Source organism: Methylobacterium durans (assembly GCF_003173715.1).
GTDB classification, from domain to species: domain Bacteria; phylum Pseudomonadota; class Alphaproteobacteria; order Rhizobiales; family Beijerinckiaceae; genus Methylobacterium; species Methylobacterium durans.
The window spans coordinates 3361542-3418094 of the sequence record NZ_CP029550.1 but is presented as its reverse complement, the minus strand read 5'-3'; the positions used below and the strand labels follow the sequence as shown (position 1 = coordinate 3418094).

Annotated in this window: 51 protein-coding genes and 5 pseudogenes (1 of these 56 cut by a window edge); 29 read left to right on the top strand and 27 right to left on the bottom strand. The window is 70.7% G+C overall.

Annotation, left to right across the window (positions count from 1 at the left end; genetic code table 11):
• Positions 1-48: 48 nt before the first annotated feature.
• Positions 49-495 carry a hypothetical protein gene (locus DK389_RS15850; protein ID WP_109890984.1) on the bottom strand — a complete coding sequence of 149 codons (447 nt, stop codon included), beginning with the start codon at positions 493-495 and terminating at the stop codon, positions 49-51.
• 399 nt (positions 496-894) lie between these two features.
• On the opposite strand from DK389_RS15850, the gene DK389_RS15845 reads away from it, so the two are divergent.
• From DK389_RS15845 to DK389_RS15835, 3 genes are all read left to right on the top strand, one after another.
• Entirely contained in the window at positions 895-3441 is a 2547-nt protein-coding gene (locus DK389_RS15845; protein WP_109890982.1) for a DUF4214 domain-containing protein, read from the top strand.
• A gap of 158 nt (positions 3442-3599) precedes the next feature.
• Positions 3600-4253, top strand: a complete 654-nt coding sequence (locus DK389_RS15840) for an ABC transporter ATP-binding protein (protein WP_109890980.1) — start codon at positions 3600-3602, stop codon at positions 4251-4253.
• Between the two features lie 107 nt (positions 4254-4360).
• Positions 4361-5605: a KpsE/RkpR family capsule polysaccharide export protein gene (locus DK389_RS15835; protein WP_109890978.1), complete on the top strand. Its 1245-nt coding sequence runs from the start codon at positions 4361-4363 to the stop codon at positions 5603-5605.
• 49 nt (positions 5606-5654) lie between these two features.
• On the opposite strand, the gene DK389_RS15830 is transcribed toward DK389_RS15835, so the two are convergent.
• Entirely contained in the window at positions 5655-6386 is a 732-nt protein-coding gene (locus DK389_RS15830; RefSeq protein ID WP_236960079.1) for a general stress protein, read from the bottom strand.
• 40 nt (positions 6387-6426) lie between these two features.
• Positions 6427-6741: a PepSY domain-containing protein gene (locus tag DK389_RS15825; protein WP_109890976.1), complete on the bottom strand. Its 315-nt coding sequence runs from the start codon at positions 6739-6741 to the stop codon at positions 6427-6429.
• A 167-nt stretch (positions 6742-6908) separates the two neighbouring features.
• Between DK389_RS15825 and flhA the strand changes: the two genes are divergently transcribed.
• Complete coding sequence (gene flhA, locus DK389_RS15820; RefSeq protein WP_109890974.1) at positions 6909-9047, top strand: flagellar biosynthesis protein FlhA; 2139 nt, start codon at positions 6909-6911, stop codon at positions 9045-9047.
• 7 nt (positions 9048-9054) lie between these two features.
• On the opposite strand, the gene DK389_RS15815 is transcribed toward flhA, so the two are convergent.
• The 4 genes from DK389_RS15815 to fliI all read right to left on the bottom strand — a co-directional run bounded on the left by DK389_RS15815 (position 9055) and on the right by fliI (position 12570).
• Positions 9055-9489 (bottom strand): hypothetical protein, encoded by a 435-nt coding sequence (locus DK389_RS15815; RefSeq protein WP_109890972.1) that lies wholly within the window; start codon positions 9487-9489, stop codon positions 9055-9057.
• 55 nt (positions 9490-9544) lie between these two features.
• Positions 9545-10600, bottom strand: a complete 1056-nt coding sequence (locus DK389_RS15810; RefSeq protein WP_109890970.1) for a lysylphosphatidylglycerol synthase domain-containing protein — start codon at positions 10598-10600, stop codon at positions 9545-9547.
• Positions 10601-10746: 146 nt separating this feature from the next.
• Positions 10747-11154, bottom strand: a complete 408-nt coding sequence (fliJ, locus tag DK389_RS15805) for a flagellar export protein FliJ (protein WP_109890968.1) — start codon at positions 11152-11154, stop codon at positions 10747-10749.
• Between the two features lie 57 nt (positions 11155-11211).
• Positions 11212-12570: a flagellar protein export ATPase FliI gene (gene fliI, locus DK389_RS15800; protein ID WP_109890966.1), complete on the bottom strand. Its 1359-nt coding sequence runs from the start codon at positions 12568-12570 to the stop codon at positions 11212-11214.
• A 420-nt stretch (positions 12571-12990) separates the two neighbouring features.
• Between fliI and ctrA the strand changes: the two genes are divergently transcribed.
• Positions 12991-13692, top strand: coding sequence for a response regulator transcription factor CtrA (gene ctrA, locus DK389_RS15795; RefSeq protein WP_109896440.1), 702 nt, complete (start codon positions 12991-12993; stop codon positions 13690-13692).
• 83 nt (positions 13693-13775) lie between these two features.
• Here the strand turns inward: ctrA and DK389_RS15790 are convergent.
• The 7 genes and pseudogenes from DK389_RS15790 to chpT all read right to left on the bottom strand — a co-directional run bounded on the left by DK389_RS15790 (position 13776) and on the right by chpT (position 21876).
• Positions 13776-14836: pseudogene (locus tag DK389_RS15790) on the bottom strand (SDR family oxidoreductase).
• A 113-nt stretch (positions 14837-14949) separates the two neighbouring features.
• Positions 14950-15816, bottom strand: coding sequence for a CheR family methyltransferase (locus tag DK389_RS15785; RefSeq protein WP_109890964.1), 867 nt, complete (start codon positions 15814-15816; stop codon positions 14950-14952).
• Positions 15813-16916, bottom strand: coding sequence for a protein-glutamate methylesterase/protein-glutamine glutaminase (locus DK389_RS15780; RefSeq protein WP_109890962.1), 1104 nt, complete (start codon positions 16914-16916; stop codon positions 15813-15815). Before DK389_RS15780 ends, DK389_RS15785 begins: the two co-directional genes overlap by 4 nt.
• A 127-nt stretch (positions 16917-17043) precedes the next feature.
• Positions 17044-17424: a response regulator gene (locus DK389_RS15775; protein ID WP_109890960.1), complete on the bottom strand. Its 381-nt coding sequence runs from the start codon at positions 17422-17424 to the stop codon at positions 17044-17046.
• A 25-nt stretch (positions 17425-17449) separates the two neighbouring features.
• Positions 17450-17935, bottom strand: coding sequence for a chemotaxis protein CheW (locus DK389_RS15770; RefSeq protein WP_194075238.1), 486 nt, complete (start codon positions 17933-17935; stop codon positions 17450-17452).
• Positions 17936-17960: 25 nt separating this feature from the next.
• Positions 17961-20677, bottom strand: a pseudogene (locus tag DK389_RS15765) (hybrid sensor histidine kinase/response regulator).
• 464 nt (positions 20678-21141) lie between these two features.
• Complete coding sequence (gene chpT / locus DK389_RS15760; protein ID WP_109890957.1) at positions 21142-21876, bottom strand: histidine phosphotransferase ChpT; 735 nt, start codon at positions 21874-21876, stop codon at positions 21142-21144.
• Between the two features lie 158 nt (positions 21877-22034).
• Here chpT and DK389_RS15755 point away from each other — a divergent pair, with 158 nt between their 5' ends.
• On the top strand, positions 22035-22895 hold the full coding sequence (locus tag DK389_RS15755) for a 3'(2'),5'-bisphosphate nucleotidase CysQ family protein (protein ID WP_109890955.1): 861 nt from the start codon (positions 22035-22037) through the stop codon (positions 22893-22895).
• Here DK389_RS15755 and DK389_RS15750 read toward each other — a convergent pair.
• Complete coding sequence (locus tag DK389_RS15750; RefSeq protein ID WP_109890953.1) at positions 22876-23361, bottom strand: YHS domain-containing (seleno)protein; 486 nt, start codon at positions 23359-23361, stop codon at positions 22876-22878. The genes DK389_RS15755 and DK389_RS15750 overlap by 20 nt on opposite strands.
• 249 nt (positions 23362-23610) lie before the next feature.
• Between DK389_RS15750 and DK389_RS15745 the strand changes: the two genes are divergently transcribed.
• The 5 genes from DK389_RS15745 (at position 23611) to lysA (ending at position 27441) form a co-directional block, all read left to right on the top strand.
• On the top strand, positions 23611-24222 hold the full coding sequence (locus DK389_RS15745; protein ID WP_109890951.1) for a DUF1134 domain-containing protein: 612 nt from the start codon (positions 23611-23613) through the stop codon (positions 24220-24222).
• Positions 24223-24374: 152 nt separating this feature from the next.
• Positions 24375-25187 carry a coiled-coil domain-containing protein gene (locus tag DK389_RS15740; protein ID WP_109890949.1) on the top strand — a complete coding sequence of 271 codons (813 nt, stop codon included), beginning with the start codon at positions 24375-24377 and terminating at the stop codon, positions 25185-25187.
• 136 nt (positions 25188-25323) lie between these two features.
• Positions 25324-25605: a 3',5'-cyclic-nucleotide phosphodiesterase gene (locus DK389_RS15735; RefSeq protein WP_109890947.1), complete on the top strand. Its 282-nt coding sequence runs from the start codon at positions 25324-25326 to the stop codon at positions 25603-25605.
• Between the two features lie 128 nt (positions 25606-25733).
• On the top strand, positions 25734-26081 hold the full coding sequence (lptM, locus tag DK389_RS15730) for an LPS translocon maturation chaperone LptM (RefSeq protein ID WP_109890945.1): 348 nt from the start codon (positions 25734-25736) through the stop codon (positions 26079-26081).
• Positions 26082-26172: 91 nt separating this feature from the next.
• Complete coding sequence (gene lysA / locus DK389_RS15725; protein ID WP_109890943.1) at positions 26173-27441, top strand: diaminopimelate decarboxylase; 1269 nt, start codon at positions 26173-26175, stop codon at positions 27439-27441.
• A gap of 163 nt (positions 27442-27604) precedes the next feature.
• On the opposite strand, the gene DK389_RS15720 is transcribed toward lysA, so the two are convergent.
• On the bottom strand, positions 27605-28654 hold the full coding sequence (locus tag DK389_RS15720) for a threonine aldolase family protein (RefSeq protein WP_109890941.1): 1050 nt from the start codon (positions 28652-28654) through the stop codon (positions 27605-27607).
• A 46-nt stretch (positions 28655-28700) separates the two neighbouring features.
• Positions 28701-28931 (bottom strand): hypothetical protein, encoded by a 231-nt coding sequence (locus DK389_RS15715; RefSeq protein ID WP_109890939.1) that lies wholly within the window; start codon positions 28929-28931, stop codon positions 28701-28703.
• Positions 28932-29159: 228 nt separating this feature from the next.
• On the opposite strand from DK389_RS15715, the pseudogene DK389_RS15710 reads away from it, so the two are divergent.
• From DK389_RS15710 to DK389_RS15680, 7 genes and pseudogenes are all read left to right on the top strand, one after another.
• Positions 29160-31783 (top strand): annotated as a pseudogene (locus DK389_RS15710) (TIGR02302 family protein).
• A 78-nt stretch (positions 31784-31861) separates the two neighbouring features.
• The gene (locus DK389_RS15705) at positions 31862-32047 is read left to right on the top strand and encodes a twin transmembrane helix small protein (RefSeq protein WP_109890937.1); all 186 of its coding nucleotides are present in this window, start codon (positions 31862-31864) and stop codon (positions 32045-32047) included.
• Positions 32048-32187: 140 nt separating this feature from the next.
• Positions 32188-32823 carry an acyloxyacyl hydrolase gene (locus DK389_RS15700; RefSeq protein WP_109890935.1) on the top strand — a complete coding sequence of 212 codons (636 nt, stop codon included), beginning with the start codon at positions 32188-32190 and terminating at the stop codon, positions 32821-32823.
• A gap of 63 nt (positions 32824-32886) precedes the next feature.
• Positions 32887-33459 carry a cob(I)yrinic acid a,c-diamide adenosyltransferase gene (locus tag DK389_RS15695; RefSeq protein ID WP_109890933.1) on the top strand — a complete coding sequence of 191 codons (573 nt, stop codon included), beginning with the start codon at positions 32887-32889 and terminating at the stop codon, positions 33457-33459.
• 217 nt (positions 33460-33676) lie between these two features.
• The gene (locus DK389_RS15690) at positions 33677-34426 is read left to right on the top strand and encodes an electron transfer flavoprotein subunit beta/FixA family protein (protein ID WP_109890931.1); all 750 of its coding nucleotides are present in this window, start codon (positions 33677-33679) and stop codon (positions 34424-34426) included.
• Positions 34427-34524: 98 nt separating this feature from the next.
• Positions 34525-35472 carry an electron transfer flavoprotein subunit alpha/FixB family protein gene (locus tag DK389_RS15685; RefSeq protein ID WP_109890929.1) on the top strand — a complete coding sequence of 316 codons (948 nt, stop codon included), beginning with the start codon at positions 34525-34527 and terminating at the stop codon, positions 35470-35472.
• A gap of 189 nt (positions 35473-35661) precedes the next feature.
• Positions 35662-36543: a 3-hydroxybutyryl-CoA dehydrogenase gene (locus DK389_RS15680; RefSeq protein WP_109890927.1), complete on the top strand. Its 882-nt coding sequence runs from the start codon at positions 35662-35664 to the stop codon at positions 36541-36543.
• A gap of 30 nt (positions 36544-36573) precedes the next feature.
• On the opposite strand, the gene DK389_RS15675 is transcribed toward DK389_RS15680, so the two are convergent.
• From DK389_RS15675 to DK389_RS15655, 5 genes are all read right to left on the bottom strand, one after another.
• Positions 36574-36876 (bottom strand): hypothetical protein, encoded by a 303-nt coding sequence (locus DK389_RS15675; RefSeq protein WP_109890925.1) that lies wholly within the window; start codon positions 36874-36876, stop codon positions 36574-36576.
• A 263-nt stretch (positions 36877-37139) separates the two neighbouring features.
• Entirely contained in the window at positions 37140-38156 is a 1017-nt protein-coding gene (locus DK389_RS15670) for an NAD(P)H-quinone oxidoreductase (RefSeq protein WP_109890923.1), read from the bottom strand.
• Between the two features lie 126 nt (positions 38157-38282).
• Positions 38283-38924 carry a uracil phosphoribosyltransferase gene (gene upp, locus DK389_RS15665; protein WP_109890921.1) on the bottom strand — a complete coding sequence of 214 codons (642 nt, stop codon included), beginning with the start codon at positions 38922-38924 and terminating at the stop codon, positions 38283-38285.
• A gap of 116 nt (positions 38925-39040) precedes the next feature.
• Positions 39041-39505 (bottom strand): DUF2852 domain-containing protein, encoded by a 465-nt coding sequence (locus DK389_RS15660; RefSeq protein WP_109890919.1) that lies wholly within the window; start codon positions 39503-39505, stop codon positions 39041-39043.
• 116 nt (positions 39506-39621) lie between these two features.
• On the bottom strand, positions 39622-40248 hold the full coding sequence (locus tag DK389_RS15655) for a TetR/AcrR family transcriptional regulator (protein ID WP_109890917.1): 627 nt from the start codon (positions 40246-40248) through the stop codon (positions 39622-39624).
• Positions 40249-40457: 209 nt separating this feature from the next.
• Between DK389_RS15655 and DK389_RS15650 the strand changes: the two genes are divergently transcribed.
• Positions 40458-40760 (top strand): hypothetical protein, encoded by a 303-nt coding sequence (locus DK389_RS15650; RefSeq protein ID WP_109890915.1) that lies wholly within the window; start codon positions 40458-40460, stop codon positions 40758-40760.
• Positions 40761-41008: 248 nt separating this feature from the next.
• On the opposite strand, the gene DK389_RS15645 is transcribed toward DK389_RS15650, so the two are convergent.
• Together DK389_RS15645 and DK389_RS15640 are read right to left on the bottom strand one after the other, a co-directional pair.
• On the bottom strand, positions 41009-42229 hold the full coding sequence (locus DK389_RS15645; protein WP_109890913.1) for a phosphopentomutase: 1221 nt from the start codon (positions 42227-42229) through the stop codon (positions 41009-41011).
• 11 nt (positions 42230-42240) lie between these two features.
• Positions 42241-43869, bottom strand: a complete 1629-nt coding sequence (locus tag DK389_RS15640) for an ABC transporter ATP-binding protein (protein WP_109896438.1) — start codon at positions 43867-43869, stop codon at positions 42241-42243.
• Between the two features lie 441 nt (positions 43870-44310).
• Between DK389_RS15640 and DK389_RS15635 the strand changes: the two genes are divergently transcribed.
• The 3 genes and pseudogenes from DK389_RS15635 to DK389_RS34280 all read left to right on the top strand — a co-directional run bounded on the left by DK389_RS15635 (position 44311) and on the right by DK389_RS34280 (position 46319).
• Entirely contained in the window at positions 44311-45309 is a 999-nt protein-coding gene (locus DK389_RS15635; RefSeq protein WP_109890911.1) for a lytic transglycosylase domain-containing protein, read from the top strand.
• Between the two features lie 46 nt (positions 45310-45355).
• Positions 45356-45937, top strand: a pseudogene (locus DK389_RS35270) (alpha/beta hydrolase); the annotation flags it as partial.
• A 166-nt stretch (positions 45938-46103) separates the two neighbouring features.
• Positions 46104-46319, top strand: a complete 216-nt coding sequence (locus DK389_RS34280; protein WP_236960908.1) for an alpha/beta hydrolase family protein — start codon at positions 46104-46106, stop codon at positions 46317-46319.
• Here DK389_RS34280 and DK389_RS15625 read toward each other — a convergent pair.
• Positions 46313-47089, bottom strand: a complete 777-nt coding sequence (locus tag DK389_RS15625; RefSeq protein WP_109896436.1) for a Crp/Fnr family transcriptional regulator — start codon at positions 47087-47089, stop codon at positions 46313-46315. The two genes, DK389_RS34280 and DK389_RS15625, sit on opposite strands and share 7 nt — an antisense overlap.
• A 151-nt stretch (positions 47090-47240) precedes the next feature.
• On the opposite strand from DK389_RS15625, the gene DK389_RS15620 reads away from it, so the two are divergent.
• Together DK389_RS15620 and DK389_RS15615 are read left to right on the top strand one after the other, a co-directional pair.
• On the top strand, positions 47241-47672 hold the full coding sequence (locus DK389_RS15620; RefSeq protein ID WP_109890909.1) for a DUF6894 family protein: 432 nt from the start codon (positions 47241-47243) through the stop codon (positions 47670-47672).
• Between the two features lie 138 nt (positions 47673-47810).
• Positions 47811-49133 (top strand): O-antigen ligase family protein, encoded by a 1323-nt coding sequence (locus tag DK389_RS15615; RefSeq protein WP_236960906.1) that lies wholly within the window; start codon positions 47811-47813, stop codon positions 49131-49133.
• 9 nt (positions 49134-49142) lie between these two features.
• On the opposite strand, the gene DK389_RS15610 is transcribed toward DK389_RS15615, so the two are convergent.
• Positions 49143-50906 carry a pyrroloquinoline quinone-dependent dehydrogenase gene (locus DK389_RS15610; RefSeq protein ID WP_109896434.1) on the bottom strand — a complete coding sequence of 588 codons (1764 nt, stop codon included), beginning with the start codon at positions 50904-50906 and terminating at the stop codon, positions 49143-49145.
• Positions 50906-51436, bottom strand: a complete 531-nt coding sequence (locus DK389_RS15605; protein ID WP_109896432.1) for an ankyrin repeat domain-containing protein — start codon at positions 51434-51436, stop codon at positions 50906-50908. Before DK389_RS15605 ends, DK389_RS15610 begins: the two co-directional genes overlap by 1 nt.
• Positions 51437-51671: 235 nt before the next feature.
• Here DK389_RS15605 and DK389_RS15600 point away from each other — a divergent pair, with 235 nt between their 5' ends.
• The 5 genes and pseudogenes from DK389_RS15600 to DK389_RS15580 form a co-directional block, all read left to right on the top strand.
• Complete coding sequence (locus DK389_RS15600) at positions 51672-52541, top strand: PAS domain-containing protein (RefSeq protein WP_236960904.1); 870 nt, start codon at positions 51672-51674, stop codon at positions 52539-52541.
• A gap of 8 nt (positions 52542-52549) precedes the next feature.
• Entirely contained in the window at positions 52550-52936 is a 387-nt protein-coding gene (locus tag DK389_RS32420) for a PAS domain-containing protein (protein ID WP_162560663.1), read from the top strand.
• A gap of 9 nt (positions 52937-52945) precedes the next feature.
• On the top strand, positions 52946-53644 hold the full coding sequence (locus DK389_RS15590; RefSeq protein ID WP_109890901.1) for a helix-turn-helix domain-containing protein: 699 nt from the start codon (positions 52946-52948) through the stop codon (positions 53642-53644).
• A gap of 91 nt (positions 53645-53735) precedes the next feature.
• A pseudogene (uvrB, locus tag DK389_RS15585) lies at positions 53736-56428 on the top strand (excinuclease ABC subunit UvrB).
• Positions 56429-56516: 88 nt separating this feature from the next.
• Positions 56517-56553, top strand: partial view of a hypothetical protein gene (locus DK389_RS15580; RefSeq protein ID WP_109890897.1) — the 5' end (the start) only. It continues 341 nt past the right edge of the window; the window shows 37 of its 378 coding nt (coding positions 1-37); it begins with the start codon at positions 56517-56519; the stop codon falls past the right edge of the window.

Sequence of the window (56553 nt, the reverse complement as noted above, 5' to 3'; positions counted from 1 at the left end):
GCGCATCCGTACGGCCGCCCCGCATGTGCCGGGCGCGCCAGGGCCGGCTCAGGGATTTGCCACGCCTGCGGCCGCCCGACGGGCCTCAATGCGCCGCTGGAGTGAGGCCTTCGCATTCTCGGAGATCTCGATATCGCTCGAGCTCAGCGGGCCGCAGGCGACGCGAGCCTGCTCCTGATCTTCTGGCAGGTTGCCACCGGTGTCGAGCGTGATCTTCCGCCAGGCGCAGCCGATGATCTCCGCCCGCGGCAAGGGCGGACACCCCTCTTTATAGCAGGCCGCGAGCTTTCGCTGGCTCTCGATGTCGCCTGAGATCGCATTCGAGACCAGCGCAGAGGCGTCATCCTCGTCCCGGCGCGCCTGGAAGGCGTGATTGATGATGTAGCCCGTCCCCACGACCGAGATTAGCGCAGCGCAGATCGCCAAGCCATTGATGATGATGTCCGTGAAACGGTTGTCGCGAAGCATGCAGCCCCCCGAAAGGCTGACGAACACGCGCCGACCTTGAGCGAGTTCGCGGCGTGACCGTCTCGTCGGAACACGCGGACGCTCTTCTGCCCCGACCTTTCAGGTTCCGCAAGCGAGGACGTCACATCGACCACGCGTGGGCTGGCCCCTTGCGAGCCGCTCGCGCGGCACAGCGCCGTAGAGGATTTGGACACCCTCTACCGACGCACTCCCTTAAGCAAGCTCCGTAACCCGGCCGTAAGTAAATAAAACCCGTCGAATTTTAAAGCATTAACGAGACGTTCCATCAGAATTTCTTAGAGTTAATCGGAGCGTAATTTCGGGTTTTGTTTTCCATTTCGCTGGTTCATTTCGTTTAACTACGCTTCTAAACCTGAATTACTCAAGCGGCAGGCAATCTGTTCCTACGAATTTCGGAGCAGATCGATGTCCACCGTGTCCCTCGGCAAGCTTGCCCGCCAGCTTTCTCTTGAGACCGCCCCCACCGTTGCCGCCGCTTCGTCCGCGCTCTGGCACTTACAGAACGGCGGCTCGGTGAGCGGCATCGATGCGGTCGATGCCTGGGCCTACGCCACCGGCAACGGCGTCTCGGTGGGCGTCTTCGACGACGGCAACAAGCACGCGACCGCAGTCACCGGCATCATCGGCGCCAAGCCCTCGGCGGCCGCCCCCATCGGTGTCGCCTACAATGCGGCGATCACGAACTTCACGGTGATCGGCATCGCGAATGCAGCGATCGCACCCGTGCTGGCCAACGCCGCCAAGTTCGACGTCACCAACAACTCCTGGGGTTGGGACGCGACGCTCTACATCAATCGTCTCTCGAGCGCCTGGACACCGTTCTTCGCGGCGATCGAGAATGCGGCCGAGACCGGACGCGGCGGGCTCGGCACCACACAGCTGGTCGCTGCCGGCAACAGCCGCGCAGCCGGAAGCGATGCCAACCTCTCGAACTTCTCGAACGACCGGCACGTCATCACGGTCGGTGCCGTGACGTCCGAAGGCAAGGTCGCCTATTACTCGAACCCCGGCGCCTCACTCCTCGTCTCGGCCCCTTCGAGCGGAGGCAACCGCAGCATCACCACGACGGATCTCGCCGGCAGCGCGGGCTATTCCGCGACCGACGTCACGGACACGTTCGGCGGCACCTCGGCCGCGACCCCGCAGGTCACAGGCGTCGTCGCCCTCATGCTGGAGGCAAACGCGCATCTCGGCTGGCGCGACGTCCGGACGATCCTCGCCATGACCGCCGAGCAGCCGACCGGCATCGCCACGATCACCAATGCCGGCACCCACTGGAACGGCGGTGGCATGAAGTTCTCGAACGACACCGGCTACGGCGTCGTCGACGCCCGGGCCGCGGTCCGCCTCGCCGAGACTTGGACCGCGCAGAATACCTCGTGGAACGAGGTCAACATCGATGTCTCAGCCAAGGGCACGCAGACGCTGTCGGCCTCGCGCAGCATCAGCTACACCTTCAACGTCTCGCAGGCGATCTCGCTGGAGAGCGCCGAGATCACCCTGTCCGGCAATCACAGCCGCGTCGGCGACCTCAAGATTCAGCTGGTCTCGCCGAACGGCACCGTCAGCACCCTTCTCGACCAGAAGGGTGGCAGCACCGCCTTCTCGGGCTTCACCTTCTCCTCGAACGCCTTCCTCGGCGAGGGCGGCACGGGCCAGTGGACCCTCAAGGTGAGCGAGGGTGCAGGCGCGGCGACTGGAACCTTCACGGGCGCCACCCTCTCGCTCCACGGCGCGGACACGACCGACGACACCTTCGTGTTCACCGATGCCTATGCGGGCCTTGCGGGCCGCAACGTCCTGCAGAGCACGTCCGGCCACGGTGCGATCAACGCGGCGGCCAGCACCGGCAACGACGTGATCGACCTGCACGCCGGGGCGTGGTCCACGATCGCCGGCAAGGCCGTGCAGATCAGCGGCGACAGCCTGTTCACGACGGCGATCGCGGGCGACGGCCACGTCAAGCTGATCGGCAACGACGCGGCGAACCTTCTGGTCGCCGGCCACGGCAATGGCAGCTTCTACGGTGCGGGCGGCAACGACATCTTCGTCAGCGGCTCCGGCAGCAACTACATGGATGGCGGCACCGGCATCAACACGCTCGTCGAGAGCGGCTTGATGGGTCAATACTCCCTCGCGCGGGGAACCGGCAGCTCGTGGACGCTCAAGGGCGGCGACGGCAAGGTCGACACCTTCGTCGATGTCCAGCGCATCCACTTCGACGACCACGTCCTCGCCCTCGACATCGATGCCAATGCCGGCGGCGCCTTCCGTCTCTACGGCGCGGCTCTCAACCGTGCGCCGGACGTGCAGGGTCTGAGCTACTGGGTGGATCAGCTCGACAAGGGCCAGTCGCTGAAGGCGGTCGCCGAGAACTTCATGATCTCGGTCGAGTTCACGAGCCGCTTCGGGGAGAACCTCGACAGCAAGACCTTCGTGGCGAACCTCTACGATTACGCGTTCAACCGGACCGCCGACGCGGGCGGCCTGCAGTACTGGAGTCAGGCTCTCGACACGCACGCCATGGACCAGGCCGACCTGCTGATCCAGTTCAGCAACAGCGCCGAGAACGCGAGCCGATTGGAATCGAGCGCCGACGCCGCCTCGCGCCTCTACGCGGCGGCCTTCGATCGTGCGCCGGACGCGAACGGCCTGTATTACTGGATGAACCAGATCCACCAGGGTAGGACGGTGGACAGCGTGGCCGATTTCTTCATGCAATCGGCCGAGTTCAAGGGGCGCTACGGCGAGAACCTCGGCAACGGCGCCTTCGTCTCGGAACTCTACCAGAACGTGATGCATCGGGACGGCGACGCCTCAGGTATCGCGTACTGGACGAACGCCCTCGATTCCCACGCCCTGGACCGGGCAGACGTCCTCGTCCAGTTCAGCAACAGCGCCGAATACCTGGGCCGCCACGTCGACACGTCCTACGGCCTGATCCTCGCCTGAGGCCCGAGGTTCGCGGCGTCTCGCGGGCGATCGTCGCGGGATCCGGTCCGCCGCGCGATCCAAAAACCGCCGCTTTCGCGGATCATGCCGCGAGAAGCGATCGGGCGGCGTCCGGCTTCGTCCCGGGCGCCGCCCAGCCCCTTGAGTGCCACACAGCCGTGATCCGCTTCGAGAACGTCACCAAGATCTACAAGACCGACGGTCACCGCCGCACGATCTTGGAGCGGGTCTCCTTCACGCTGAAGCCCGGCATCAGCTACGGCATCCTCGGCATCAACGGGGCCGGCAAGTCGACCACGATGCGCCTCATCGGCGGCACCGAGGGGCCGACCTCGGGACGGATCAAGCGGGGCCTGCGCGTCTCCTGGCCGCTCGGCTTCGGCGGCGGCTTCCATCCGCAGATGACGGGCCGCGACAACGTCATCTTCGTGGCGCGCATCTACGGCGAGGATCCGAAGCGCGTCCTCGAATACGTCGAGGACTTCTCCGAGCTCGGCAGCTACCTCGACGTTCCGATCCGGACCTACTCCTCCGGCATGGGCGCGCGCCTTGCCTTCGGGATGAGCATGGCGATCCCGTTCGACTGCTATCTCATCGACGAGGTGACGTCGGTCGGCGACGCCCGGTTCCAGAAGCGCTGCGAAGCGGTGTTCTCGGAGCGACGCAAGAACGCCGACGTGATCATGGTCTCGCACAGCATGGACGTGATCCGGTCCTGGTGCACGCAGGGATTGGTGCTCCTCAACGGCCGCGCGATCATCTACGAGGACGTCAACGACGCGATCGAGCTGTATCACCGCCTCAACGCGTGAGGGCGCTCCGAATGGACACGGTTTTGCCGCGGGCGGGTGCCAGAAGGGCACGTTAGGCGCGTCGCCCTCGGGCGCGCACCGCACAGGCAACGGACACGTCAGGGCCGATGAGCGTCGAGATCCGCAATCCGCAGGGCCAGCCGCTCACCCCGGCGGATCGTTCCCAGGCTGTCGCCGAATCGCTCAAGCAGCTCGCCCGGCTCTCGCGCTTCGCCGATCGCAAGAAGGGCATCCGGTCCTACCAGAGCCACGTCAAGAGCGACCCCTGGGTCCCCGTCCTCTTCGCGGTCTGCTTCGGCCTCCCGACCCTCTTCGCGGTGCTCTATTACGGGATCATCGCCTCCGATCGCTACGTCACCGAGGCGCGCTTCGCCCTGCGCCCGGCCATCGGCGCCGTCGACAAGGCGAGCCCGGATTCGGTCGGCACCACCAGCGGCTCCCAGATGCACCAGATGGTGGCGCAGGATACGCTGATCACCTACGCCTACATCCACAGCCGGCCGATGATCGAGGCCGTTCAGGCGAAGATCCCCCTGCGCGAGATCTTCTCGCGCGACAGCATCGACTATATCGCCCGGTTCGACCCCGAGAAGCCGATCGAGAAATTCGTCAAATACTGGAAGAATCGGGTCGAGATCGAGATCGAGCAGACCTCCGGCATCATGACGCTCACCGTCAACGCCTTCGACGCGGGCGAGTCGCTCGCGGTGACGAAAGCGATCCTGCAGGAGAGCGAGCGGATGGTGAACCAGCTCAGCGTCGAGGCGCGCAACGACGCCCTGGCCGAGAGCACCCGCGAGATGAAGCTCGCCGAGGAGCGCATCACGCGCCTGCGCCTCGCGGTTCGCGACCTGCGCAACCAGGACGGGGTGCTCGACGCTCAGAAGACCAACGAGACGAACCTCAAGGTGCTGGCGGAGCTGCGCACGGCCCGGATCAATCTCTCCGTGCAGCTCACGATGACGTTGCGCGACCTCGCCCCGGAATCGCGCCGCGTCATCGACCTGAAGACGCAGATCAAGGATCTCGACGACAACATCGCCCGGATCGAGCGGCAATCGGCGAGCCAGGACCCCGAGCAGAAGCGCCTCCTGTCCGACGCTCTCACCCGATTCGAGGCGCTCGACAACGAGCGCAAGGATGCGGAGAAATACTACGCGAAGGTCATCGCGGCGCACGAGCGGGCCCGCATCGTCGCGGCCCGGCAGGTCGAGTTCTTCAACCTCGTGGTGCAACCGGTCCTGGCCGAGTCGGCTCAGCAGCCGCGGCGCGTGCTGATGATCAGCCTGATCGCTGCGGGCTCCGCCGTGCTGTTCGCGGCGGCCCTCTTCGCGCGCAAGCAGATGACTTGAGGCAGGCGGCGGCGACGCGCATCGCGTTGCCGCCCCTTGCTTCTCTCCCTCAGCGGCCGGTGCCGAGGGTCTGCCGCGGCGCAGGCGTCTCCGGCGCGGGCCGGTCCCGGTCGGCCGGGTAGAGCGTGTGGCCGCTCTCGGTGTCGAGGCCCGTCGTCGTCGAGGCCGCGGCCCCGACCGCCGTCGAGCCGATCTCCTCGGTCGCGGGCCGGATTCCGCCCGCGGTCCAGCCCTGCGCCTTCCACCCCTGCGCCCGCTCGTCCACGTCGATCGACCCGTGCCGGTCGAGGATCGCGGTGACGCGGTCGGCCTGCACCTCCTCGGCGCGCACCGTGACCAGCGTGCCGCCGCGGCGAACGCCTTCCGCGTAGGTCTCCGCCTCGTGCTCGCTCAGGCCCGCGCCGGTGAGCGCGCCGAGAAATCCGCCGGTGGCGGCACCGACGCCGGCTCCCGTCACGGTGGCGACGAGCCACCCCGCCGCCACAACGGGGCCGACCCCCGGGATGGCGAGGAGCCCGAGCCCCGCGAGAAGGCCGGCTCCGCCGCCGAGCACGGTGCCGAGCGTCGCGCCGGTTCCGGCGCCGTCCGCGGCGTCGCTCTCGTTCGCGGCGCTCGGGCGCGCCGTCGCGTCGCTCGCGAGCCGTCCCGCATGCCGGTCGCCCTCGTTGCTCGCCACGATGCTGATGTCGCCGTGCGGGACGCCCTCGGCCTCGAGCTTGTCGACGGCGCGGGCCGCATCGTCGTAATCGTCGAACAGGGCGGTGATGGTACGTGTCGCCATGGCTGGCTCCTTCGCTGTGCCGGATGGATTCAGGGTCTCGTCACTGCGCGGCGACGTTGCCCTTGAAGTCCATGCCGATGGAGACCTCCTTGCCGGCATGGGTCGCCCTGCCGTGCCAGATCCCCTGATCGTCCTTCTTCAGATCCTTGACCTCGCCGAAGCCCATCTTGGCGAAGCGCTCCTTCACCTGGGTCTCGGTGAAGCTGTTGGCGCCGGGCTCGAGCCTCTCTCCCACCGCGCCGTGCGCTGCGGTTCCCGTCGTCGCGGGCCTGTCCGGGGCGGCAGGGGCCTGGGCTCCCGCGATGCCGCCCCCAGCGAGGCTCAGCAAGGCGGCGAGAAGGAGGGACGTGCGCATGGAGGAACCTCTCGGGCGGCGTTTCCGATCGTGTCGGTTCAAGCAGATGGCTCCGCCTTGGTTCCAGCTTGAGTGGGCCCGCGCCGACGGGGATTAACGGGGCGCTAACCATAGACCCGGCAATTCTTGCCGGTTCGGCGACGGGTTCGGGTTCGAGGCTTCCTCCCATGAGCGAGACGGCATCCGCAGCGGGCACCGGGAGCGACCTCCCCGGGCTCGGCGGCTTCCAGCTTCCCGACCGGGCGAGCCTCCGGGCGCTGACGAAGCGCACCGACCTGTTCTTCGCGACCGCGGTGATGGGCATCCTCGTGGTGCTGATCTTCCCGCTGCCCGCGATCCTGCTCGACCTCCTGCTCGCCGTCTCGATCATCCTGTCCGTGCTGATCATGATGACGGGGCTGTTCATCGACAACCCGCTCGAATTCACGGTCTTCCCGACGCTGCTCCTGATGGCGACCATGCTGCGGCTGGCGCTCAACCTCGCCTCGACGCGGCTCATCCTCGGCCACGGCCACGAGGGCACGGCGGCCGCGGGCCACGTCATCGAGGCGTTCGGCAACTTCGTGATGGGGGGCAACTTCGTCATCGGGATCATCGTCTTCGCGATCCTGATCATCGTGAACTTCGTCGTCATCACGAAGGGCTCGGGCCGCATCGCGGAGGTCGCCGCCCGCTTCACCCTCGACGCGATGCCCGGCAAGCAGATGGCGATCGACGCCGACCTTTCGGCGGGCCTCATCGACGAGAAGGCCGCCAAGGCGCGGCGCGCCGCGCTCGAGGAAGAATCCTCGTTCTTCGGCGCCATGGACGGCGCCTCGAAATTCGTGCGCGGCGACGCGGTGGCGGCCCTCCTCATCACCTTCATCAACGTCGTCGGCGGCATCATCATCGGCGTCGCGCAGCAGGGGCTCGATTTCGGGGCCGCGGCCAAGACCTACACGCTGCTGACCATCGGCGACGGGCTCGCGAGCCAGGTGCCGGCACTGATCGTCTCGACGGCCGCCGGCATCCTCGTCTCGAAGGCGGGCGTGAAGGGCTCGGCCGACAAGGCGCTCGGCAAGCAGCTCGCGAACTACCCGAAGGCGCTCGGCATGTCGGCCGCCGTCATGGTCCTGATCGCGCTCCTGCCGGGCATGCCGATGCTGCCCTTCCTGCTTCTCGCCGGCGGCGCGGGCTACGCCGCCTGGAAGATCGCCAAGACGAACCGCGAGTCTCCGCCCCTCTCCGCCGACGGCACGCCCGCCGATGCGGCCGGCGCGGCGGCCGCGGTGGAGGAGACGGTCACCGATCTTCTCAAGCTCGACGACCTCAAGCTCGAGATGGGCTACGCGCTCCTCGCCCTCGTCAACGGCGAGGGACAGGACCGGCTGACCGACCAGATCAAGGCGTTGCGCCGCCAGCTCGCCGCCGAGCTCGGCTTCGTGATGCCCTCGGTCCGCATCCTCGACAACGTGCAGCTCGACGCCAACGCCTACATGATCCGGGTCAAGGAGATCGAGGCCGGGACCGGGCAGATCTTCCCCGGCCAGTTCATGGCGATGGATCCGATGGGGGGACAGGTGCAACTGCCCGGCCAGCACATGCTGGAGCCGACCTTCGGGCTGCCCGCGACCTGGATCGACGCGTCGCTGCGCGACCAAGCCCAGCTCAAGGGTTACACGGTGGTCGACGCGGCGACCGTCGTCTCGACGCACCTCACCGAGATCATCAAGGCCCATGTCTCGGAGCTCCTGAACCACGTCGAGGTGCAGAAGCTCATGAAGGAGCTTCCGAAGGAGCATGCCGACCTCGTCAAGGAGGTGGTGCCGAGCCAGATCGCGACGACGGGGATCCAGCGGGTGCTGCAGTTCCTGCTCGCGGAGCGGGTCTCGATCCGCGACCTCGGCACCATCGTCGAGGGGATCGCGGAGGTGGCGGGATCGGTGAAGAACCCGCGGGACATCGTCGAGCACGTGCGCGCCCGCCTCGGCCGGCAGATCTGCGCACAGTATCAGGGCCCGGACGGGATGCTGCCGATCATCACCCTGTCGCCGGCCTGGGAGCAGGCCTTCCTCGACGCCATCGTCGGCGAGCGCGAGGAGCGCTACCTCGCGATGCAGCCCTCGAAGCTGTCCGAGTTCGTCACCACGGTCCGCGATCGCTTCGAGACCGCCGCCCGCATGGGCGAGATGCCGGTCCTCGTCACCTCGGTCCAGGCCCGGCCCTTCGTGCGCTCGATCATCGAGCGCTTCCGCCGCGAGACGCCGGTGATGAGCCAGGCCGAGATCCACCCGCGGGCGCGGCTGCGGACCGTCGGCTCGGTGTGAGCCGGCGTCAGCGCCGCGGCGGGTAGTCCATCGGCATCGTGATGACGCCGCGGTGATAGGGGAAGCGCGCGCGCTGCAGCGGGTCGGGTCCCGTGAAGATCAGCCGGGCCCGGAACGCGACCGGGCTCACGCAGATCAGGTAGCCGCGCAGGTTCCGCTCGTTCGGGATGAACAGGGCTCTCTCGAGATAGCGCGCCTCGTGGCGGACCCATTGCGGGATCGGCAGGCCCCAGCGCCGGGCGAGATGCTCGCCGACGCCCCCGATGAAGGCGTCGGCCGGCTCCTGAGAGAGGAGGTCCGGCTCGTCGCGGATCATCGCGGCCTGACGCGCCATGTCGCCGTCGGCCCCGTAGAAGGTGTCGAGGAATTCGCGGGTGTGGTGGTCCCAGTCGCCGTCGCGGCGCGTGCGCTCGGCGACCTCGCGGAGGGTCGCCGGCCTCACAGGTCCCGATTCCCGGATCTCGGAAGGGCCGATCTTCTCATCCGGGGCGCTCCGGTCAGACCGCCTTCTTCTCCAGCCGATGTTCGATCTTGTGGGAATCGAGACCGGGGGCGACGAGGGGCGGCTCGGGCGGAGGCGCGGCCGCGACATGGCCGCGCCGCTTGAAGGCTTCGGCGAGCCGCGAGCGCTCATAGAGGATCACCACGATGACCGAGAGCACGAACGGCAGCCAGAAGTAGAAAATCCGGAACACGAGCAGCGCCGCGATCACCTGCGGGCGTGCAACTTCCGGCATGGCCAGCACGAAGATCAGCTCGAACACGCCGAGACCGCCCGGCGCGTGCGAGACCAGCGCCGCCGAGAAGGAGGCGAGGAAAACGGCGAGCACCACGAGAAAGCCCGGGTTCCCGGCCTCGGGCAGCGCGAAGTAGATGATGCCGGCCGCGCCGAGCAATTCGAGGGGCGCCGCGACGAGCTGGCGGCCCATGATGTTCGGGCGCGGATATTCGAGCTTGAACGAGCGGATGTGCAGCGGCTTCAGGTGCAGGAGTGAGCCGACCACGTAGAGGCCGACCGCGCCGAGCAGCGCCAACCCGAGGACGAAGGCGGTTGTCGGGTTCGTCAGCACGCCCGGCAGGTGGCCTTCGAGACGGGCGAGGAGGTCGGGCTTCAGCGCGAGGGTCGCGCCGCCGAGCAGGATCGTGCCGAGGCCGAAGGTGAAGGAGCAGAGCGCCACCAGCACCGCTACCTGGGCGGCTGAGAGGCCCTTGGCGGTGTAGGCCCGGTAGCGGACCACGGCGCCCGAGAAGACCGAGGCGCCAATATTGTGCGAGAGCGCGTAGGTGGTGAACGAGCAGACCGAGACGAAGAACCACGAGATGTGGCGAATGCCGAGATGCAGCAACGCGATCCGGTCGTACCAGGCGAGCGCCGCGTAGGCGACGAGGGTGGAGAGCGCGGCCAGCAGGAAGCGGTGGGCCGGGATCGCCCGCAGGCTCTCCTCGACATCGGCGATCGAGAGGCCCTGGAGTTCGCGGTAGAGCAGATATCCGGAGACGACGAGCGCGCCGATGCCGATGATCGGCCAGATGAATTCGCTGATCTTCTTCATGGAACCGGGATGCACCCTCGCGAGGACGGCCTCTGATGCGCCAGGAACGCGCGCATCGCAAGCGGGCCGCCACGGCCTCTCCGGCCGTGATGTCACCGGATCATGACGGTTTCGTGCCGACTTTGGGTGGGCGGTCCGTCAGCGGGTCAGGCGCGGGCCCGCGAGAGGCCGATGCCGTCCATCGCCGCCTGGTCGCGCAGGGCTTCCGCCGCGCGCTCGGCGCTGCGCTCGCGGTCTTCCAGGATCTCGACCTTCTTCAGGTCCTCGAACGCCTCGCCGAGCTCGGCCTTGGCCTCGTCGAGCTGGCCTTCGAGCGCCGCAGCCGATTGGCGCATGTTGTCCCGGCGGCCGGCAGCGGCGCGGGCGTAGGTCGGGTAGGCGAAGTGAGCGGGGTCGGTGATGCCGGCGCGGCCCTCCTCCTGCGCGACCTCGCGGTCGAGCTCGGCGGCCATGCGCAGGAAGTCGGCCATCATCATCTCGATCTGCGTCACGCGGCGACGCTTCTCGTCGACCTGGAACCGACGCAGCCGGATCAGCGTGTCACGCGATTTCATGGGAACGCTCACTCCACGCAACGCTCATGCTCCGCCGGAACACGAGCACCGACGGAGTCACCCTGGGCTCCCCACGATCTGGGCGAGCCGTGCGTAACCCTCGCCGATGGAGGTTGCTTCTTCCTTACCCTGCCCCAGAAAAGCCTCAAGATCCGGCATCAGCGCCACCGCCTCGTCGACCTCCTGGGAGGATCCCGCGCGGTAGGCGCCGAGGCGGATCAGCTCCTCCATGTCGGCGAAGGTCGAGAGCACGCGCCGGGCGCGCCGCACCACTGGCAGGTAGGCCGGGTCGCAGGAGCGGGGCATCGTGCGGGAGACGGAGCGCAGCACGTTGATGGCGGGGTAGCGGCCCCGCTCGGCGATGCCGCGCTCCATGACGATGTGGCCATCGAGGATGCCCCGCACGGCGTCGGCCACCGGCTCGTTGTGGTCGTCGCCCTCGACGAGGACGGTGAAGAGCGCCGAGATCGTCCCCTCCCCCACGCCGGGGCCGGCGCGTTCGAGGAGGCGCGGCAATTCGCTGAACACGGTCGGCGTGTAGCCCTTGGCGGTCGGCGGCTCGCCCGCGGCGAGGCCGATGTCGCGCTGGGCCATGGCGAAGCGGGTGATCGAGTCGATCATGCACAGCACCTTGGCGCCCTGATCGCGGAAATGCTCGGCGACGCTCAGGGTCACGTAGGCCGCGTTCCGGCGCATCAGGGCGGGCTCGTCGGAGGTCGCTACCACCACGACCGAGCGGGCGAGGCCCGCCGCCCCGAGATCGTCCTGCAGGAATTCCTGCACCTCGCGGCCGCGCTCGCCGACGAGGCCGATCACGGCGACGTCGGCCGCCGTGTAGCGGGCGAGCATCGAGAGCAGCACCGACTTGCCGACGCCCGATCCCGCGAAGATGCCCATGCGCTGGCCGGCGCACATCGTCAGGAAGGTGTTGATGCAGCGGATCCCGAGATCGAGCGGCTGCCCGACCCGGCGCCTTGCGTGGGCGGGCGGCGGATCGGCGCGGAGCGGGTAGATCTCGGGGCCCGAGGGCAGAGCCCCGAGCCCGTCGACGGGCCGGCCCAGCGCGTCGATCACCCGGCCGAGCCAGGCCGGCGACGGCCGGATCGCGCCCGCCGCCTCGTCGCGGACATAGGCCGGGCAGCCCCGGCGCACGCCCTCCAGCGTGCCGAAGGGCATGGCGAGCGCCCGATCCCCCTGGAAGCCGATGATCTCGCAGGGGACCAAACCCGCGCGGCCCGCCCCCTCGATGTCGAGTCGCCCGCCGAGTCGCATCGCCGCCACCGGCCCCGCCACCTCCACGAGGAGGCCCCGGATCGCCACCACACGACCGTAAGTTTCGAGAGTTTCGACGCGTTCAAGCGCTGCGCGTGCCGAGCCGAGGGACACCCGCACCGGGCGGTGAAGATCGTCCGCCATCGGCCCCCTTTCAACGTTTCATTTACCTCCCTCCTTAACACTGCCCCATCGCGCCGACAGCGGGTTCGGGCAGGCGCCGGAGCGGATCGATTCGTCGAGCCGTTCCGACAAGTGCGGCGGGCGTGGCAGAGGAGCCACAGGCCACCGGAACCCGTGGAGGCACAGGCACTTGGCGAGGGTCGCGGATGTGGTGAGCGAGGCTTGCGACGGTATGAATGAGAACAGACCGTCAACAGCCTCGCGATCCGAGAATCGCGCTCACTCAACGAGTGCTTGCAAGCCGGAATCAGGGTTTGTTAACGATTAACGCATAGCGTTTCACGTCAATGACGAAGGAGCGTCCGTCCACAGGCCGGTGGCGGGCGTATGGCGGGGACGCGTCCGGACGCTGAGACGGCCGCGCTGGGCTGGGGACCGACGATGCGGGTACTTCTGATCGAGGACGACAGCGCCACGGCGCAGAGCATCGAGCTGATGCTCAAGTCCGAGAACTTCAACACCTACACCACCGATCTCGGTGAGGAGGGCGTCGATCTCGGCAAGCTCTACGATTACGACATCATCCTCCTCGACCTGAACCTGCCCGACATGTCGGGCTACGAGGTGCTCCGCTCCCTTCGCGTCGCGAAGGTGAAGACCCCGATCCTGATTCTCTCCGGCATGGCCGGCATCGAGGACAAGGTGAAGGGCCTCGGCTTCGGCGCCGACGACTATCTGACCAAGCCCTTCCACAAGGACGAGCTCGTCGCCCGCATCCACGCGATCGTGCGCCGCTCGAAGGGCCACGCCCAATCGGTCATCACGACGGGCGACCTCATCGTCAACCTCGACCAGAAGACCGTCGAGGTCTCCGGCTCGCGGGTGCACCTCACCGGCAAGGAGTACCAGATGCTGGAACTCCTCTCGCTCCGGAAGGGCACGACGCTGACGAAGGAGATGTTCCTCAACCACCTCTACGGCGGCATGGACGAGCCCGAGCTGAAGATCATCGACGTCTTCATCTGCAAGCTGCGCAAGAAGCTCGCCAACGCCAGCCAGGGCAAGAACTACATCGAGACGGTCTGGGGCCGCGGCTACGTGCTGCGCGAGCCCGTCGACGGCGAGGAGCGGATCGCGGTCTGATCCGGGAAGGCCGCAAGCCCCCTCCCCTCGCGAACGGCCCCGCCTCGGCGGGGCCTTTTCGTTTTTGGGCGCACCCGGTCCGCCTACGGGATCAGCCGGTCGGCCTTCAGCCGGGCGAACAGGTCGAAGAAGGCGTCGTCGGTCGCTTGGTAGTCGAGGAAGCCGCGGCGGCGGCTCTTGCTCATGTCGGTGACGACTTCGATCGGGCGGCCGAGATCGGCGTCCGTGTGCCAGGCCGAGGCGAGGCGGGCGAGGTCGGGCTCCGCGAGCCCGTGGCGGGCCGCGATCTCCGCCCAGAGGGACGCGTCGTCCGCCATCTGCGCCTCCAACGGCCGGACCGTGCCGTCGAAGGGCTCGGCCTCGATGCCGAACCAGTTCGCGAGGCGGCCCCACATCCAGCTCCAGCGGAAGACGTCGCCGTTCACGACGTTGAAGGCCTCGTTCCCGGCCTGAGGGGAGGTCGAGGCCCAGAGGATGTGGCGGGCGAGGATCCGGGCGTCCGTCATGTCGGTCAGGCCGTTCCACTGGGCGGCCGAGCCCGGGAATCGGAAGGGGCGGCCGGTCTCCCGGCAGAGCGTGGCGTAGATGGCGAGCGTGGTCCCCATGTTCATGGCGTTGCCGACCGCCTTGCCGATGATGGTGTGGGGCCGATGCACGCTCCAGTTGAATTTGTCGCGGGAAGCGGCGGCGAAGACCTCGTCCTCCTGCGCGTAGTAGAAGTTGTCGATGTCGAGCCGGCCCTGCTCCTCGCGGAAGGGGGTCTCGGGCACGCGGCCCTGCCCGTAGGCCTCGAACGGCCCGAGATAGTGCTTGAGCCCGGTGACGAGGGCGACGTGCCGGATCGTGCCGGCGGGCCTCACGGCAGCGATCACGTTTCGCACCATCGCGGCGTTGATCGCGATCATCTCGGATTCGGTCGGCCGGCGGCCCAGGTCGCCAGCACGAGGTGGCTTGGGCGCTGGTCTGCGAGCGCGGCGCGGAGCGATTCTGGGTCCTGGAGATCGGCCGCGACCGGCGTGACGCCGGGCTGATTGCCCGGGTTGCGGGCGAGCCCCGCGACCTGCCAGCCCTGCGCGACCATCAGCTCGGCGGTGGCGCTGCCGACGATGCCGCTCGCCCCCACGATCAGTGCGCTGCCCGTCATGTCCGATCCTTCCGTCTGCCGCCCCGGTGAGGCGCCAGTTAGGGAGGATCGGTCGGGCCGCCAGCGGGGCCGGGCGGCCTCGAGGGCGCGGAGGGCGCCGCCCTCCCCTGCCCTCAGCGCAGGCCGGCGAAGCGCAGGGGCCGCGGGGCCGCCTCGACGGTGCGGGCGCCCGGCGGGTGACCGTAGAGGCCCCGGTGCTCAGGGTTCGGGGCGAGGCGGTCGGTGAGGCCGATCACGGTCTCGGCGGCCCCGAGGAGCAGCGCCCCGTCCGGCGCGAGGCACCCGGCGAGCCGGCCGAGCACGTCGGCCTTGGTCGGCGCGTCGAAGTAGATCAGCACGTTGCGGCAGTAGATGATGTCGAACTGGCCGAGCGTGTCGAAGGGGTTCAGCAGGTTGAGGGGCCGGTAATCGACCATGCTGCGGATGGTCGGCGCGATGTGCCACTGCTCGCCGACCTGCGTGAAGTACTTGAGCAGCATCTGCACGGGCAGGCCGCGCTGCACCTCGAAATGGCTGTAGAGGCCGAGCTTCGCCTTCTCGATCACCTCGGTGGAGAGGTCCGTCGCCACGATCTCCACCTGCCAGCCCTGGAGGCGGGGGGCCGCCTCCTGCAGCAGGATCGCGAGGGAATAGGGCTCCTGGCCGGTCGAGGAGGCGGCGCACCAGATCCGCAGGCGGCGCTGCGCGGCGCGGCGGGTCAGCGCCCCGGGCAGCAGCGTGTCCCGGAACAGGTCGAAGGGCACCCGGTCGCGGAAGAAGAAGGTCTCGTTCGTCGTCATCGCCTCGACGACGGCGCGCTCGATCGCGGTGTCGCGGGAGATCTTGAGGGCGCCGACGAGGTCGCGGAGCGTCGCGAGGCCGAAGCGGCGGCAGACCGGGCCGAGGCGGCTCTCGACGAGGTAGCGCTTCTCGGCCGTGAGCGCGAGGCCGGAGCGCTGCTTGAGGTAGGCGCGCAGGAAGTCGAACTCGAGCTCGGTCATGCGCCCTGCCCCGTGATCAGGTTGCGGAGCGCCGGTCCGAGTTCGCCGAGCGGCAGCACGGCCTGGGCGAGCCCGGCCTTGGCGACGCTGCCCGGCATGCCCCAGACGGTGCTGGTCGCCTCGTCCTGCGCGAGCACCGCGCCGCCGGCCTCGACGAGGCTGCGGGCGCCGTTCGTTCCGTCCGAGCCCATGCCGGTGAGGATCACCGAGAGGGTTGCCGCGCCGAACAGGGCGGCGGCGTCCTGGAACAGCACGTCGACCGCCGGGCGGCAGAAATTCACGGGTGGCCCGTCGTCGAGGCGGATCACCGGTTCTCGGCCTCCTCCGCCGTGGAGGCGCATGTGGCGCCCGCCCGGCGCCACGTAGATGCGGCCGGGCTGGAGCGGCTCGTCGGCCTTGCCCTCGGCCGCGGGCAGCCCGACCCGGGCCCCGAGATGCTCGGCGAAGACCGCGGTGAAGACCGGCGGCATGTGCTGCACGATGAGGACGGGCAGGCGGCGCAGCGTGGCGGCGCCGATCTTCTCCAGAACCTCGCCGACGGCGCGGGGGCCGCCCGTGGAGGAGCCGATCAGGAAGGCCTTCGGCGGCCCGGCGACCCGCATCCTCGGGCGCAGCGCGATCGGCGCGGCGGGCCGCGGCGGCAGCGGCGCCGGCGCGGCGGGGGCGCCCGGCAGCGCGGCCGGCGCGGGGCCGCGGCGGCGGGCCCGGGCGGCGCCGAACACGCGCACGCGCTCGATCAGCTCGATGCGGAACGCGTCCGAGGTGGTGACGCCGCGGTTGCTCTCGGGCTTGGCGAGGTAGTCGACGGCGCCGAGCGCGAGGCATTTCAGGGAGATGTCGGCGTTGCGGGTCGTCAGCGTCGACATCATCACGACCTGGAGGCCGGGGCTCCGGGCGAGCAGCAGCGGCAGCGCCTGGGTGCCGTCGAGTTCCGGCATGTCGATATCGAGGAGCACGACGTCGGGGTCGTGGCGGGCCATCATCTCCAGGGCGATGCGGCCGTTGGCGGCGGTGCCGACCACGGTGAAGCCCGCCTCCCCGATCCAGCGGGCGACGAGCCCGCGCACCACGGCCGAGTCGTCGGCGATGAGAACCTTGATCCGGCCCGGCGCGGCGTTCCCCCCGGCGCGGGCGGGTGGGTGGCGGTGGCTGCCAGCATGGGGGTTACGCCTCGAATACGCGTCACGGGGTCGGTGCCGGGGGCGTGCCCGCCCCCGCGTTGCAGGCTCAGGCCGCCTTCGCCTCCGCGAGGCCGACCTGTTCCAGCTTCGCCGTCAGGATGTCCCGGTCGAAGGGCTTCATGATGTACTCGTCGGCGCCCGCGTGGAGCGCGCGGGCGATGGCGCCGACGTCGTTCTCCGTCGTGCAGAACAGCACCTTCGGCGCCGTTCCGCCCGGCTCCTGCCGCAGGGCGCGCAGGAACGCGTAGCCGTCCATGTTCGGCATGTTCCAGTCGAGGAGGATCGCGTCCGGCATCGCCTCTGTGCAGTGGGCGAGGGCCTTGGCTCCGTCTTCGGCCTCGATCACCCGGAGGCCGATCGTCTCGACGATGCGGCGGGCGACCTTCCGGATCACGGCGGAATCGTCGACGATGAGGCAGGTCTTCATGGTACTCCTCACGCTGTCCGATCGATCAGGCGGCGACGGAGCCGCGCCGCTCGCCGCCGAAGGCGAGGAGCGCGTCGACGTCGAGGATCACGAGCAGGCGCCCGTCGAGGCGGTGGACGCCCAGCGCCAGGTCGCGCCAGCGGGCGTCGAGGTTGATCGGCACCGATTCGTGGGTATCGGCCCCGAGCTTCAGCACCTCGCCGACGCCGTCGACCACGAGGGCGAAGGTCTCGCCCCCCTGCTCCAGGCCGATCGCCATCGTGTTGCCCTCGGTGTCGGCCGGCGACAGGCCGAGGCGGCGGCGCAGGCAGACGGCGGTGACGACGCGCCCGCGCAGGTTGAGGAGGCCGACGATCTCCGGCGGCGAGAGCGGCACCGGCGTGACGCCCGCCGGGATGAAGACGTCGTGCACCCGGTTGATGGCGAGCCCGAACATGGTCTCGCCGACGAAGACCGTGACGAACTCGGTGGTGGCGCCGGCTTCCGCGGCGTTGGTGTTGGCGGCCTGCATCATGATCGTACTCCGGGAAGCGGGCTCAGGCAGCCTGCGCGAGGGTGACCGTGCCGACCTCGGCGAGCGCCGCGATCAGCCCTGAGCGGTCGAACTTGGCGACGAGGTCGCTGATCGCGAGTGCGCGGGCGCGCTCCACCGCGTCGGCGCCGACGGAGCCCGTCAGGGCGATGACGGGCAGGCCCGCGAGGCGCTGGTCGGCCCCGCGCATGGCGGCGACGAGGTCGAACCCGCTGCGGCCCGGCATCTCGAGGTCGGTGACGACGACGTCGATGCGGGCGTTGGCCTGGAGCGCGGCGAGCGCCTGTTCCGCGCTCTCCACCGAGACCACCGCGTAGCCCGCGGCCTTCAGGACGGGGTGAGCATGTCGCGGAAGAAGGCGGAATCGTCGACGAGGAGCAGGGTCGAGCCGCGCTTCTCGGCCTTCTTCGGACCCCGCGCCCAGTCGTCGTAGGCGAGCGGCAGGAAGTGGGCGATGTTGATGATGTCGGTCGCCCGGCCGCGGAGTACCGCGGAGCCGATCAGGTCCGAGCGCTCGGCGGTGATCTCGATGTCGAGGCGCTCCTCGACGATGTCGACGATCTCGTCGACGACGAGGCCCATCGCCCGCTCGCCGTCCGAGAACACGACGAGGGCCTGCGTCCCCTCGGAGCGGATCGTGATCGCCTCGTCGGCCGGCACCAGGGGCATCAGGCGGCCGCGATACTGGATGAGGGGGCGCCCGCCGAGCCACTCGACCTTCGCGGCGTCGATCTCCTCGAGCCGCGTGACGAGGGAGAGCGGCACCGCCTTGAAGGTGTTGTTGCCGCCCTTGAAGACGAGGAGCGTCGCCTTTGCATCGCCCGCCTCGGTCTCCTCGACCTCGGACTCGACCGGGATCGAGCCGGCCTGCGCGCTCTGGCTGACCTGCCGGGCGACGCCGTTCGGGTCGACGATGAGCACCACGGCGCCGTCGCCGAGGATGGTGTTGCCGGCAAAGAGCGGGATGTGGCGGAGCTTCGAGGACATCGGCTTCACGACGATCTCCTCCGTGTGGAAGACCTCGTCGACGAGGATGCCGAAGCGCTGGCGGCCGACCTGGGCCACGACCACGAAGCCGGTGTCGACGTCGGCGCCGTCGCTCTGGCCGAGGAGGCCCGTCAGCGTCACGATCGGGAGGAGGCGCTCGCGCAGGCGCAGCACCGGCGAGCCGTTGATGCGCTCGACGCGCTGTCCCGTGGTCTTGTCGACGCGCACGAGCTCCAGCACCGCGACCTGGGGCACCGCGAAGCGGTTCTCGCCGGCCTTGACGATCAGCGCCGCGACGATGGCCAGCGTCAGCGGGATCTTGATCGTGAAGGTGGTGCCGCGGCCGAGCTGCGTGTTGATGTCGATGACGCCGCCGATCGTCTCGATGTTCGTCTTGACGACGTCCATGCCGACGCCGCGGCCCGAGACCGAGGTGACGGCCTTGGCCGTCGAGAAGCCGGCGTGGAAGATGAACTTCGCGACCTGCGCGTCGGTCATCTTCTCGATCTCGGCCTGGGAGGCGACGCCGCGCTCGACCGCCTTGCGGCGGATGGCGGAGAGGTCGAGCCCCTTGCCGTCGTCCGAGATCTCGATCGTGATGGTGCCGCCCTCGTGGAAGGCGGCCAGCCGGATGGTGCCGCGGGCGGGCTTGCCGGCGGCCTTGCGCTCGGCGGCCCCCTCGATGCCGTGGTCGGCGGAGTTGCGCACCATGTGGGTGAGCGGGTCCTTGATGACCTCCAGCACCTGACGGTCGAGTTCCGTCTCGGCGCCCTGCATCACGAGCTCGATCTGCTTGCCGAGTTCGGCCGAGAGGTCGCGCACCACCCGCGGCAGCTTCTGCCAGGCGTTGCCGATCGGCTGCATGCGCGTCTTCATGACGCCTTCCTGCAGCTCGGCCGTCACGTGGCTGAGGCGCTGCAGCGGGACCTTGTAGCTGGTGTCGTCGTGGCGGCGGGCGATCTCGAGGAGCTGGTTGCGGGTCAGCACCAGCTCCGAGACCATCGTCATCAGGTGCTCGAGCGTGTCGACGTTGACGCGGATCGTCTGCACCTTGCTCACCGCCCCGTCGCCCTCGGCGGGCGCCTCGGCAGCGGCTGCCCGGGCGGGCGCGGCAGGAGCGGGCGCGCTTGCGGCGGGCGCGGGAGCAGCCGGCTCGGCCGGCGCCTCGAGGACGACGGGCGCCTCCGCGGCGGGTTGCGGAGCGGGTGGCTCGGGCGCGAAATCGTCGGGCCCGGGGGCGGCCAGGAAGGCGGCCTCGAGATCGTCGAGGGAGACCTCGCCGGGCTTCAATTCGCGGAACACGGGCTCCGGCAGCGCGACGGGCATGGGCGGCACTACGGGCACGGGCGTCGGCTCGGCGGCGCCCTCGGACATCTTCTCCAGCGCCCCGATCAAATCCTCGTCGGAGCCCGCCGGCTCGGCGCCGGTCGCTTCGAGGTCGGCGAGGATCGCCTTGAGCCGATCGAGCGTCGAGAGGATGAGAGTGACGGAAGCCTGGGTCGCCGGCAGGCCGTCGCGGAAGCGGCCCATCAGCGTCTCGGCGGCGTGGGCCAGGGCCTCCAGCCGCGGCAGCCCGAGAAAGCCGCAGGTCCCCTTGATGGTGTGCACGAGCCGGAAGATGTTCCGCAGGATCTGCTGATTGTTGGGATCCTGCTCGAACCGCACCAGCTCGGTGTCGACAGTGTCGAGATGCTCACTGCTCTCGGTCAGAAACTCACGCAGCAAGTCGTCCATCGGGGATGCTCGGTTCGAGTCCGCACGGTATTCGTACTTCACCGAATGTGACCGGGATGGGTTAGGGAACCGTTGCCGCAAATGGAGTTGGGCCCGGAAACGGGAGCAGCGGCATGAACGATTTCGCTTTGTTCACCGCGCAGCCGGGGGTGTCGGACGGCCGGGCGCGGCACCACCTGCGACGACGGACGCGGGCAAATACAGCGGGATGCGGGCGACCGGGAACCTTGAGCCGAAAGTGCTCAGGTGCTCGGAGCGGACAACGTCGCGCGCGCAGGTCGCCATTGCGGACGTCGGAGGGTGATCGGACGGTGATCCGGGATCCCCGACGGGACCGGCCGTGCGGGGGCGCGGCCACTGACGGCGCCTGTCCGAGGCGGACGCTCCGCGCTCCGCCCGTCCGGCCGCGGGAGCGGGCCGGAAGGTGTCGGGGGGCGGCGCTTCGGCGCGGCCCCGGTCCTCGCTCAGGCGAGCTGCGTGTCCGAGGGCTCGCTGTCGGTGGGGCGCGCGTCCTCCGGCGTCGTGGAGGGCGCCGGCACGGCGGGCTCGGCCGACGCCGAGACCGGCTCGGCGCGGATCGTCACCTCGTCGCCCTCGATCGAGAGGCGCACGCCCATCGCCGCGGCGCGGGCCACGAGGCCAGCGTAATAGGGCAGGATGCCGTGGGCATCGACGGTGCCGCTCTCGGGACGCCCCGCGAGCAGCTCCTCGACATGGGGCGGGATGCGGGCGTGCGAGCCCTTGGCCTTGAGGAGCAGGGTCGGCGCCTCGCCGTCGCCCGAGACGGTCACGTCGATGAGCCCGCCGCGCGGGATCGCGCTCGTGGCGATCATCACGAGGTTGAGGAGGAGCTTGACCTTGTTCTTCGGGAACAGGGCCTGCGGCGCGGACCAGGCGAGCTGCGTCTTCTCGTCCGCGAACATGCCGCGCGAGACCTTCTCGGCATCGGCGAGGTCGATCGCCGCCCCCGCGGAGCCGGCGGCCCCGAAGGCGATGCGGGCGAATTGCAGCCGGGCGGAGGCCTGCCGCGCGCTCTTGCGGATCAGGTCGAGGGCGAATTCGCGCATCGAGGCGTCGTTGTCGTCCTCCAGCACCTCGAGCCCGTTCACGATCGCGCCGACCGGGCTGATCACGTCGTGGCAGACGCGGGAGCAGAGCAGGGCCGAGAGATCGAGGGAGTCGAGGTTCACGGTGGTCATGGCCTGCTCCGCGCGAGGTTCATCGGGTGTCGGCGAGGCCGCCGCCAGCGCGCGGGACCTGCCTCGCACGGATAGACGGCGCGTCCGGCTTTGGAAAGCGCCTGGATCGTCCGGGCCTTCGGGTCGACAAGCGCCGGGGCCTCGGGCATGACGGCCGCATGACGCTCACGGAGCCGCAGCGCGACCGCATCGCCGCGACCTTGGCCCAGATCGCCTGCGATGCGGGCGAGATCCTGCGCGGCCATCACGGCGGCGATTGCGCGCACGTGCTGAAGCCCGACGGGTCGCCGTCGAGCGTGGCCGATCTCGAGGCGGAGCAGCTTATTCTGCAGGCGCTGGCGCAGCGTTTTCCGGACATCCCGGTCGTGGCCGAGGAGACGAGCCACGACGCGCCGCCCGCCGACCTGTTCTTCCTCGTCGATCCCCTCGACGGGACGCGGGACTTCCTCGCCGGCAACCCGGAATACTCGGTCAATATCGGCCTGATCGAGGGCAACCGCCCCGTCGCCGCGGCGCTCGCCGCACCGGGCCTCGGCCGGATCTGGTACGCGGGCGCCGAGGCCCGCGAGGCGCCGATCCGGCAGGGCCGCCCGCAGGATTCGACCCCGATCCGCGTGAGGCCCGCCCCCGCGCGCGGCCTCGTCGCCCTCGTCAGCCGGCGCCACGGCGACGTCGAGACGGAGGCCTGCCTGGCCGGCCTGCCGATCGAATCCCGCCGGAGCGCCGCCTCGGCCCTGAAATTCTGCCTGATCGCCTCCGGCGAGGCCGACATCTACGTGCGCTGCGGGCCGACCATGGAATGGGACACGGCGGCCGGCGACCACGTCCTCACCGCGGCCGGCGGCTGCACGCTGACTCCGACGGGCCGCCCGATGATCTACGGTCGCTACGCCCTCTCCTACCGCAACGGCCCCTTCGCCGCCCTCGGCGACCCGGCCTACGCGGCCCGCGTCGGCCTGCCCGACCGCGGTCCGATGATCCGGCCGCGGGGGGAAGAGGTCAGCGCGGCGCGTCCATGAGCGGCCGCAGGGACGGCCAGCGCGCCTCGGCGCGGCGCGCGAGGTCGGGCTCCGCCAGCGCCTCCGCCCGCCGCGCGGCATTCCGGAACAGGTAGAGGCGCGCGTCGAGGATCGCGAAGACGAGCGGGTCCGCGTCGACGAGCCGCCCCTCCGCGACGCCGACCGCATCGAAGCCGCCGAGACGGGGGCCGTAGGAGTCCGGATCGCGCCGGAACGCGTCCCGGTTGGCGGCCTTGGCGAAGCGCCACGTGCGCCCGTCCCAGGCCATCTCGTAGGCCGGTTTCCCGGAGGCGGGACCGCCGGGCAGGAAGTAGCTCACCGGATCGAAGCCCCGGAGCGCGAGGGGCGGGACGGCGGGAAGACGGCGCAGGCGCTCCGCCGCCGCCTCGCCGGCCTCGGGACCCGCCTCGGCCGGACCGGCGAGTGCGGCGGCGATCACGAGGCATTGACGGCGCGTTAACCACATCCTGCAAACTTTCGCGCCAGAATCGCCGAATCGGACCGGGCCCGGCCGCCATCGAGCGCAGAGCGCGCGCCGACGCAATCCCGCGACAAAGCGGCCGGCCGTCGCTCCCGGCATTTCGCCACAATGGCCCGCGCGGATGAGGCAGGTGCGGCGAAGGCGGCGGACGGAGGAAACGGCCGGCCGGCGTGCTCCCCGAGGGCGCCGCGCCCCGGATCGGCTCGGGTGCCTCAGGGCGAGCGAGGAGGAACGATGTCGAAGCCAGACCGAAACCACGACGCCGCCCGGCGGCGCATCCTCTCGGGCGCCGTCGCCCTGGGCGCCATCCTCGCGCTGAGCCCCGCCAGCCTGGCACGGCCGGGCGACGACCCGGGCAACCCGGATTCGTTCCGGCCCGCCGAGATCGTCGATTCCGGCCACCGCTTCTTCGGCAGCGTCTCGCGCGGCCTCGCCCTCACGGTGCAGGAGGCGACGCGGCGCTGGGGCGCGCCCAACGGCTACATCCTGGGCCAGGAGGCTTCGGGCGCCATCGTCGGCGGCCTGCGCTTCGGCGAGGGCACGCTCTACACCCGCAACGCGGGCCAGCGGCGCATCTACTGGCAGGGGCCGACCCTCGGCTTCGACGTGGGCGGGGACGGCGCCCGCACCATGATGCTGGTCTACAACCTGACCTCGGTCGAGGATCTCTACCGCCGCTTCGGCGGGGTCGACGGCTCGGCCTACCTCGTCGGCGGCTTCGGCATGACGGCGGCGACCTCGGACGGCATCGTCGTGGTGCCGATCCGCAGCGGGGTCGGCGCGCGGCTCGGCATCAATGTCGGCTACCTGAAATTCACGAGCCGCCCGACCTGGAACCCGTTCTGACGCCCATTCCGCGCCCGCACCGCAAGGCAGCGTACACGGGAGGGGGCTTGCCCCTCCGGCGGGAAGATGGGCTAAAGACGGGTTTCGGCCGGCACTGGCCCGCCCTGCGGGGCCCGGCGTCCGGGGCCCGTCCGATCGATGAGCATGCCCGCGTGATCGAGACCCTGATGATCTTCGCGCTCGGCGTCCTGGCGGCGAGCCTGTGCATCCTGCTGGTTCTGCCGGCCGTGAACGCGCGCGCCGCCCGCCTCGCCCGCCGCCGCCTGGAAGCGATGTTTCCGCTCTCGGCCGGCGAGATCTCGGCGGAGAAGGACTTCCTGCGGGCCCAGTTCGCCGTGCAGCAGCGGCGCCTGGAGCGGAAGGCCGAGACCGCCCTCGCCCGGCGTCAGGCCGACATGGCCGAGATCGGCACCCGCAACATGGAAGTCGCCGCCCTGTCCCGCGAGGTCGAGACCCGCGACCGCACGCTCGTGGAGCGGGCCGGCGAGATCGCGACGGCGAGGGGCGACATCGCCCGGCTCACGGGAGACCTCGACACCGCCCGCGCCGACGGGGCGACCGGCCTCGCCACCCTGCACGCCCTCGAAGAGGCGCATTGCGAACTCCTCGAGAACCTCATCGCCGCGCGCCACGAGCGCGACGCCGCCCGGGCCGCCGCCGAAGCGCCGGCGCCGGAAGCGACGGCCGCGGACGCACAGGCCGCCGAGACAGGGCCGGACGACGCCCTCGACGCGCTGCGCCGCAGCCGCGACGCCCTCCTGGCCGAGCGCGAGGCCCTGCGGGCGAGCCTCGCGGCCGCCGAGGATGCGCTGGCCCAGGCTCTCTCCGACCGGGGTGCGGGCGCGGCCGACGTCGCCCGCGAGACTGCCGAGCTCCGGCACCGCATCACCGAGGTCGCCGACGCGCTGACGCAGCGCGAGCGCCTTCCCAGCGTCGGCGCCTTCCCGGCCTCGGCCAGCCCATGACGAGATGCCGAGCGTGCGGCTCCGCACCCGAGGGCCGCCGCTCCCCCACGCGATCACCGCCCGATGCCTTTTTTCGACCACGCCGAGGCATCATCGGGGCAGCATCCCTCCCCAGACCGATCAGGACCGACGATTCATGGCCTCGAAGCTCACCTCCCTCGCCCTCGCGCTCGGCGTCGCCGCCGCCCTCGCCGCTCCGGCCCTCGCCGATCCGGCGCCGCAGACGAAGCGGGGCAACGAGACCCTGAAGAAGTACTGCACGGGCGACTACCTGACCTATTGCGGCAACCTCGCCCCCGAGGATCCGGCCACCGACGCCTGCTTCGAGACCAACTGGAAGAAGCTCTCGGAGAATTGCCGCCGGGCGATCGACGCCTACCAGCGCACGCAGCCCGACGCCGGCAAGAAGAAGGGCTGAGCCGCCGCGCGAAGCGCGGGCGCCTTCGGCCAGGCTGTTGCGTGCCCGCGCTCGCCTCGGATATCGCCAACGGCTAAGGTGTGGCGCCCGCCAGGGGCGTCCCCGTCAAGCGTGCCGGACCCGCGTCGATGCTGCCTTCCCGCTCCCTGAAGCTCCTCGCCGCGGCCGGCGTGATCGCGCTTGCTGTCTCGGCCTGCGGGCGGCGCGGCGCCCTTGAGCCGCCGAACGGGGTCGCCCGGCCCGGCCCGGCGACGAGCGCCCTGCAGGGGCCCGCGAGCGCCCGCTCCCTGCCGACGGGCATCGGCGTCGGCAATGGCGCCGCCGCGCCCGATCCCGCCGCCGTGCAGGCGGGCGACGAGCTGCCCCTCTCGGCCATTCCGCCCGCCGGCACCGAGGCGCCGCAGACGACGTCCCGGGGCGCCAAGCGCGGCTACGCGGTGCCCAAGCAGCCCTTCCTGCTCGATCCGCTGCTCTAGGGCGCGCGGCGGGCGGGCTCGCGTCGCGCCGCCGCATCCCCTACATCCCGACACCCGATTCCCGACCCGCTCCGACGCGCCCGCCGCTGCCATGCATCATTTCCACTACCGTGACGGCCGCCTGCACGCGGAGGACGTCGACCTGACCGACCTCGCCGACCGGGCGGGAACCCCGTTCTACTGCTACTCGACCGCCACGCTCGAGCGGCATTACCGGGTCTTCGCCGAGGCCTTCGCGGGCGACGACGCGCTCGTCTGCTTCGCCACGAAATCGAACTCGAACCAGGCGGTGCTGCGCACGCTCGCCCGCGCGGGCGCCGGCATGGACATCGTCTCGGAGGGTGAACTGCGCCGGGCGCTGGCCGCCGGCGTCGATCCGCAGCGGATCGTGTTCTCGGGCGTCGGCAAGACCCGCGACGAGATGGAGGCGGCGCTCCGGGCCGGCATCTTCTGCTTCAACGTCGAGAGCGAGCAGGAACTCGCCGCGCTCTCCGAGGTGGCGACGAGCCTCGGCCTGACGGCGCCGGTCTCGATCCGGATGAACCCGGACGTCGATGCCGGCACGCATGCCAAGATCTCGACGGGCAAGTACGAGAACAAGTTCGGCATCCCGATCACCCGGGCGCCCGCCGTCTATGCCGAGGCCGCGCGGCTGCCCGGCCTCAAGGTCTCGGGCGTCGACATGCATATCGGCAGCCAGATCACGGATCTGGCGCCCTTCGACAGCGCAGGCCGGCTGCTCGCGGCCCTCGCCCGCGACCTGATGGCGGCGGGGCACGAGCTCCACCACATCGATTTCGGCGGCGGCCTCGGCATTCCCTACCGGGACGACAACGCCCCACCGCCGGATCCCGCCGCGCTCGCCGCGGTCCTGCGCCCGCATTTCCGACCGCTCGGCCTGCGCCCGGTCTTCGAGATCGGCCGCATGATCTCGGGCAATGCGGGGATCCTCGTCACGCGGGTGATCTTCGTGAAGCACTCCGAGGGGCGCACCTTCGTGATCGTGGACGGGGCGATGAACGACCTCATCCGTCCGACCCTCTACGAGGCGTTCCACGGCTTGCGCCCGGTGCGCGAGCCGGCCGCCGACGCGCCTCGCATCGTCGCCGACGTGGTGGGTCCGGTCTGCGAGACGGGCGACTACCTCGCCCTCAACCGCGAGATGCCCGAGGTTGCAGCCGGCGACCTGATCGCGGTGATGACGGCGGGCGCCTACGGGGCGGTCCAATCCGGCACCTACAACACCCGGCGCCTCGTGCCGGAGGTGCTGGTCCGCGGCGCCGACGCCGCGATCGTCCGTCCGCGCCAGAGCTACGAGGAGCTGATCGGCCTCGACCGGGTGCCGGACTGGCTGAGCTGATTGGCACATCGCGCCTCACCTCTCCCGTTCGGGAGAGGTCGAGTCCGCGGCACGCGGACCGGGTGAGGGGTGCGCCGTATCCGGAAGGCTCGCATCCCTCACCCCATCCCTCTCCCGAACGGGAGAGGGGGCGCGTCGGTGCTGAGAAATGCGCGCCGCGCCCTCACGCCGCCTCGTCCGAGGCCACCGCTCTCAGGTCCCGCGCCAGCGCGTCGACCCGTGCCGGGTCCGCGTCCCAGGCGAACATGAAGCGGGCTCCGCCTCCGATGAAGGTGTAGAAGCGCCAGCCCCGGGCCCGCAGGGCCTCCATCCGGGCGGGCGCCATCCGCAGGAAGACCGCGTTCGCCTCGACCGGGAACATCAGCTCCAGCCCGGGCAATCCCGCGACGGCCTCCGCGAGGCGAGTGGCGCAGGCGTTGCCGTGGCGGGCATTGGCGAGCCAGGCCCCGCTCTCCAGCATGCCGACCCAGGGCGCGGCGAGGAAGCGCATCTTGGAGGCGAGTTGCCCCGCCTGCTTGCAGCGGTAGCCGAAATCCTCCGCGAAGTCGGGGTCGAAGAACAGCACCGCCTCGCCCGCATGCAGGCCGTTCTTGGTGCCGCCGAAGCAGAGCACGTCGATCCCAGCCTGCCACGTCATCGCGGCAGGGCTGCAGTTCAGGCTGGCGCAGGCATTGGCGAAGCGGGCCCCGTCCATGTGCAGGCTGAGCGCCAGCTCCCGGCAGGTCGCCGAGATCGCCCGCAGCTCGTCGAGGCTGTAGACCTGCCCCGTCTCGGTCGGCTGCGTGATCGTGACGACGCGCGGCTTCGGGAAGTGGATGTCGCTGCGGTTCGTGGCGAGCGCCCGGATCGCCTCCGGGGTCAGCTTGCCGCCCGTGGTGCGGGCGGTGAGGAGCTTCGAGCCGTTCGAGAAGAATTCCGGCGCGCCGCACTCGTCCGTCTCGACATGGGCCGAATCGGCGCAGATCACGCTGTGGTAGGATTGGCAGAGCGAGGCGAGCGCCAGCGAGTTCGCCGCCGTGCCGTTGAAGGCGAAGAACACCTGGCAGGGCGTCTCGAACAGGGCGCGGAACCCGTCCGCCGCCCGCGCCGTCCAGGCATCCTCGCCGTAGGCCGGGGCGTGGCCCCGGTTCGCCTCCGCCATCGCCGCCCAGGCTTCGGGGCAGATGCCCGAGTAATTGTCGCTCGCGAATTGCTGGGCGTCGTCGGATGGCATGAAGGGAGCCCTCGCTGCGTCCCGTCCGACGATAGCGCCCTGGCCCTCAGACGGCGACCGCGCTGCCCTCGTCCATGCGCAGCGTCCAGGCGACGTGCCCGTCCGGATCGACGATCCAGGCGAGGTTCGTGTCCGCGGCGAGGATCTGCTGGGAGCGCGTGAGGGCGACGGCGATCGCCTCCCGCAGGCTCGGCGCATCGATTCCCTCGTCGCTGACGGGGGAGCGGACGATGCCGTTGCGCTCCCGCCAGGCGACGCGAAGGCGGTAGGTCGGCATGGCTCCGGCTCCGGTCGTCACCAGCTTCGCGCTCCACCGTTGCGTTTGCAACCGTCTCATAGGGCTCCCGATCGCGTTTGAACAGCCGCGGCCGGGCGGCGGGCCTGGGCGGATTTGACCAAATGCGCCCGGCTGTCCCAGCATGCTAGCGTTTCGAACCGGTGAACGCGCGATGCGCGCGGCGCCGGTCTCGAACGGCATGGGCGGGGCGACGGGACGACGACGCGCGTGAGCAGCAATTCTCCGAGACCGGCCGGGAACGACGTGCGGGCGCGCCTCGACCGCCTCGTCGCACGCTCCCGCGCGGCGGGCCTGTGGGAACGCGCGTGGCCGATCCTCTGGCGCGGCCTCGGCGTCGTCCTCGCCTTCCTTGCCGCCTCCTGGCTCGGCCTCTGGCTCGACCTCTCGCCCCCTGGCGGATGGCGGGGCTCGCCGCCTTCGCGCTGGCCCTCGCCGCGACGCTGCTGCCGCTCCTGCGCACCGGCCGGCCGGACCGGCGCGAGGCGCTGGCCCGGATCGACCGCGAGGCCGCCGCCCGTGACGGCGCGCTCGCCCACGGCCCCGCCTCGGCGATCGAGGACACGCTCGCGGTCGGCACCGAGGATCCCGCGACCCGCGCCCTCTGGGCGCTCCACCAGCGGCGCGCGGCGGACGCGGTGGCGCGCCTCCGGGTCGGCCTGCCGCGCCCGATGATGGTCCGCCACGACCCCTATGCCCTGCGGGCGGCGCTCGGCGTCGTCGCGGTGGCGAGCCTGTTCGTCGCCGGGACCGAGTGGCGGGACCGGATCGCCACGGCCTTCGACTGGCGCGAGCCCCCGGCCGCCGGACCGAACTTCCGCGTCGACGGCTGGATCGACCCGCCCCTCTACACGCGGATGCCCCCGCTCATCGTGACGATGAACGGGGCCGAGCAGCGCCTGCGCGCGCCGGTCAATTCGCAGCTCATCGTGCGCATCGCGGGCGAGGGTCAGGCGGCGCTAACGCCGAATCCCGGGCTCAAGGTGCTGCCCAGCAAGGAGGCGCGCGCGGATCTCCGCGAGGACCGCTTCCAGATCGTCGGGCCACTGGCGGAACTCTCCATCGCGGCCGGCGGGCGGAACCAGCGCCTCGTGGTGGAGGTGATCCCCGACCAACCGCCCGAGGTGCGGAGCGTCGGCGGGCCGGAGGTGAACGGCCGCGGCACCTTCAACCTGACCTACCGCGCCAAGGACGATTACGGGATCAGCGCGGCGGAGGGGCTCGTCGAGCCCCTGGCGCCCGGCCGCTCGCTGGTGCCGCCGCCGAAGATCGCGCTGGCGCTGCCCTCCGACGCCGGCGGCGAGACCGACACCAAGACGCTGGTGGACCTCACCGACAATCCCTGGTCCGGGGCCCGGATCCGCTTCACGATCGTGGTCAGGGACGAGGCCGGCCAAGAGGGCCGCACCGCGCCGGTCGAGATGACGCTGCCGGCCCGCCCCTTCAAGGATCCGCTCGCCCGCTCGCTCGCCGAGGAGCGTCGCCGCCTCGTGACCGGCCCGGACGACAACCGCCGCCGGGTGCAGACCGCCCTCGACGCGCTGCTGATCGCGCCGGACCAGTTCACGCCGCAGCCGGCGATCTTCCTCGGGCTCAAGACCGCCGCCCGCCGCCTGCGGCAGGCCCGCACCGACGAGGCCCTGACGGAGGTGGCCGACCTCCTCTGGGAGATGGCCCTCAAGATCGAGGACGGCGATCTCTCCGACGCCGAGAAGCAGCTCCGCCAGGCTCAGGACCGGCTCAAGGAGGCGATCGAGCGGAATGCCCCGGACGATGAGATCAAGCGCCTCACCGACGACCTGAAGCAGGCCCTCTCGAAGTTCATGAAGGAGCTCGCCGACAAGCAGCGGCGCGAGCCGCGGGAGCCGGGCGAGCGCCAGAACCAGGGTCAGCAGCAATCGAAGAGCGTCACGCCGGACGACCTCGACAAGATGCTGAACGACCTCGCCGAGGCGATGAAGCGCGGCGACACGGCCGAGGCGCAGCGCCTGATGGAGCAGCTGCGCAACATCCTCGAGAACCTGCAGACCGCCGAGCAGGGCGGCAAGTCCGACCAATCCTCTCGCGAGATGCGCAAGCAGATGCGCGACCTCGACCAGATGGCCCGCGAGCAGCAGGACCTGCGTGACGAGACCTTCAAGGAGGGCCAGCAGAAGCGCGGCGCCGAGCAGGGGCAGCGCGGCGGCCAGCGCCCGCAGCAGCGCGGGGAGCAGCAGGGCCAGCGCGGCCAGGGCCAGAGCAAGGATCCCGGCCAGGGCGCCCAGCAGGGCCAGGGCGAGGAGCAGCGCGGGCAGCGGGGCCAGGGCAGCCAGGGCAGCGGCGGCGCCGGGGGCGGTAGCACCGGCGAGCGACAGCAGGCCCTGCGCCAGCGCCTGGAGGACCTCCAGCGCCGCATGAAGGAGAACGGCATGCGCGGCGAGGACGGCCTCTCCGACGCCGAGGACGCCATGCGGCAGGCCGAGAACGCGCTACGCCAGGGCAAGGAAGGCGAGGCGGTGGACGCGCAGGGCCGCGCCCTCGACGGGTTGAAGCGCGGCGCCGAGGGCATGCAGCAGCAGGCGCAGGAGATGGCCGAGGGTGAGGGCGAGGGCGAGCAGGAGGGCGGCCAGCAACCCGGGCAGCAGGGACAGGCCGGCGCTCGCGACGACGACCCGCTCGGCCGGCCGACCCGCGGGCGCGACATGTCGGACGGGCGCGTGCGCGTGCCGACCGCCGACGAATCCGCCGTGCAGCGGGCCCGCCGCATCATGGAGGAGCTTCGGCGCAAGCTCGGCGACCCGAGCCGGCCGCGCGAGGAGCTCGATTATTTCGAGCGGCTGCTGCGGCGCAATTGAGCATGCGCGGCCCCTGCCCCTCGGGGGCCGCCGCGATTATGGTGCGGGATCCAACGGGAACCCCGAAGCGTCCGGTCCATGTCCTCGAACACCCTCGTCCTGATCGCCTGCCTCGCCGTGGCGCTGGTCCTGTTTCTCGGCCTCGCCAACATGATGCGGGGCGGCAGCGCGAACCTCTCGCAGCGCCTGATGCGCCTGCGCGTCCTGCTGCAATTCCTGGCGATCCTCCTGATCATGGGCGTCGTCTGGTGGCGCTCGGCCTGAGCGCCACTGTGGCGTGAACGCCGCACAGATCCCGGATCGCGCCCCGCCGGGATGATTTCCCGGCGGCGAGGCCGGGGGCCGACTGCCGGCCTCCGGGTGCGCGTGCTAGGCACGACCGGTACAACCGGATTTTTGCCCGCATGATCGCTCGGTCCCTCCGCCCCCTTGCCGGCGCGCTCGCCCTCTCGGCGGCGGCCCTCGCCGGTACGCCGGGGATCGCGGCGGATCTCGGACGCGCCCCGGCGCCGGCGCCCGTGCCCTACGCCTCCCCCGTCCGTCCGATGAGCATCGTCTCCGAGGTGCGCATCGGCGGCTCGGTGCAGGATCCCGGCAGCGCCGAGCGCAACACCTCGAACATCAACGGCGAGATCCTGTTCGCCAAGCCGCTGATCAGCGTCGATCCGTTCTGGCAGGCCTTCGTGCCGCGCCCCACGGCCGGCGGCAGCTACAATTTCGGCGGGCGCACCAGCTACGGCTATCTCGGCGCCACCTGGACAGTCGACCTGTTCCCCGAGACCCTCAACCGGATCGTCTTCCTCGAGGGCTTCTTCGGCGCCGGCTTCCACGACGGCATGACCGGCCCGAAGGGTCTGGTGCCGCCCGGCTTCAATGCGCTCGGCTGCAACCCGCTGTTCCGCGAGGCGGCGGCGCTCGGCTTCCGCATCACCGAGCATTGGAGCATCATGGCGACGGTCGAGCACATGTCGAATGCCGGGCTCTGCGTCGAGAATCGCGGCCTGACGAATTTCGGCGGCAAGATCGGCTACACGTTCTGAGCAGAGCCAAGATCGGCTACACGGTCTGAGCGCAGCTCAGAGGCGAAGGAGCATCCGGGCCCCGTGGTCACGCTGAACCGCATCTACACCCGCACCGGAGACAAGGGCACCACGGCGCTGGCGAGCGGCGAGCGGCGCTCGAAGGCGGATCTGCGCGTCGAGACCTACGGCACGGTCGACGAAACCAACGCCTGCATCGGGCTCGCCCGCCTCCACGCCGAGCCGCGCCTCGACGCGATGCTCGCCGCGATCCAGAACGACCTGTTCGACCTCGGCGCCGACCTCGCCACGCCCGAGGGGCCGGAGCCGCCCGCCTACGAGCCCCTGCGCGTGGTCGCCGCGCAGGTGAAGCGGGTGGAATCCGACATCGACGCGCTAAACGCCGATCTCGCCCCGCTCAAGTCCTTCGTCCTGCCCGGCGGTTCGCCGGCCGCGGCCGCGCTCCACCTCGCCCGGACGGTCTGCCGGCGTGCCGAGCGCCTCGCCGTCGCCCTGGCGGCGATTGAGGGCGAGCGGATCTCCCCGGAGGCCCTGCAATACCTCAACCGGCTGTCGGACTTCCTGTTCGTCGCGAGCCGTTCCGCCAACGCGAACGGCGCCCAAGACGTGCTCTGGGTCCCCGGCAAGAACCGCTAGGCTGCCGCCGTACCGCGTTTTCAAATCCGGTTCGGACCCCGGCGCTTTCGCATCGCGGCGCCGGAGCTTTCGCACACGCGTTGACAAGGCGGAAATGTGGCCGTTACGGTCCGCCGCCCTGCACGAGCGGGGTTCGATCCCTTGAGATCGCAATGAGGCCGCGCGGGATCACGCGCCGGCCCGTCCACGATGTCCCGTGCGGAGGATTGAGACCGCCATGAAGGTTCTGGTGCCCGTCAAGCGGGTCGTCGACTACAACGTCAAGATCCGCGTCAAGGCGGACGGCTCGGGCGTCGAGCTGTCAAACGTCAAGATGTCGATGAATCCCTTCGACGAGATCGCCGTCGAGGAGGCGATCCGCTTGAAGGAGAAGGGCAAGGTCTCGGAGATCATCGCGGTCTCGATCGGCCCGCAGCAGGCGCAGGAGACGCTGCGCACGGCGCTCGCCATGGGCGCCGACCGCGCGATCCTCGTCAAGACCGACGTCAATTGCGAGCCGCTGGCCGTCGCCAAGCTCCTCAAGGCGGTGGTCGAGAAGGAAGGGCCGGAACTCGTCATCCTCGGCAAGCAGGCGATCGACGACGATTCGAACCAGACCGGTCAGATGCTCGGCGCCCTGCTCGGCTGGCCGCAGGGCACCTTCGCCTACAAGGTCGAGTTCGGCGAGGGCGCGATCGACGTGACCCGCGAGGTCGACGGCGGCCTGCAGACGGTCAGCCTCAAGCTGCCGGCGATCGTCACCACGGACCTGCGCCTGAACGAGCCGCGCTACGCCTCGCTGCCCAACATCATGAAGGCGAAGAAGAAGCCCCTGGAGGAGGTGGCGCCGGACGCACTCGGCGTCGACGTGACCCCGCGCCTCAAGGTGCTCAAGACCGAGGAGCCCCCGGGCCGCAAGGCCGGCGTGAAGGTCGGTTCCCCGGCCGAACTCGTCCAGAAGCTCAAGGTCGAGGCCGGCGTCCTCTGACCGGCGGGGCGGCCCCGCCGCCCCGTTCAATCCCGTCACAGAAGCCCGCGCGCGGTCCTGACACGGATCCCGGGCAGACCATCCGAGGTCCGAGACCCATGGCAACCCTCCTCCTGATCGAGCACGACAACGGCGCGGTGAAGGACGCGAGCCTCAAGGCTCTCTCCGTCGCCAAGGAACTCGGCGCTCCCATCCACGCCCTCGTCCTCGGCTCCGGCGCGAAGCCCGCCGCGGAAGCCGCCGCGAAGCTCGACGGCGTCGAGAAGGTCCTCACCGCCGAGGACGCGGTCTACGACCACCTCCTCGCCGAGCCGACCGCGGCGCTGATCGCGTCGATCGCCGAGCCCTACGGAGCGATCGTGGCGGCGGCCTCCACCACCGGCAAGAACGTGCTGCCGCGGGTGGCGGCGCTCCTCGACGTCGCGCAGGTGTCGGACATCATCAAGGTCGTCTCACCCGACACGTTCGAGCGCCCGATCTACGCGGGCAACGCGATCCAGACCGTGCAGGCGGGCGAGGCCAAGAAGGTCATCACCGTGCGCACGGCCGCCTTCAAGGCGGCGGGCGAAGGCGGCTCGGCCGCGATCGAGGCGGTCTCGGCGGCGGCCCCCGAGGCCGGCGGCTCGACCTTCAAGGGCGAGGAGATCGCGAAATCCGACCGTCCGGAGCTCGCCGCAGCCCGCATCATCGTCTCGGGCGGCCGCTCGCTCGGCTCGGCCGACAAGTTCAAGGAGCTGATCGAGCCGCTGGCCGACAGCCTCGGCGCCGCGGTCGGCGCCTCGCGCGCCGCGGTCGATGCCGGCTACGCCCCGAACGACTGGCAGGTCGGCCAGACCGGCAAGGTCGTGGCGCCCGACCTCTACGTGGCGGTCGGCATCTCGGGCGCTATCCAGCACCTCGCCGGCATGAAGGACTCCAAGGTCATCGTCGCGATCAACAAGGACGAGGACGCGCCGATCTTCCAGGTGGCGGATTACGGCCTCGTCGGCGACCTGTTCCAGATCGTGCCCGAGCTTCAAGCCGAGATCGTCAAGGCCAAAGGCTGAGGGAAGTGACATCGGCGGGCGGGTGCCTCATGCCCCCGCCCGCCTTCCCGCGGAGATGGGCTCCACCGCGACGCGGGAATGTTCTAGGACTCTGATGCGACGCGCGTTTGGCGGGCCCCGGCGGCCCGCGCGTCGTCCGGTGTAGTGGCGCGGCCGGTGCGGGCCGCGCGGCGGGGGCGCAGGGCTGACATGGGTATCGACATCAACACGATCGGGATCATCGGAGCGGGCCAGATGGGCGGCGGCATCGCCCAGGTCTGCGCGGTCGCCGGTCTCGATGTCCTCCTGAACGATCGCGACGGGGACCGGATCGCGGCCGGCCTCGCCACGATCGACGGGCATCTCGCGCGGGCGGTCTCGAAGGGTCAGATCACCGAGGAGCAGCGCCGGGCCGCCCGCCAGCGCATCGTCCCGGCCCAGGGCTTCGCCGATCTCGCGCCGAGCGATCTCGTGATCGAGGCCGCGACCGAGGACGAGGCCACCAAGCGCCAGATCTTCTCCGCGCTCTGCGCCCAGCTGAAGCCCGACGCGCTGGTGGCAACGAACACCTCCTCGATCTCGATCACGCGGCTGGCCGCCGCGACCGACCGGCCGGAGCGGTTCATCGGCATCCATTTCATGAATCCGGTGCCCGTGATGCAGCTCGTCGAGCTGATCCGGGGCATCGCCACCGAGGATTCGACCTACGAATCGGCGAAGGCCTTCATCGGCAAGCTCGGCAAGACCTCGACGATGTCGGAGGATTTCCCGGCCTTCATCGTCAACCGCATCCTGCTGCCGATGATCAACGAGGCGATCTACACGCTCTACGAGGGCGTCGGCTCGGTCGAGGCGATCGACACGGCGATGAAGCTCGGCGCGAACCACCCGATGGGCCCGCTGCAGCTTGCCGACTTCATCGGCCTCGATACCTGCCTGTCGGTGATGCAGGTGCTCTACGAGGGCTTGGCCGATTCGAAGTACCGGCCCTGCCCGCTCCTCGTGAAGTACGTCGAGGCCGGATGGCTCGGCCGCAAGACCAAGCGCGGCTTCTACGATTATCGGGGCGAGCACCCGGTGCCGACCCGCTGAGCGGGCCGGCACGGGCTGGTTCGTGAAGGACTAGCGGGCGTTGCCGCTCGCGTTCGGCTGCGCGGGCTGCGGATAGGCCGGGTTCTCGGTCGGGACGCCACCGCTGTTCGAGGAGGCGGGCGCATTCGACTTGCCGGTGACGGAGCCCGTCACCTCCTTGCGGGAGGCGTCCTGGCTCTGGCTCGCGTAGTCCTTGGGGGCGTTCGCGCCGTTCCAGGTGAGCAGGCCGACGGTCGCGATCGCGAGCAGGACGAGGCTCGCGAGCAGGACGTAGAGGACGGGCTTGCCCCGGGATCCTTGGCGCGCATTCTCTTCGGGAAGCCGTTCAGCCATTTCCAACCTCGTCATTCCGCCGTCGGGCGGGTGAATCTTCGGGATCGACACGCGATCGTGACGGCCGAAAACGCGGGGCTGCGGGGCCAAGTTCCTCTTCGCAGGTCTGACGGCTGGGGATGACGTGTGCCCGGAACGCGCCTCTCGCGGTCGGGCTACGGGACGTCCGGCGTCGACGGCGAGTATTCCCTGCCGGGCGCGCGAGGCACGACGCGCCCCCTCTCCCGTTCGGGAGAGGTGGGACGCCCAGGCTGAGCGGGACGTCAGCGCCCCGTCACGAGGAGAATCTTGCCGAGATGGGCGCTCGATTCCATGAGCGCGTGCGCCTTGCCCGCCTCCTCCAGCGGAAAGGTGGCGTGGACGACCGGCTTGATCGCTCCGGATTCGAGATCCGGCCAGACGTCCCGGCGCAGGCCCTCGGCGATCTCGGCCTTCTCGCCCTTCGGGCGCGCCCGCAGCGTCGAGCCTGTGAAGGTGAGGCGCTTGAGCATCACCGGCGTGATGTTGAGCCCGTCGACCTTGTAGCCGCCCATGAGCGCGATCATCACGAGGCGGCCCTCGACCGCGAGGGACGCGAGGTTCTTCTGCAGGTAGCTCGCGCCGATCATGTCGAGGATGACGTCGACGCCCTTGCCCTCGGTGAGGCCCTTCACCGCCTCGACGAAATCCGCGTCGCGGTAATTGATGGCGGCGTCCGCTCCGAGTTCCTCGCAGAACCGGCACTTCTCGGCCGAGCCCGCCGTGGCGAAGACGCGGGCGCCGTGGCGCTTGGCGATCTGGATCGCCGTCGAGCCGATCCCGCTCGATCCGCCATGGACGAGGAAGCTCTCGCCGGCCTTCAGGCGCCCGCGCTGGATCACGTTCGAGTAGACCGTGAAGAACGTCTCGGGCACGCCGGCCGCCTCGACGAGCGAGAGGGGCCCCGGCTTCGGCAGGACCTGACCGGCCTCGGCCACGGCGAACTCCGCGTAGCCGCCGCTGATCGTGAGGGCGCAGACCTCGTCGCCGACCGCGAAACCCGTGACGCCCTCGCCGAGCGCCGCGATCCGGCCGGCGACCTCGAGCCCCGGTATCTCGGTGGCGCCCTTCGGCGGCGGATAATTGCCGAGGCGCTGCATCACGTCGGGCCGGTTGATGCCCGCCGCCGCCACCTCGATCAGAAGCTGCCCGGGGGCGGGCGCCGGGAGCGGCGCAGTCTCCACCGCGATCACGTCCGGTCCGCCGGCGCCGGTGAAGCGGATCTGGCGCATGGTCTCGGGCAGGTTCCCGGTGGCTGGCATCACGGCGTCTCCTGGCGCTCGGGGTCGCGAAGTCGCGCCCTTAGTTGCGGCCGATCCGCCCCTTGGCAAGGGCCGAGGCGCGGGTGCGGGCCGGCCCATCCACGCTTTTGGGCGTCCGGGCCCCCGTCAGCGGGTGCCGTACATGCGGTCGCCGGCATCCCCGAGGCCCGGCACGATGTAGCCGTGGTCGTTCAGGTGGCTGTCGATCGAGGCGGTCCAGATCGGCACGTCCGGGTGGGCGGCCTGCAACCGGGCGATGCCCTCCGGCGCCGCGAGCAGACAGACGAAGCGGAGGTCCTGCGCGCCGCGCTGCTTCAGCCGCTCCAGGGCGGCGACCGCGGAATTGGCGGTGGCGAGCATCGGATCGAGCACCAGCACCGTCCGGTCGGCGAGGTCGGACGGGGCCTTGAAGTAGTACTCGACCGCCTCCAGCGTCTCGGGATCGCGGTAGAGGCCCACATGCGCCACGCGCGCGGACGGGAGGAGCGAGAGCATCCCGTCGAGGAAGCCGACGCCCGCCCGCAGGATCGGCGCCAGGACGAGCTTCTTGCCCTGGATCTGGCGCCCCTCCATCGCCTGGAGCGGCGTCTCGATCGTGACCGGCTCCAGCGGCAGGTCGCGCGTCACCTCGTAGGCGATGAGCATGCCGATCTCGTTGAGGAGCCGGCGGAACCCCTGGGTCGAGCGCGCCCGATCGCGCATCAGCGTCAGCTTGTGCTGGACGAGGGGGTGATCGACCACCGTGACAGTCGCGGGCTGCGGTTGCATCGATCCTCTCCTGCCGTGGCGCGCCGAACACGAAAGGCGCAACGCCGCCCACATGCAAGACGGGCTCCCCGCCATGTGGCGGGGAGCCCGAAGATTCGTCGTCGATGCGGGCTCGATCAGACGTTCGCGGTGCCGTCCGGGCCCTGCGCCCTGCGCTTGGCCATGAAGGCGTCGAACTGCTCGCGGTCCTTAGCCCGCTTCAGCTCCTCGACGAACTCGGCGAAGGCCCGGCTCTCTTCCTGGAGAGCGCGGCGCTGCGCGTCGAGCCGGTCGAGCTCGGCCTTGCGATACTCGTCGAAGGCCAGGTTGCCCGTGCCCCCGTTCGCCGCCTCGAAGGCGCGGGCGAAGCGGGAGGCAGGGCGCGGGCCGCCGTTCCAGGAGGAGACGCCGCGGCTGGCGAGGTCCCGCATCTCGTTGAGCGCCGGGTAGCCCGCGAGCTTCCAGGCGACGTAGGCGACCGCGAGCGGCCACCAGTAGATGAAGCTCACGACGATCGCACCGATCTCGATGGAGCGGCGCGGGAAGGGGCCGCTGCGGCACACCTTGCCGCTCGACCAAGAGGAAGTGGAGGAGAAGCTCACGGTTCACGGCTCCGATGTTAATGTGAACCACATTCACATGCGGGCGCTGCGGCGGGGTTTCAAGGGTAGCCGACACCTGTTTTCGCGGCGCGTCCGGATGCCGCGTCGCGGCGCGGTCAGGCGGTGTTGCCGGCGCGGGCGCCGTGCACGAGAGCGAGCACGCCGGCCCGCAGCAGCTCGTACTTGTCTGGGACGCCCGGTCCGCTCGGAAGCTGTCCTGCCGCCGAGAGGGTGGCGAGCCCGTGCGAGAGCGCCCAGACCTCAAGGGCGATGAAGCGCGGGGCGACGCCGCCGAAACCCTCCGGGAAGGTCGATTGCAGGGCCTCGACCAAGAGGTCGAACGGGCTCGGCCGGCCCTGTGTCGGGGGGCCGAGCTGGACGCTGCGCGTCTCGAAGATCGCCGCGTAGTAGCCGGGCTCCTCCTCGGCGAAGGCGAGGTAGGCCTCCCCCATGCGGGTGAAGCGCTCCAGCGGCGTGCCGCGGGAGGTGAGAGCCCGGGCGAGCCGCTCGGCGAGGTCGGTGAATCCGCGGCCCGCCACCTCCTCCAGCAGGGCCTCGCGGCCGCGGAAATGGCGGTAGAGCGCGGCCGGCGTCACGCCGACGAGCCTGGCGGCGTCGACCAGCGTGAAGCCGCCGACGCCACGCTCGGCGATGAAGCGGCGGGCGGCCTCGATCAGGGCTTCCTTCAGGTTCCCGTGATGGTAGCTGCGCCGGTCGCCCGGTCCCTCGCGCCAGGGTCGCACAGGATTCTCCTCACACGCGCCCGCCATCTGGCATACGAACGAGCGGCAGCATGGTTTCAGCCTCGGTCCTCTCCCCTACCACGGCGCGCGACTTTTTCGATCCGAACCGTGCAACACGAGACGCGAGAAGCGGGCGCAGGCGCCTTGAGGCGGGGGCCGCCGCCCTGTAACGCTGGCGCGATGCCGCTCCCGCACGCCCGTCCGAGACGATGGCCTTCATCAGCCTGAGAGCCTGGAAGGCGCGCTCCGCAGAGCAGGCGGCGCTCGCGGCGCGCCTCAAGGCCGAGGTCGCGGCGGCGCTCGGACTCGACGCGGCGGACGCGCTCACGATCAACGCCATCGCCTGCCCCGACCCCGGCTGCCCCGACATCGAGACGGTGGTCCTCGTGATGCGCGCGGGCGAGCCGACCCGCGCCTTCCGCATCCGCCGCCCGATGGAGGCGGTGGAGGCCGCCGACATCGCGCAGGTCGTTGTGGAGGAGCGCGAACGGCGCGCAGCCGGGACGGCGTGAATCCTGCGCGATCGCCGAGCCGGATCGCGCATCCGGAAAAGGCGCAGTTCCCCTCTCCCATTCGGGAGGGGGACAGGGTGAGGGGTGCAGGTCATTCCGGAGAGGTCGCATCTCTCGCCCGGTCGGCTCGCGCCGACTCGACCTCTCCCGAACGGGAGAGGTGGGGCGCCGGCCCATCCACACGGTCCTTGAACGATCTGGCGCGCGTCCCTCCCCCCTTCAGGAGAGGCAGCCTGAGGCTCCCCTCGCTACAGCCACGAGAGCCCGTGCTCCGGCGCCCGGAGCCCGAGATGCGCGGCGACCGTCGCGCCAATATCGGCGAAACTCGCCCGCGCCCCGAGGTCGCGCGCCGCGATCCCGGGCCCGAAGGCCAGGATCGGCACCTGTTCGCGGGTGTGCTCGGTGCCGATCCAGGTCGGATCGTTGCCGTGGTCGGCCGTGACGATGCAGAGATCGCCCGGGGACAGCACCGCCTCGATCTCGGGCACCCGGGCGTCGAAGGCCTCGAGCTCGGCGGCGTAGCCCGGCAGGTCGCGGCGGTGGCCGTACTCGGTGTCGAAATCGACGAGGTTCACGAAGACGAGGCCGCCGTCCGGCAGTTCGCGGAAGGCGTCGAGCGCCGCGGACAGGCAGGCGGCGTTGTTGCCGGGCTTGATCTCGCGGCCGGTGCTGCGATGAGCGAAGATGTCGCCGATCTTGCCGACGCTGACGACGGCGCGGCCCGCATCGGCGAGGCCGTCGAGGAGTGTCGGGCCGGGCGGCGTCACCGCGAAATCCTTGCGGTTGCCGGTGCGCCGGAACCCCGCCTCCGCGGAGCCGACGAAGGGCCGGGCGATTACGCGCCCGACGCGGTAGGGGTCGCACAGGGCGCGCGCGGTCCGGCAGAGATCGTAGAGGCGCTCCAGGCCGAACGTCTCCTCGTGGGCCGCGATCTGTAAGACGCTGTCGGCCGAGGTGTAGCAGATCGGCTTGCCCGTGCGGACGTGCTCCGCCCCGAAATCGTCGATGATCGCGATGCCCGAGGCGTGGCGGTCGCCGAGGATGCCGGGCAGATTCCCTTGCGCGATCAAAGCTCGGGTCAGCTCGGCCGGGAAGGCGGGGCGCGTGTCGGGGAAGTGGCCCCAATCCTCCCGCATCGGCAGGCCGACGATCTCCCAATGGCCGGACGGCGTGTCCTTGCCTGCCGCCATCTCGGCGGCGTGGCCGTGGGCACCCCGGACCGGGCCGGCGGGCTCCAGGCCTGGCGGCACGCGGCCGGTGGCGCCCCGCGCGGCGAGGCCGAGGCCGAGGGCCGTCAGGTTCGGCAGGCGCAACCGCCCGGCGCGCAAGCCCGGCCGGTCGCCGCGCCCGGCCGCGCAGCCCTCCGCGATGTGGCCGACCGTGTCGGCGCCGGCATCGCCGTAGCGCGCGCCGTCCGGCGCTCCGCCGATGCCGACGGAATCGAGCACGATGAGCAGGGTGCGGGACATCGCGGCGCGGCTCAGGCCGTCTCGGTATCGGCGAGTTCGCGGCTCTCGAGGGCGAAGGCCGCCGAGAACAAGGTGCGGGTGTATTCCGTCTGCGGGCGGGCGAAGATCTGGTCCGCCGGCCCCTCCTCCACCACCTGCCCGTGCTGCATCACGAGGACGTAGTTGGCGAGCGCCCGCACCACCTTCAGGTCGTGGCTGATGAACAGGTAGGCGAGCTTGCGCTCCCGCTGCAGGTCGCGCAGCAGGGTCACGATCTGCGCCTGCACCGAGCGGTCGAGAGCCGAGGTCGGCTCGTCGAGGACGACGAAGCGGGGTTTGAGCACCATCGCGCGGGCGATGGCGATGCGCTGGCGCTGGCCGCCGGAGAATTCGTGCGGGTAGCGGTCCATCGTGGCCGGATCGAGCCCGACATCGGCGAGCGCCTGCGCCACCACGGCTCGGCGCTCGGCGGCGGAGCGTATCTCACCCTGGACGACGAGGCCCTCGGCCACGATGTCGGCCACCGACATGCGCGGCGAGAGGGAACCGTAGGGGTCCTGGAAGACCACCTGCATGTCGCGCCGCAGGGGCCGCATCTCGGAGACGCCGTAGCGGTTGATCTTCTGGCCGAGGAAGACGATCGGCCCTTCCGAGCCCGTGAGCCGCAGGAGCGCGAGGCCGAGGGTGGTCTTGCCCGAGCCCGATTCGCCGACGACGCCGACCGTCTCGCCCTCGCGCACGAGGAGCTTCACCCCGTCGACGGCCTTCACGTGACCGGTGGTGCGCCGGAAGATGCCCTCCTTCAGCGGGAACCAGACCTTGAGAGGGCCGGCCTCGACCAGGAACGGGGCGTCCGAGGGGACGGGGTTGGCATAGCCCCGTGGCTCGGACGCGATGAGGCGCTGGGTGTATTCGTGACGGGGCCTCGCGAACACCTCGGAGACCGCTCCCGCCTCGACGATCTCCCCGCGCAGCATCACGCAGACGCGGGAGGCGACCCGCTGCACGATGCCGAGATCGTGGGTGATGAACAGCATCGCCATGCCGAGGCGCTTCTGGAGGTCGGCGAGCAGCGACAGGATCTGGGCCTGCACGGTCACGTCGAGGGCGGTGGTCGGCTCGTCGGCGACGAGGAGGTCGGGCTCGCAGGCGAGCGCCATCGCGATCATCACGCGCTGGCGCTGGCCACCGGAGAGTTCGTGCGGGTAGGCGCCCATGCGCCGCTCGGCATCGCGCAGGCCCACGAGTTCGAGCAGTTCGAGGATGCGGGCCCGCGCCTTCCGCCCCGTCAGGCCGCGGTGGATCGACAGCACCTCGCCGATCTGCCGCTGGATCGTGTGCAGCGGGTTGAGCGAGGTCATCGGCTCCTGGAACACCATGGTGATGTCGGCGCCGCGCACCTCGCGCATGTCGCGCTCGGGCAGGCTCAGGAGATCGCGCCCCTTGAAGACGATGCGGCCGCCCGGATGGTGAGCCGCGCCGTCGAGGAGGCGCAGGATCGAGAGCGCGGTCACCGACTTGCCGGAGCCGGATTCGCCGACCAGCGCCACGGTCTCGCCGGGCTCGATCGTGAAGCTGACCCGGTCGACCGCCCGCACCTCGCCATCGCGGGTGCGGAAGGCCACCGACAGGTCTTCGACGGACAGGAGGGGTTCGGTCATCGACATCCCGGCGGGCGGACACGGCGCTCCCGTCCTTATAGCGCGGGCGGCGCCGAGGGCGAACGGCCGCGCCGAGGCTCACGGACGCAGGGACGATCCGGCCGGCGCGAGGGCGCGCCTCACCACGCCACGCGCAGGCCTGCATGCCCCTGGTTGCTCGCGGCCCGGGCGCGGTACTCCCGCGGTGGCCGACAAACAGGCTGACACTGTCCGAGGACCACAGGCTCAGCGTCGTCTCGACGAGGAGCCCGTCGCGCCCCGGGCGGGCGTCGCGGGTGCGGAACGGCTGGTCGAGCAGGAAGGCGGTGGCGAAGGGCGGACTTGTCCGCGCCCGGGTGGCGATGGGATGCGGTCATCCGAGCCTTCAGGCCGACCCGGGCGACGCGGTCGCGGCCCGCGCGGTTTGATCGGGCGGCCGGCAGCGCTAGAACCCTGGCCGTGATGTGCTCAGCCAAGTTACCGGCCGCCGCGATCCCGGCTCTCCTCCTCGGAATCCTGCTCCTCGCCGGGCCGGCGCGGGCGGCGCCGTCGGAGGGCGCCACCGAGACCGTCGAGCAGGCGCTCTGCCGGCTGATCGAGAGTTCGGCCCGCACCCACCGGTTGCCGGTGCCGTTCCTGACCCGGCTGATCTGGCGAGAGAGCAGCTTCCGGGTCGGCGTGGTGAGCCCGGCGGGCGCGCAGGGGGTCGCGCAATTCATGCCGGGCACCGCCCGGGAGCGCGGGCTTCTCGACCCGTTCGACCCGGAACAGGCGATCCCGCACGCGGCCCATCTCCTCGCCGATCATCGGCGCCAGTTCGGCAATCTCGGGCTCGCGGCGGCGGCCTATAACGGCGGGCCGACCCGCGTCGCGAACTGGCTCGCGGGCTCCGGCGGGCTGCCCGCCGAGACGCGCTCCTACGTCTACGCCATCACGGGGCGCCCGGCGGAGGATTGGCGCCCGGGCTCCGGCAGCGTCGAGATGGGGCCGCCAGAGGGCCGAAGCGCGCAGCCCGAGGGCAAGACGCCGCCGGCGCAGAGCAAGGCCGCCCAGCCGGACGCGAAGCCGCCGGAGAGCGCCGAGAAGAAGACTCCGGAGACGGCCGAGCCGGCGCTCGAAGGCTCCCAGACCTGCCTCCAGACGACGGCGGCACTCCGGATCCCGTCGCGCGGCGACCGCTTCGCGCTCGGCCTCAACGAGGGGCCGGCCGCGCCCTGGGGCATCCAGCTCGCCGGCAATTTCTCGAAGGCGCTCGCCCTCCAGAGCTTCTCGCGGGCGCGCAACCTCTACGCGAGCGTGATCGGCGAGGTCCGACCGATGATCATCGGCACCCGCCTGCGCAACCGAGGCACCCGCGCCTTCTACCGCATCCGCATCCCGGCCCAGAGCCGGCAGGCGGCCGACACCCTCTGCGGCAAAATCCGCACCGTGGGCGGGGCCTGCATCGTCCTGAAGACCTGATCTCCTCGGCCCCCTCGCGGAATCCGTCCGAAACCATACCTTGGCCATGAATCCGCCCCGACCGGCATGCGATCACCCGAGTCGGCGCGAAACAGAGAGTTGCATGCTCAGAGCCTTCACCGCGGTCGCCGGTCTCGTCTGCCTCGCCCTCGCCGCGCTCGGGATGGGCGGCTGCTCGCCGCTCGCCCTGTTCGACGCGCTGGGGCCGCGCGATCACGGGGGCCGGCAGGCGCTGAGGAACCAGCCCTTCGGCGAGAACCCGCGCCGCCGGCTCGATGTGTACGTGCCGGTCGACGCCCCTGAGCACGCGCCCGTCCTGGTTTTCTTCTATGGCGGCTCCTGGCAGAGCGGCGCCAAGGAGGATTACGCCTTCGTCGGCCACGCGCTGGCCGCGCAGGGCTTCGTTACCGTCCTGCCCGACTACCGCCTCTACCCGGAGGCGGCCTTCCCGGGCTTCCTGGAGGACGGGGCGGCGGCGGTGGCCTGGGTGCGCGACAACATCGCGGCCTATGGCGGTGACCCGCGCCGCATCGTGCTCGCCGGGCACTCGGCCGGCGCCTACAATGCCGTGATGCTGGGGCTCGACCCGCGCTACCTGCGGGCGGAGGGCGTCGATCCGAAGGTGATCCGGGCGGTCGCGGGCCTGTCGGGGCCCTACGACTTCCTCCCCTTCGACCACGACACCTCGAAGCGCGTGTTCGGCCAAGCCCCCGACCCGGCGATCACCCAGCCCGTCAACTTCGCCGGGCCGCACTCCCCCGGCCTTCCTGGCGACCGGCGAGGCCGACATCGTCGTGCGCCCGCGCAACACGCAGAGCCTCGCGGGCCGGCTCCGCGCCGCCCGCGTGCCGGTGCAGGAGCGGATCTATCCCGGCCTCGACCACAGCGACACGCTGCTTGCCCTTTCGGTGACCTTCCGCGCGAAGGCGCCGGCGCTTGCCGAGATGGCCGCCTTCCTCAAGTCCCAGGCCGCGCCCCGCCAGCAGATGACGGTCGGCGTGCGCTACTGAGGGACGGGGCACCCGGCGCGCGCCGTGTCGGGGCCGTTCGCGTCGAGGTGGCGCCCCTCGCGGTCGAGGTGCAGGTAGTTGACGTTGAAGAGGGACACGGCCTGCAGGGTCTCGAGGTCCGGGATCGTGAGCTGACGCCCCTTCAGGACGATCTGCCCGTCGGCGCGCAGTTCCTGCAGCACGCGGTTGACGTGCACGTTCGACAGGCCGGTGGCGTCGCCGAGATCGACCTGCGTGACCGGCAGGAGGCAGCTGTCGCCGTCCGTCAGTCCGACCGCCCGCAGGCGGATGAACAATTCGCACAGCAGGTGCCCGATCCGCTCCCGCCCGGTGCGCTGACCGAGATTGACCGTCCATTCCCGCTGGACCGCGGCCGTCACCAGCATCTCCCACCAGAGCGCCTGCGTGACGCGCGGATGCGCCTCGGTGAGGTCGAGCAGTTGATCGCGCGAGATCTCGGCGAGCCGCACCGGGGTGATGGCGCCGATCGAGTGGTCCATCTCGCGGAACACGCAGACATGCGGATCGCACAGGTCGCCCGGGACGAAGAAGGAGATGATCTGCCGGCGCCCGTTCTCCAGGGTCTTGTAGCGGCAGGCCCAGCCGTCGAGGATCAGGTTTACGTGCTCGGACTTGTCGCCCTCCCGGATGATGTCCTGGTGCGCGCCGAGGAACCGGCCCTTCCGGCTCGCGACATCCCAGATGGCACGCCGGTCCGCACCGGACAGGCGGGTAAACTGTTCGAGCTTGCGGATCAGTTGCTGCGGCATGCCCACCACCATGACGCCGAACAGGCCGAGCTTATCAGATCGTCGAGAAACAAAACTTACCTATGTCAAGCCGCTCATTTCGAAGGCTTGCGGCACGTCAACCTGATATCGTCCGTCCAAGTGGACCGACGGAACAAAGCTGAGCCGGCGCATGCCGCACTATTACTTCCACCTGCGAACACCCGACGAGCTGGAATGGGACAACGAGGGCGTGTCGTTCGGCAGCCTCGACGATGCCTATCTCGACGTGTGCCACGCGATCTCCCGGATCGCCTCCGACCTGATCCAGAGCGGCGGGCAGCGGGCGCGGATCCTGCGCTACGCCTTCGAAATCGCGGATGTGGGCGGCGGCCTCCTGATGGACGTACCGTTCTCGGAGGTCCTCGATGAGGATCCGGAGCGGTTCCGGCACGCCCCCGCGCGTCACGGGAGCGCGGAGGCCGAGATCGCGCGGACCCGGCGCTTGATCGCTGCGCTGAACGAGCAGCGGGCCGCCCTCGCCGCCACCCTGTGCGTGACGCAGGAACTCCTTGACCGCCTGCGTGGCCGGGACGGCCGAGCGCGGCCGACGCCGCGGGCCTAGGCGCGGCGCATCAACCTTACGCCGCGAAATCCGGGCACAGCGGCGACGCGACCCGCCGCAACCGCTCCGTCGCGGGCTAGGATGCCGCTTCGCCGCGGCGCGACCCCGCGCACGCCCCCCGCTGTGAGGCCGCGCCCCGTGTCATCGGCTGCAGAGATCGACGCCGGCAGGGTCGCGAAATCCCGCGCCCGGTCAGCCCGCGACATCCCGGACTGGATGCGGATCGTCCTCAACGGCACGGTCATCGTCGTGTTCTGGAATCATCTCTGGTTCTCAGACCTCAGCGACCGCTCCCTGCTGGAGGCGGCCGAATCCGGCAGCCTCCTCACGCAGGCGACCTTCATCGGCCTGGGGCTCGCCATGGGAGCCGCCCTGTGGCGCCTCGGCATCGAGCGGCTGCGGCCGCTCCTGAGCTGGCCGATCCTGCTCTGCGCCGGCTGGCTGGCGCTCACCATCCTGACCTCGGTCGAGCCGCTGCTCTCGATCCGGCGCTCGATCCTCCTCCTCATCGCCGCGATGCTCGCGGCCGGCATCCTCGTCGTCGCCCGCTCGGCGCGCCAGTTCGCGCTCACGCTCGCGGGCAGCGCGCTCATCATCGTGGTCTCGTCCTTCCTCGCGGTCGCCCTCGTGCCGCACCTCGCCGTCCACTCGGCCTTCGACGTCCAGGCCGAGCCCGAGCATGCCGGCCTCTGGCGCGGGATCTTCCCGCACAAGAACGAGGCCGGCTCGGTGATGGTGATCCTGATCCTCGTCGGCCTCTACGTGGCAGCGACGGCGAGCCGGTTCTACGGATGGACCATCGTCGTGCTCTCGGCGATCTTCCTGATCGGCACCAACTCGAAGACCGCGATGGCGACGCTGCCGGTGATCCTCGTCGTCACCGGCCTGACGCAGGTGTTCCGCGGCGGCGCGATGCGCGTCCTCCTCCTCGTCGCGCCGATCCTCGCCTTCTCGGTGATCTCGATCGGCTCCGTGTTCATCCCGCCGGTGAAGGACCTGCTCGAAGCGATCCTCAAGGACGCGACCTACACGGGGCGCAGCGAGATCTGGCAATTCGCGGTGGAGAACATCCTCAACCGGCCGCTCCAGGGCTGGGGCTACGGCGCCTTCTGGCTGACCGAGCGCACGATGTACGGCAGCGCCACGATCTCGACCTGGGTGAACAGCGCGCGGCACGCGCACAACGCCTTCCTGGACGCGGCGCTGACCACGGGCTTGCCCGGCCTCCTGTTCGCGCTGCTGGCCTACGTCTACGGTCCCTTGCGCGACCTGAGCCGGATCGCGGCCGGCCGCACCCTCGACCCGACCCTGATGCTGTTCGTGCGCCTGTGGCTCTTCGCGATGATCTCGGCCTCGTTCGAATCGGTCCTGTTCAACGGCAACAACCCGACCTGCTGCATGGTCATGCTCGCGATCTTCGGCCTGCGCCTGCGCACCGAGCACGCGCTCGTGAGCCGCTGACGGGCCCGCCTAGTCCGGCAGGGCAAAGACCACGAGCGCGTCGCCGGTGCCGAATCCCGACGCCTTGGTGAAGGAGGCGCCGCCGGCCGCCAGCGCCACGTACTGGCGCCCGTCGACCGCGTAGGTCACCGGCGGGCCGCCGATGCCGGCCCCGCACTGGAACCGCCACAGGATGCGCCCGTCCCGCGCGTCGTGCGCGTCGAGGTGGCCGTCCTCCTCCCCGGAGAAGACGAGGCCGCCCTCCGTCGAGAGAGTCCCGCCCGAGAGCCGGCTTCCCGCCCTGACCGACCACGCGATGGCGCCGCCCCGCGCAAGATCGACCGCCGTCAGGGTGCTGAAGCTCGGCTCGCCCTTCGCCTCGCTGGTCTCGGTGTAGCGGATCTCCGGGCGCCCGCCCGAGGCCGGCACCGTCTTGACCGTGTAGGTCGCCGCCCCGTGGCGGACCTGCGCGAAGGCCCGGCCCGCGGCCGCATCGTAGGCGACCGGGTGCCAGGAGATCGCGCCGAGGGGGCCGGGGCTCACCACGGTGCCCTCGGGGCTCGGGGGCGCGAACAGGTTCTTGTGCGCGATCACCGGCTCGGAGCGCGCCAGCAGGCGGCCCGTCGCCCGGTCGTGCACGTAGATCCAGCCCGTCTTGCTCGCCTGCGCCACCGCCTTCACCGGGCCCTCGGGCGTGGGATGGTCGAGGAGGAAGGGCGGGCTCGCGACGTCGTAGCCCCATTCCTCGTGGGGCACCTGCTGGAAGTGCCAGCGCAGCGCGCCCGTGCGCACGTCGAGGGCGACGAGGCTCATCGTGTAGAGGTTGTCGCCGGGGCGGGTCAGGCCGAAATTCTGCGGCGCCGGGTTGCCGGTGCCGAGGAAGATGAGGCCCGCCTCCGCGTCGTAGGCCGGCGTCATCCAGAGGGAGCCGCCGCCGACCCGCCACGCCTCGCGGTGCTGTGGGGCGGCCGCCTTCTCGGCGGCGATGTCGCGGTGGAGCGGCACGCCGTCCGGCGTCGTCGCGCGAAACGCGCCCTCCCAGCCATCCTGCTTGGTGACGTACCAGCGCCAGCGCTCCTCGCCGGTCTTCGCGTCGTAGGCGGCGAGCCAGCCGCGGCGGCCGTAGCCGCCCTCGATGCCGACCACGGAGCCGCCGTCGAGGCCGCCCTTGTCGTCCTCGACGTGCAGCCCGTAGCCCGCGCCCGTGACGCCGACGATGACGAGCCCCTCCGCCAAGAGCGGCGGCATCTTGAAGCCGAGGCGGCTCGAGCCCTGCACCGGCTTGTCGCCGAGCTGCGCCGAGAGCGCCGAGGCCGTCTCGGTCTCGCCCTCCTCCGGGCGCACCGCCTCCTTGTCCCAGACGGGCTTGCCGGTCTTCGCGTCGAGGGCGATGACGCGCCCGTCCATCGTCGCCTCGTAGACGAGGCCGTTCGCGACGGCGACGCCCCGGTTCGAGGGCGGGCCGAAGATCTTCTCCGTGCGGGCCTTGTGCGTGTAGGTCCAGAGGACGCGGCCGGACTTCGCGTCGAGGGCCGCGACGTGGTTGCCCGTCGTCGAGACGTACATCACGCCCGCGACGATCACGGGCTCGGCCTGGAAGTAGCCCGTCACCCCCGTCTGGAAGATCCAGGCCGGCCGCAGCTTGGCGACGTTCCCGCGGTCGATCTGGCCAAGGGCGGAATGGTGCCGGTTCGAGGGATCGCCCCCGAACATCGGCCAGTCCTCCGCGCGCGCAGCCATGCTGGCGGGAAGGGAGGCGGCGAGCGTCAGCGCCGCGGCGAACCGGCGGCGCATCATGGGCGCTTCGCCTGCGCGAGCTGTGCCGGGGTCTCGGCGGCGCCCATGGCCTGCGCCATCTCGGCGGCGCTCTGTCCGCCCGCGTCGCGCCGGTCGGGATCCGCCCCGCGTGCGAGGAGCAGGTCGACCATCTCGGTCCGGTCGAACATCGCCGCCACCATCAGGGCGGTGCGGCCGCCCGCGCCGCTCCCGTCCACGGCCGCGCCGTGGTCGAGGAGGAGCCTGGCGATTCCGATCTCGCCCTTGAAGGCGGCGCCGGCAAGCGGCGTCTGGCCCCGGTCGTTGGCGAGTTCGGGGTCGCCGCCCGCCTCCAGGATCACACGGGTCGCCTCCGCCTGTCCGTTGTAGGCGGCCAGCATCAGCAGGCTGTCGCCCTTGTCGTTGCGCAGGTTCGCGGGCAGCCCCTGGCCGAACAGAGCCTCCAGTTCCTCCGCGTGCCCCATCCGGGCCATCTGGAAGACGCGGCCGGCGAAGGCGACGGTCTCGTCGTCGAGGGCAGGCGGAGGGGCTTCGGGCTCGGGCGGCATCGAGATCTCGGCGAACCGGGGAAGGGCTGACCGCGCATCTGGGGCCGAAGCCCCCGGCTGTCCAGCCGGGAGCGAGGCGCCGCTCGCCAGATCGGGCCTCGCCTTCTCCTCCCGGGAGTTCCTCCGGCTGATCGAGAGCTGCGGGCTGACCGGAACCTGGGGCTGGACCTTCGCGACGAACGAGCAGGTCTGGTCGCCCGGGCTCTGCCGCATCCTGGTGCTCGATCCGAGCCGCGTGCGCCCGAGCTACGACCTGTTCCTCAGCCTCGTCCATCCGGACGACCGCGTCGAGATCGAGACGACGGCACAGGTGATGCACGACGGCATCCTGCACGACCACACCTACCGGCTGATCCGGCCAGGCGGGTCGCTCCGGATCCTGTCCGGGCGCGGCGAGGTGTATCTCGCGGCCGATGGGCGCCCGCGGGCCGCCGCCAGGATCGTCCTCGACGTCACGGGCCAGGAGCAGCTCGCCCGCGCGCAGGCGGCGGAGCGGCGGCGCAAGCAGGCGCTGTTCGAGCAGGCCCGAGTCGTCACGCACACGCTGCCATCCCTGCCGGACGCGGGCGAGGCGCCGGACTTCGCCGTCCTAACGGGCTTCTCGGCGGAGGCCGTCGTGCCCGACGGCGCCTCGGCCGCAGCCGCCCTCGACGAGGAGCGGTTGCTCTGGCGCGAGACGCTCGAAGCCGGGTTCCGTAGCGGCAACACCTTCACCTCCGTCGGGACGCTCGCCCTGCCAGACGGGCGCCGCGAGCGTTTCCAGACCACCCTCGTCCCGATGCGCGACGTCGACGGCACCATCCTCGAATGGATCAACCTGGTGCCGCCGGCCAACCCGGAAGGCGATGGGGCCACGGAGGAAGCCGCCGAGTTCGACGAGGGTATCGAGGGCTTCCACCTGCGCGTGGCGCGGGGCCTGCTCGACTGGTCGATGACGGACCTGGCCAATGCCAGCAACCTCTCGTTCTCGACGATTCGCCGGCTCGAAGAGAGTACGGAGGGCCTGGGCAACCGCTCCCGCCGGGCCGCGATCACCGCCCTTCGGGCAGCGGGGATCCGGTTCCCGCGCGTCGACGGCGGGGCGGTCGCCATCGCGAAGGTCTGAGACCGGCCGTGACCGTCTCGGACCTCGCGTTCTCGTCCCCTCGCTTCCTGGCGCTGATCGAGGGCATCGGCTTGACCGGGAGCTGGAGCTGTACCTTCGCGGGCGACGAGCAAGTCTGGTCGGACGGACGCTATCACCTTCTGGGCCTCGAACCGGGCGGGATCCGGCCGAACTACGAGGCGTTGCGCGGGTTCGTCCATCACGAGGACAGGCCCGCGATCGAGACTGCGGCCCAGATCATGCAATCGGGCGTGCTCCAGAACAGCACGTTCCGCATCGTTCGTCCGGACGATTCGGTGCGGACCCTGTCGTCGCGGGCGGAGGTTCTCGTCTCGCCCGCCGGCCGGCCCATCGGTGCGAGCGGCCTCGTCCTCGACATCACCTCGGCCCGCTAACGGCAGCGGTTGCGTGCTGCCGAACGCCAGCGGCAGGAGGTCCTGTACCGTCAGACCGGCTTCGCCACGGCCGCCATGAGATGGGATGGCGTCTCGATCATCCCGATGCAGTTCGAGGAGCTGTTCGGGCGCCCCCTCGACGTCCTGATGGCGGCCCCCTTCGATACCGTTCCCGCCGACCGGCGGCAGCAGGTGATCGACGGCGTCGCGCAGGCTTTCGCGACGGAGAGCCCGTACATGGACGTCGAGCTCCGGCTTCTGGCGGGGTCCGTGAAGACCCGGTGCCTCTGCGTCTCGGTGCCGGTCTACGACGTGGCCGGGCGCCTCTCCGAGCAGGCGGGCTTCCTCCAGCCGCTCTCGGGCCGGCCGCCGACGATCTCGGGGAGCCTGAGGCAGGGGCTCGAGCAATGCATCGAGGGCCATCGCATCCGTGCGGCGCGCGGCCTGCTCGACTGGTCCATGATGACCCTCGCCGCGGCAAGAGGGCTCTCCTTCTCCACGATACGCTGCCTGGAGGAGAACGGGGAGACCCGGGCATCGCCGCTCCCGCCACGCCGCGGTCGCCGCCCTGCGGGCGGGCGGCGTCCGCTTCCTGATGACCGGCAGCGGCACGATCCTCCTGGCGCGACGCTGAGGCCGGCCCGGGGAGCGTTGCCGCGCCCGCACCGCCGCGGCCGAGGCCCGCCGCCGAAATCTGGACGGCGATGAGGACGCCCGCCCGGGACGGGAGCGCGATCGCGGTCGGCGGCGTCTGAGCGGCGCCCTTTCCGGCACGGGCCCGAATTGCCATATTCGTACGATGCCGACTCCCAGAAAGCCCCGCCCCGCCTCGGGCAAGGCCGAGAAGCCCGAGCTGAAGCCGCTCGACCCGTTCCTGGCCGAACTCCTCAACCCGGCCCTCAACCGCAACCGCCTGCCGGAACCCGCCCAGGCCCGGCCCGGCGAGCCGAAGCGGAAGGGCCGCGGGAAGAAGGCCGATCCGGTCGCGCAGACGGGCTTTGCCGAGGCGCCGCAGGCGAGCTTCGCGCATGGCAGCGCGGCCGACGTCAATCCGCGGCTCGCCCAGGCGCTGGGCCTGCGCGACGGCGAGGACGGGCCGGCCCCCGAGGGCGCGGTGGAGGACGGGCAGACCTCGCTCGCCGCGGACGGCGTCTCCGCCACCGTCGACGCGCTCCAGAAGCTCCTGACCGAGGGCAACCCGCTCTTCAAGGACGGGCAGACCTGGGTGCCGCACCGGCCGGAGCGCCCGCAGAAATCGGAAGGGGGCGTTCCCTTCCGGCTGAACTCCGAGTTCACCCCGGCGGGCGACCAGCCGACCGCGATCGCCGAACTCGTCCAGGGCGTGAAGGCGGCCGAGCGCGATCAGGTGCTGCTCGGCGTCACCGGCTCCGGCAAGACCTTCACCATGGCCAAGGTGATCGAGGAGACGCAGCGCCCGGCGCTGATCCTCGCGCCGAACAAGACGCTCGCCGCGCAGCTCTACGGCGAGTTCAAGAGCTTCTTCCCCGACAACGCGGTCGAGTACTTCGTTTCCTACTACGACTATTACCAGCCCGAGGCCTACGTCCCGCGCTCGGACACGTTCATCGAGAAGGAGAGCTCGATCAACGAGCAGATCGACCGGATGCGCCACTCGGCCACCCGCGCGCTGCTGGAGCGCGACGATGTGATCATCGTGGCCTCGGTCTCGTGCATCTACGGCATCGGCTCGGTCGAGACCTACACGGCGATGTCCTTCACGGTCTCGCTCGGCGAGAAGATCGAGCAGCGCCAGCTCATCGCCGACCTCGTGGCGCTCCAGTACAAGCGCATCCAGTCGGATTTCGCCCGCGGCACCTTCCGGGTGCGCGGCGACGTGATCGAGCTGTGGCCAGCCCACTTGGAGGATCGCGGCTGGCGCATCGGCCTGTTCGGCGACGAGATCGAGGGCATCGTCGAGTTCGACCCGCTGACGGGCAAGAAGATCAACGATCTGAAGTTCGTGAAGGTCTATGCCAACAGCCACTACGTCACGCCGCGTCCGACGCTGCAGCAGGCGATCAAGGGGATCAAGACCGAGCTGAAGCTGCGGGTCGACGAACTGACCCGGATGGGCCGCCTGATCGAGGCGCAACGGATCGAGCAGCGCTGCACCTTCGACATCGAGATGATCGAGGCCACGGGCGCCTGCAACGGCATCGAGAACTACTCGCGCTATCTGACGGGGCGAAAGCCCGGCGAGCCGCCTCCGACCCTGTTCGAGTACCTGCCCGACAACGCCCTCGTCTTCACCGACGAGAGCCATGTGACGGTGCCGCAGATCGGCGGCATGTACCGGGGCGACTTCCGCCGCAAGGCGACGCTCGCCGAGTACGGCTTCCGCCTGCCCTCCTGCCTCGACAACCGCCCCTTGCGCTTCGAGGAATGGGACGCGATGCGCCCGCAATCGGTCCACGTCTCGGCGACGCCGGGCAAGTGGGAGATGGAGCGCACGGCGGGCGTCTTCGCCGAGCAGGTGATCCGCCCGACCGGCCTCGTCGATCCCGTGATCGAGGTGCGCCCGGCCCGCTCCCAGGTGGACGACCTCCTCGGCGAGGTGCGGGAGGTGGCGCAGGCCGGCTATCGGACGCTGGTGACGACGCTGACGAAGCGCATGGCCGAGGATCTCACCGAGTACCTGCACGAGAACAGCGTGCGGGTGCGCTACATGCACTCGGACATCGACACGCTGGAGCGCATCGAGATCATCCGCGACCTCCGCCTCGGCGCCTTCGACGTGCTCATCGGCATCAACCTGCTGCGGGAGGGCCTCGATATCCCCGAATGCGCCCTCGTCGCCATCCTCGATGCCGACAAGGAGGGCTTTCTCCGCTCCGAGACCTCGCTGGTCCAGACGATCGGCCGCGCGGCCCGCAATGCGGATGCCCGCTGCATCCTCTACGCCGACCAGGTCACCGGCTCGATGGAGCGGGCGATGGCCGAGACCGAGCGGAGGCGTCAGAAGCAGCTCGCCTACAACGCGGAGCACGGTATCACCCCGCAATCGGTCAAGCGCGGCATCGCCGACATCCTCGACAGCGTGTTCGAGCGCGACCACGTGCAGGTCGATACGGGCCTCGCCAAGGACGCCATCACCGTCGGCCACAACCTGAAGGCCGTGATGGCCGATCTGGAGAAGCGGATGCGCTCGGCCGCGGCCGATCTCGACTTCGAGGAGGCGGCACGCCTGCGCGACGAGCTGAAGCGGCTCCAGGCGACCGAGCTCCTCGTGGCGGACGATCCGATGGCGCGCCAGGGCGACGTCGAGCGCGAGGCGGGCAAGTTCGGGCGCAAGGGCCCGGCGGCAGCCGGATCTCCCGGCCGAGCCTCGACGACATGGGCCCGGGTACGGACCGCGAATTGCCGGTCGGCGGCCCGGCGCCCCAGTGGCAGGAGCGGCCCAAGGCGCGCTCGACGCAGGGGATCGGCGGACAGCGCCCGAAGTACAAGGGCGGCGGCGGTCGGGGCCGCTGACGGCGGGAACCGGGAGGGCCCTGGCGCTTTGTGAGTGCAAGAATCCGCCGCACCCGCGGCTCACCTTGCCTCGTCCGGAGCGTTCGTCGTGACCGCCCATCGTCGCAGCATCCGACCCCGCGCCG

What these genes read in the sequence shown, in the direction of transcription:
- DK389_RS15845 (WP_109890982.1), top strand. Translation starts at nt 895, where the DNA reads ATGTCCACCGTGTCCCTCGGCAAGCTTGCCCGCCAGCTTTCTCTTGAG.
- DK389_RS15835 (WP_109890978.1), top strand. Translation starts at nt 4,361, where the DNA reads ATGAGCGTCGAGATCCGCAATCCGCAGGGCCAGCCGCTCACCCCGGCG.
- DK389_RS15830 (WP_236960079.1), bottom strand. Translation starts at nt 6,386, where the DNA reads ATGGCGACACGTACCATCACCGCCCTGTTCGACGATTACGACGATGCG.
- DK389_RS15825 (WP_109890976.1), bottom strand. Translation starts at nt 6,741, where the DNA reads ATGCGCACGTCCCTCCTTCTCGCCGCCTTGCTGAGCCTCGCTGGGGGC.
- flhA (WP_109890974.1), top strand. Translation starts at nt 6,909, where the DNA reads ATGAGCGAGACGGCATCCGCAGCGGGCACCGGGAGCGACCTCCCCGGG.
- DK389_RS15810 (WP_109890970.1), bottom strand. Translation starts at nt 10,600, where the DNA reads ATGAAGAAGATCAGCGAATTCATCTGGCCGATCATCGGCATCGGCGCG.
- fliJ (WP_109890968.1), bottom strand. Translation starts at nt 11,154, where the DNA reads ATGAAATCGCGTGACACGCTGATCCGGCTGCGTCGGTTCCAGGTCGAC.
- fliI (WP_109890966.1), bottom strand. Translation starts at nt 12,570, where the DNA reads ATGGCGGACGATCTTCACCGCCCGGTGCGGGTGTCCCTCGGCTCGGCA.
- ctrA (WP_109896440.1), top strand. Translation starts at nt 12,991, where the DNA reads ATGCGGGTACTTCTGATCGAGGACGACAGCGCCACGGCGCAGAGCATC.
- DK389_RS15785 (WP_109890964.1), bottom strand. Translation starts at nt 15,816, where the DNA reads ATGACCGAGCTCGAGTTCGACTTCCTGCGCGCCTACCTCAAGCAGCGC.
- DK389_RS15775 (WP_109890960.1), bottom strand. Translation starts at nt 17,424, where the DNA reads ATGAAGACCTGCCTCATCGTCGACGATTCCGCCGTGATCCGGAAGGTC.
- DK389_RS15770 (WP_194075238.1), bottom strand. Translation starts at nt 17,935, where the DNA reads ATGCAGGCCGCCAACACCAACGCCGCGGAAGCCGGCGCCACCACCGAG.
- chpT (WP_109890957.1), bottom strand. Translation starts at nt 21,876, where the DNA reads ATGACCACCGTGAACCTCGACTCCCTCGATCTCTCGGCCCTGCTCTGC.
- DK389_RS15755 (WP_109890955.1), top strand. Translation starts at nt 22,035, where the DNA reads ATGACGCTCACGGAGCCGCAGCGCGACCGCATCGCCGCGACCTTGGCC.
- DK389_RS15750 (WP_109890953.1), bottom strand. Translation starts at nt 23,361, where the DNA reads ATGTGGTTAACGCGCCGTCAATGCCTCGTGATCGCCGCCGCACTCGCC.
- DK389_RS15745 (WP_109890951.1), top strand. Translation starts at nt 23,611, where the DNA reads ATGTCGAAGCCAGACCGAAACCACGACGCCGCCCGGCGGCGCATCCTC.
- DK389_RS15735 (WP_109890947.1), top strand. Translation starts at nt 25,324, where the DNA reads ATGGCCTCGAAGCTCACCTCCCTCGCCCTCGCGCTCGGCGTCGCCGCC.
- lptM (WP_109890945.1), top strand. Translation starts at nt 25,734, where the DNA reads ATGCTGCCTTCCCGCTCCCTGAAGCTCCTCGCCGCGGCCGGCGTGATC.
- lysA (WP_109890943.1), top strand. Translation starts at nt 26,173, where the DNA reads ATGCATCATTTCCACTACCGTGACGGCCGCCTGCACGCGGAGGACGTC.
- DK389_RS15720 (WP_109890941.1), bottom strand. Translation starts at nt 28,654, where the DNA reads ATGCCATCCGACGACGCCCAGCAATTCGCGAGCGACAATTACTCGGGC.
- DK389_RS15715 (WP_109890939.1), bottom strand. Translation starts at nt 28,931, where the DNA reads ATGCCGACCTACCGCCTTCGCGTCGCCTGGCGGGAGCGCAACGGCATC.
- DK389_RS15705 (WP_109890937.1), top strand. Translation starts at nt 31,862, where the DNA reads ATGTCCTCGAACACCCTCGTCCTGATCGCCTGCCTCGCCGTGGCGCTG.
- DK389_RS15700 (WP_109890935.1), top strand. Translation starts at nt 32,188, where the DNA reads ATGATCGCTCGGTCCCTCCGCCCCCTTGCCGGCGCGCTCGCCCTCTCG.
- DK389_RS15690 (WP_109890931.1), top strand. Translation starts at nt 33,677, where the DNA reads ATGAAGGTTCTGGTGCCCGTCAAGCGGGTCGTCGACTACAACGTCAAG.
- DK389_RS15685 (WP_109890929.1), top strand. Translation starts at nt 34,525, where the DNA reads ATGGCAACCCTCCTCCTGATCGAGCACGACAACGGCGCGGTGAAGGAC.
- DK389_RS15680 (WP_109890927.1), top strand. Translation starts at nt 35,662, where the DNA reads ATGGGTATCGACATCAACACGATCGGGATCATCGGAGCGGGCCAGATG.
- DK389_RS15675 (WP_109890925.1), bottom strand. Translation starts at nt 36,876, where the DNA reads ATGGCTGAACGGCTTCCCGAAGAGAATGCGCGCCAAGGATCCCGGGGC.
- DK389_RS15670 (WP_109890923.1), bottom strand. Translation starts at nt 38,156, where the DNA reads ATGCCAGCCACCGGGAACCTGCCCGAGACCATGCGCCAGATCCGCTTC.
- upp (WP_109890921.1), bottom strand. Translation starts at nt 38,924, where the DNA reads ATGCAACCGCAGCCCGCGACTGTCACGGTGGTCGATCACCCCCTCGTC.
- DK389_RS15650 (WP_109890915.1), top strand. Translation starts at nt 40,458, where the DNA reads ATGGCCTTCATCAGCCTGAGAGCCTGGAAGGCGCGCTCCGCAGAGCAG.
- DK389_RS15645 (WP_109890913.1), bottom strand. Translation starts at nt 42,229, where the DNA reads ATGTCCCGCACCCTGCTCATCGTGCTCGATTCCGTCGGCATCGGCGGA.
- DK389_RS15640 (WP_109896438.1), bottom strand. Translation starts at nt 43,869, where the DNA reads ATGACCGAACCCCTCCTGTCCGTCGAAGACCTGTCGGTGGCCTTCCGC.
- DK389_RS15635 (WP_109890911.1), top strand. Translation starts at nt 44,311, where the DNA reads ATGTGCTCAGCCAAGTTACCGGCCGCCGCGATCCCGGCTCTCCTCCTC.
- DK389_RS15625 (WP_109896436.1), bottom strand. Translation starts at nt 47,089, where the DNA reads ATGCCGCAGCAACTGATCCGCAAGCTCGAACAGTTTACCCGCCTGTCC.
- DK389_RS15620 (WP_109890909.1), top strand. Translation starts at nt 47,241, where the DNA reads ATGCCGCACTATTACTTCCACCTGCGAACACCCGACGAGCTGGAATGG.
- DK389_RS15610 (WP_109896434.1), bottom strand. Translation starts at nt 50,906, where the DNA reads ATGCGCCGCCGGTTCGCCGCGGCGCTGACGCTCGCCGCCTCCCTTCCC.
- DK389_RS15605 (WP_109896432.1), bottom strand. Translation starts at nt 51,436, where the DNA reads ATGCCGCCCGAGCCCGAAGCCCCTCCGCCTGCCCTCGACGACGAGACC.